A 57,671-nucleotide genomic window follows, 5' to 3' on the forward strand; every position below is an offset into this window, starting at 1 on the left:
TTTCATCAACCTCTTCCTTAGGAGCTGACTGATTTGCAGGTAGAGCAGAATCCATTTCTTCTTTTAAAGCTGTCTCTGGCAACTTATTATTTTCTAACAATGACGAATCTTCTTGAAGAACTTTAGTAGGAGTTGAAGTGAGATCATCTGCATGTACGGTATTTGGTTGACCAACTAGCAAAAAGAAACCACTGGCAACAACAACGGAAGCCACACCCACGCTTAAACGACGAATTGACCAGCGGGTATATTTTTGATTTGAATTGAATTTCATAAGATTCTCCTTTAGGTTTGTTTTTTTATGACTTTAGTATAATCTCCTAAGATTAAAAATGGTTAAGAAAAAGTTAAAATTTTTCTTAAATCTATCTTATAAAATGATTATATTGTCCTATTGCTCATAAAAAAACAGCTTGAATTCCTTCGCCATAAATTCCCTACTACAATTGACAATGAGTCAAAAAAATCCACCATATTGTGGCGGATGTTATCTATTAGTTCTCCATCTCAAAACGCTCACTCTTTAGCTTATTTGGCAAAAAGAGAGAAAGCAGGATTCCAACAAGAGCCGGCACCAACCAAGGCAGGGAAGCCCGAGCAAACGGAAGGGCATTTACCATATCACTTACCTTTGTAATATGGAACTGCTGCCCAAGAATACCCGCAAAGGAAATCAGAGTCACTGCTGCCACCGTCATTTGCATGCCGATTTTGGACAGTGGCAAGAATTTATTGACGATGACAATCAGTACGATAACAATGGTAATTGGATAGAGAATTTGCAAGACTGGAACAGAATATTGAATAATAGCATTAAGCCCAAGATTAGCAATCGCAAACCCAATCAAAGTAAAGACAGTTGCGTACACTTTATAAGATACCTTAGGGAAAGTTTTATGGAAGAATTCCCCAGTCGATACAATAAGTCCTGCAGTTGTTGTAAAGCATGTCACAGTAACCATAGCTGCAAGGAAAATCTGTGCTGTAGATCCAAAGATAGCCTGAGTTGCCTGCGATAGAACATAAACACCTGGATTGCCTTTGGCAATAATCTCAGCTGGAACTGGGAAATGATTGCCTAGAAAAGCCAAACCGATATACATGGCGCTAAAGCCCAACGCTACCATCAAACCAACAACCCAGATGGTTGAAACATACTCCTTTTTATTCTTGAAGCCTAGCTGATTTAGAGTCGTTACTGCAATAACGCTGAAAGCCACTGAAGCCAAGGCGTCCAAAGTATTATAACCTTCCAAGAAGCCCTGTCCAAAAGCTGACGCAGAATAAGCTTGCGAAGCCTGCTGAGGAACATTTGAGCCGTATTTCAAAGCCCCTAGGATGACTAAAATGATGATCAAAACTGCAAAGACAGGCGTCAGAATACGTCCAATCCGATCCAAAATCTTAGATGGATTCAAAGAAATCAGGTAAGCAGCCGCAAAGTAAAGTGTCGTGAAAACAATCAATCCGATACCGGTCATATTTTTAGACAGCATAGGAGCAATACCAACTTCATAGGCCACTGTCGCTGTCCGCGGAATAGCAAAAAAGGGCCCGATTGACAGATACAAGGCTACAAGATAGACAATAGCAAACCAAGGCGCAATCTTCTGAGAAATCTCGTGGATATAGCCCTTGGGATTGAGCGTTCCTATAATCAAAGTCAGCACAGCAAGCCCTACCCCAGACAGGACAAATCCTGCAATAGCTGGCCAAAAATGCTGACCAGATAATGTTCCAAGTGAAGGCGGGAAGATCAAGTTTCCAGCACCGAAAAACATTCCAAACAGGAGCAAACCTGTCAAGGCACCTTTTTTAATCACGAGAATCTCCTTTTTAATTTTTCATGCTTTATCATTATATACGTAAATAGCCCGCTCCGCAACACTTTTAACTTTTCACGGTAAGTTAGTTTAAAAAACGAAATAAATCGAAATATTTTTGAAGATTTTTAGCAAATCCCTGACTTATCCACAGATTTAAGGCTTATTTTAAAGTGATATAAATAAATTTGTTTTAAATCGTACATTTTGCTAACCTATCTCTATCTTTTTTGATGGTTTACTTTCTTTAAGCAGACATACTCTACTGTTGCTGAATGCGAGAAAAATACAATATTGTCCTTCCAGATCCAAAACAAAATAAAAGAGATTTTTCATAGTAAAAAGGTTGAGACATCCTATCTCAACCTTTTAAAAATGGCTATAAATCATTTAGCACTATTTACACATCGCTAAATCTTCGGTACTTAATTTCAAATTCAAAGAAGTTCTTCTCTTGCAGCATATGGAAAATATCTCGATAAGCCTCCTCATCAAAATGATGTCCCAAATACAAGATTTCAAAGCTTAACCCTTCATATTCCAGAAAGGCATTGGTCGTTCGAAAGCCGTTACGCTTATAGAAGTCCATACGTGCTTGTCGTTGCTCTAAATTGTCACATTCTTCATCGACACGTTCTACCTCTAGAACCATGGTCTTTTGATAAAACTCTGTCAGTTTATGAATAATTTCTCCCCCATAGCCATGGCTGCGAAGGTGCGGCATAATCGCAAAGAAGCTGACATAGAACATTTTTTCGTTATAAACTGCAAAAGCAAAACCTACAAATTCTTCCTCATTGTAGAAGGCGAAGAAATGAGACTGCTTATCGTTTGTATAACGAAGAAATTCGCTGATAGGAACCCTTTCCTCTACAGGAAAAGCTTCGCGATTTAAGGCCTCAACCTTATCCAAATCGGGAAATTCTGCTGTAATAATTTGACTGGTTAAAGACATTGCTACCTCACTTTGCTTATATTCTAGCAGTTATCAAATGATTTAGCAAACCTTTTAAACTTCTTCCTCTTTTTTAGAAAATTGACTCTGGTAAAGGTCATAATAGAATCCTTTATCTACCAAGAGACTCTCATGATTGCCTTGCTCGATAATCTGACCATCTTTGAGCACCAAAATCTTATCCGCTTCCTGAATGGTCGACAGTCGGTGAGCAATGACAAAACTAGTCCTGCCCTGCATGAGTGTCTTCATAGCCTTCTGGATCAAGAGCTCCAGCCGTGTATCGACAGACGAAGTCGCTTCATCCAAAATCAGAATCTTAGGATTGGCCAAAAGAGCCCTCGCAATCGTAAGCAACTGCTTCTGACCAAGCGAGATATTGCTTGATTCTTGGTTCATTTCCATGTTGTAGCCGCCTGGCAAGGTACGGATAAAATGGTCCACATTAGCTGCCTTGGCTGCCTCTACAATTTCTTCATCAGTGGCTTGCAGATTGCCAAAACGAAGGTTTTCCTTGATAGTCCCTTCGTAAAGCCAAGCATCCTGCAGCACCATACCGAACTGTTTACGGTAGTCCTGACGGGAAAGTTGGCGAATGTCATGTCCATCAACTGTAATCGCGCCTTTGGTCACATCGTAGAAACGCATAAGAAGATTAATCAGCGTGGTCTTACCAGCACCAGTCGGACCAACAATGGCGACCATTTCTCCAGGTTTGACTTCCAGATTGAAATTCCGAATGAGCGGCTTGTCTGCTACATACTGGAAGTCCACATCCTTGAAGCTAACCTGGCCTGTCAGATCTTGATCCAGCTTTTCTGTCTCATCATTGACTTCGTCTGCTTCGTCCAGCACTTGGAAAATTCTATCTAAAGAAGACTTGGCACTCTGCAACTGACCAGCCAGCTGAGTTAGATTTTGAATAGGTTGATTAATCTGCCAGACATATTGAACAAAAGCCTGCATATTCCCGACTGTCAGGCGCCCTGCGATAACCTGAAGACCGCCCAGCAGAGCCAGCAAGAGGTAGGTCAGATCTGAAATAACATTCAAAACAGGCATCATCAAACCAGAAATAAAGCTGGCCTTAAAACCTACTTTCTGCAGTTTTTGCGTAATTTGTCGAAAATCCTCCTGCGAACTTTCTTCTCTGACATAGAGCTTCAAGATATTAAAACCTGTCAGATTTTCCTGAACAAAGCCATTCATAGCCCCCAGTACATCTGCCTGCTGTTTAAAATAAGGCTGGGATTTCTTCACGATAAAGCGAGCACTAAGGTAGGTAATCGGAATCGAGATTACCACAATGATACCTAACTGCAGATTGAGAACCAATACCATGACGATGACTAAAATCAGAGTGAAGACTGCATTGATAACCTGCAGAAAGGACTGCTGCAAAGCGCTTGAAACAGCTTCGACATCGCTTGTAAAACGCCCTAGCAAATCACCAAACTGATGCTTGTCAAAGTAAGAAACGGGGATGCGATTAATCTTATGACTAAGTTCATCGCGCAAGTCACGAATGGTAGCCTGCACTGCATTGGTCATAAAGTAATTAGAATAGTAAGAACCGATTTCATAAATTATCGCCCGCACAAAATACAAGATCATGACCCAGCCGACATAAGACACATTAATTTGGGCGCCAGCCACCCCTTTAGCCATATCCAGCAAATTATTTGTCAGTTCAGTAATGGCTAGACCTAAGACAAAGGGCTCGACGACACTCATAACGACGCTGAGGATTTTGAGGAAGATCGCAAAGGCGACTGCAAATTTATAAACTTTTAGGTAGCTCCACAGGCGAGCAAAACTTGATGTGTTTTTCATGTCAGTCTCCTTTCTATTCCTCTGTCAAAGCTTGATTCTTCAGCTGAGAATCTGCAATTTCACGATAAATATCATTAGTTTCCATCAGCTCTTCGTGCTTGCCGCGTCCGACGATTTCGCCCTGATCCAAGACAATAATCTGGTCAGCGTCCATGATAGTTCCCACCCGCTGGGCTACAATCAGCACCGTTGCCCGACCTGTCACTTCTTTGAGACGACGACGCAGCACCGCATCCGTCTTGTAATCCAGAGCAGAAAAAGAGTCGTCAAAGATATAAATTTCCGGCTTTTTGACCACCGCGCGGGCGATAGAAAGCCGCTGCTTCTGTCCTCCGGATAGATTGCTACCTCCCTCGGCCAGATGAGTCTCAAAACGCTCTTCCCGACTCTCGATAAAGTCCTTTGCTTGAGCAACATCAGCCGCCTGACTCAGCTCTTCTTGGCTGGCTTCTTCCTTTCCGTAGCGTAGGTTTTCTGCGATGGTTCCGGTAAATAGCAGAGCCTTTTGCGGGATAAAGCCAATCTTCTGACGCAAAGCCTTTAGATTGTATTCACGGACGTCCACACCGTCCACTAAAATCTTACCTAGTGTTACATCGTAAAAGCGCGGAATCAGCTGCACCAGTGTAGACTTACCAGAACCAGTTGAACCGATAAAGGCAATAGTCTCACCCGGCTTAGCCTTGAAGGAAATATTATGCAGCACAGGACTCTCCGTCTCACCCGGATAAGCGAAGGTTACATTGTCGAACTCCAGATACCCCTGCGTATCTGTCTCGGTTATACCATCTTCATTAGGATTGATAGAAATAGGCATGTCCATAACCTCCTTGAGCCGCTGACTCGATACCGCCGTCCGTGGATACATGGTAAAGAGATTGGCCAAGAAGAGGAAGGACAGCAGCGCGTGGAAGCTGTATTCGATAAAGGCAACGAGATTTCCGATTTCAAGACTGCCGTCCCGCAAAGGGTCTAGGGCAAACCAGACAATGGCCACAATCATCGCAATAATAATCTGCACAAAGAGTGGCTCTGTCAGACCAGTCAGCTTAAAGAGCTTATTGGAGTTTTGCGCATAGACCTCATTTTCGTCAGCAAAACGCTTCTCTTGAAATTCCTCTCTTGCAAAAGCTCGTATAACACGCAGACCAGTCAGATTTTCCCTCACATACTGGTTAATCTTATCAAGGGTCTTCTGCTGCTTTTCAGACAAGGGCTTGGTTTTAACCGCCACATAAATGACAACGACAGCCAAGAAAGGCACTGAAACAGCTACAATCCAGGCTAGAGATGGGCTGGTCAGAAAAATCATGAGAATACTGGACAGCATCATCATGGGAGTAATGACACCCATTTTCAGGGTTTGCTCTGCAAACTGCATGAGTACAAAAGCATCCGAGGTCAAGCGCGTGACCAAAGAGGACACACCGATTTGCTCATACTCATGATGAGAATACTCTTGCAGCTTGGCATAGAGATCATTGCGCATGTCCTGCACCATGGTCGTCGTTAGCTTCCCAGCCGCATAAGCCAGAACGATTCGCCCCAGCACTCCTAAGATAATAACGCCAAACATGACCCAAGCCCAGAAAAAGAGCCGATCTGTCTGCTTAGGATTGATTCCCTCATCAATCATCCGAGCCAGCACCGTTGGCAACCCTAGATTGACAATCACAAAAAAGATTGCCGCTACAAAATCCAAGACCAGCCACTTAGGATATCTCTTCAAATAAGACCAAATGTATAACATAATTCCTCCTTCACCATCTATTCAAAAATAACTCACTCTAAAGCACCCAAGTGCTTTCTAAACACAGAAAAGAGCGCGCAAATGCACGCCTTAATATGAATATTATAACAAAAATATGAAGGAGGGTAAAGGTCATTCAGACTTTTTTCTGCTTATCATCAGCCTCATAAATGACTGTCAGCAGCAAACTGCCCGAAAGCAGACTGGCTACAGTTTTAATTGCATGACTTATGTAGAAAAACAAACCTAGTTTTCACTAGGTTTGTCATTTCTTTTCTACAAGAAGGTGTGAATCTGAGAGCAATTCAAGCTCTGCCCTAACATTTCAGACTTGCAACTTTGCAGACTAGTTGACATACTCAAACCAATCACTTCTGGTTTTCAAAGATTGATGTTCTGAAATCATTGGTTTGATCGAGGTAAGCTTTGAAGACTGCTTTTTTAAGCTTGTGGACAGCACTGTTATATTCTGGTTTATAGCCACTCCAAGAATACCAATTATCATTTGCATCTTTGAGCACTGCTTCATCCATTAATGCCTGCAACTCTCCCACGGTACTAATAGTCTTAGTAGCATAACTTGTCCACGGTTGTCTCGTATCATCAAATGTGACCTTGTTCAAGCTGTCGAACTTGTTTTTCCGTTCCTCATACATAGCCTTCTTAAACTCAGTCCAATTATTAAATTGACCATCGAAGACCTTGTGTAAAACCAAGTCATCTGTTACCAGACCTCTGGACTTACCATAGATACTGATTGTTTTCCCGTTTTGCTTGGCATCATCTTCATATTGATTAGAGATATAAGGAACCATACCATCTTTGAAGCCTTTGGCTGCCAGAAGTTCATAAGCCATACGCCGTCCCATAAGATCTCCAGGCGTTCCTTTTTCACTGCTTAAAGCAGAATAAATCGGTGAGAAGAGTTTAATCGTATGGTAGCCGTTTCTTTCTACATCACCATTTTTGTACTCACGCGCTGAAAGAATATCATTTTCAATGAGACTGTCGAATGAATTTAATTTTTGCGCATCTGCCATTGTAATATTTTTTATCACATTCGTTGCGTAAACATCATTTCCATCAGCATCTCGGACATATTTATTCTCGACTTTTCTCAGAGCGTTCACTTTCTGCACATCAGACAGACGGTTAACGATTGACATCCCTTCTAGGTACTCCAACATATAAATGACATCAAACATATTGTGAACATAATTTTTCAGATCATCCGAATTTTGGAATCGTTCAGTTGGATCAAGGACTTGCAAACGTGATTTTTCAGTCGCATCTTTCTTGTCATATTTGAGAATGGAGTTGACCGTGATTGTCGCATCATCTGGATGATCCGGCGCTTGCAACAAGCCCTTGGCGAAGAATTCTGGACCAAGACCGCTTCTTCTTCCATATCCGCCTAAATAGATTTCATTATCAGAATCATGCGTCATTTCATGGGTATAGGTAATGGCTCCGTCCTTGTCCAGCATCCGATAGCCCATGTAGTAAACCCCGTCTCCAGTAGCATAAGCACCATGCTTATTGTGTACAACCTTGTTTCCAACAGGTCCAAAGAAGTACTTCATGGCTGGATTAGAACTGTCAAATTGCGCCTCCACTGTAGCCTTGCCAACAGTAGTATCATCACCGAACTTATAAGCATCATAGACCAAGATATTTCGATAGAGCTTTTCACGGCCCTGCTCGTCTAATATTCTATACCAATAATCATAATGATCGCGTTGACGTTTTGCGGTTTCCTGAGCATTATCCTCAACAAACTTATTGAGTTCTGCTCCTGCTCTGTGCTCATTATTTCTATATCTGTCATAGGCGCCAAAGCCAAGACTGGATATAGTCGATATGACAAAGACCGATCTTTCAGGCATTGTCAGCAAAGGTAGGACCATATTTCGGTATTTCCAAGTGTCGCTGGTAATTCTATCATAGACCCCGATAGAATACTTGCTACCAACTTGCTCTTGTTTGACCCTCACCTCATCAATAGTTGATTTTTCTTCAACGATATAAGCCTTGGTTTGCTCTTTGAACCATTGATTATTTGTTTTGTTTGGTAAAAATACTTCGCGGTAATTGGCAAGCGCGCTGAACAGATCTTTTGTTCCATTATTGTTTGCAATGCTAATACTATAAGCATCTACGTTGTTCTTGGCCAGAAGATTGTTAAAGCCAGATTTACCTAATTCAATGATTGTCTCTAGCGGTGACACATTGCCCTTACCAAAGAAATCCATGTGGTACATGACTAAGTCTTTGACATTGACGTCACTATAGTTAAAGTTGTACCAGCGTTCTAAATAGGTCAAACCTAGAAGCAAGGCTTCCTTATTGCGTTTGATTTTATCTACGACGTAACCATTAATCGTTTGATTTTCGCTGGCAATGACTGCATCAGCAGACAACAGTTTTTCCAGTGTATTTGCTAGATTTTCCTTCGTTTTGGCGAACTGCTCTTCTAAGTATAATTCCGTCAGTGAAACGCCTGAAGAAATACCTAATACATTTCTTACAGCATCAGAACCATAATCTACCGCTTTCAAATCAGGCAAAACTTCATTAATGATTGAATTATGATTATGCAAGAATTGATTCGGCGTATAGATGAGACCTGTATCGCCTACACTATATTCTGCTAACTTACTAAAATCAGATTGGTAGGCGATATTTAGTATTTCAGATGAATGATCCTTATAGTGCAGCAAGAGCTTATTAGCCGCCTCTTTATGGGAAGCAATATCTGTAATTACTTCATTATCCTTCATCATGACTGCAGATAGGACTTCTTTTTCATGCAAAGCGCTATCTTCTTTTACCAGATTACCGTATTTGACAATGGTTGCCTTATTATAAAACGGCAGTAATTTTTCTATATTCTTATATGCTAAAGCTCGACTGGCTTGATAGTCTTCAACCTTAGAAAAATCACTTTCTTTATTAGTGCTAGTCAGTAGGGGTTCAACAGTCGGTACAGAAAGAGAGTTGATTTCAGATTTCTTACTTGCGATTTGAGAAGCATCAAGGATTGTTCCTCTCTCTTCAAGAGATTCCTTGGTCACAACCTCATCTTTTTCAAGAGTCACTTTGTAGACTCTGTTATCTTTGTTGCTATATGAGTCAGTTATCCTCATTCCTCGATAGTGATAACCACTAATCGCATTCCCGTTCATAACATTGACATCACTAAGAACATTATGCAATCTTCCAGCGTGTCTCTCTTCGCTAGAATCTCTATCCCATAAGTAGCCAGCTATACCAGCAACGCTTCCAAAGCGCTTCACATTATTAATGTTGCCCTCAGCGTAACTATTGCTGATAAGCGCATCTTTCTCGACAAGACCTGCAAGGCCGCCGACAGTTTGGTTTGTACTATCCGCATTTGACGAGATGGCAATCGTAGCTTTTGACTTATCAACTACTGCATTGATGCCAGTCAGTTGACCTACCAGGCCTCCGATATTGTATGGTGACCTCGTTTCATAGGAGTTGACAATTCTTCCCTTGAAACTGCTGTTTGTAATCTTAGAATTATCAGCCTTCCACACCAAGCCACCAATGCCACGTTCGCCAGCCAGAACACCATCTACATGAACATTGTTAATCCTTGTTTCATTATTGGCTTCATTTGCAAGGGCCCCAATATCAGTTTTCCCAGAGATATTCACATCTTTAAGAGTCAGATTTTCTACAGTAGCAGCTCTCAAAGTGTTAAATAAAGGCTTCTTCAAATTATAAATAGCATAATTTTTTCCGTCTTTGCTGCCAAAGAGCTTACCAGTAAATCTGCCCTTTATATAACTGCTAGCGCCATTTTCTAGTTCGACCTCATTAGCATTCAGGCTAGCACCTAAATAATAATTTCCGCCAAGATCATTATTTATAGCTTGAACCAGGTTACTAAAGGACGTAAAGTTTGTAACTTCTTTCTCTGCCTTTTTGGCTAGATAGAAAGTAAAATTCTCCTCGTACTTATTGTCAACGTCCTGTTTTAATTTTTCAGCACTTGCTGTAATTTTATAAACTGGCTGACCATCTTTCGTGCTATCGACTATTGAAGAAATCGGCAAGAAAACATCTTTAAACTTAGAAGATTTGACCTTCACGAAATAATTGTCTTGATTGCTCGGAATTGCATCCAGAGAAACGTGTTGTTTGTATTTTCCATCAGTTAGACTATACAGCTCTACATCAGATACATTTCTTAGCTCGATATTCTTTTCTGGTTCTTGCTTCTGCTCTTTTGGCTCTTGAGCTTTTTCAGCAGGATTTTCCGCTTCTGGCGCTGCTGGTGCGATGTTTCCAGTATACTCTTGCGGAGGCTCTACCTGCTCAGGCTCAACTATGGCTCCTGCTTGAGGTCCTGTGTATTCTGGTAATGAAGACACTTGTTCGGGTTCTACGATTGCTCCTGATTGTGTGCCTGTGTATTCCGGTAATGGTGTCACTTGCGTAGGTTCGACTACCGCACCGGATTGAGTTCCCGTATACTCTGGTAATGGTGTAACTTGCTCAGGAGCTACTAACGCACCGGATTGAGTTCCCGTATACTCTGGTAATGGTGCCGCTTGTTCAGGTGAAACTACCGCACCGGATTGAGTTCCTGTGTACTCTGGTAAGGGAGTCACTTGTTCAGGTGACACTACTGAACCTGCCTGAACACCAGTGTATTCAAGCAATGGAGCGACTTGCTCAGGCTCGACTACCGCACCGGATTGAACACCAGTGTATTCAGGAGACGGAGTGACTTGTTCGGGTTCTACTATCGCACCGGATTGGACACCTCCAACCTCCGGTTCAATTTGTTCAGGCTCAACGATGGCTCCAGATAGTGTACCTGAATACTCAGGCAAAGAAGCCACCTGCTCGGGCTCAACGATTGCACCGGATTGGACGCCTGTGTACTCTGGTAATGGTGCGACTTGCTCAGGTTGAACCAAGTTAGAAGCTACTGGTTTGTTGCTAGGCGCGTCAAGTTTTTTAGTCCCTTTTTCCACTATTTTAGGAGTCGCTTCCTCTATTTTTGTCGAAAGAACTTCCCTAGAAACTTCCGCATTATCTACAGTGAAAATCCGAACGACTTCGATTTTACGGCCTAGTTTGCCTTCTTGTTTTACTCTTACAGTCCCCTCGGCTAAATCCGGATTCTCTTGTATTTGTTCTCCAAAGGCTATCTCAGTTTCAATCGTCTTTTCTTTATATAATAGTTCTGGCTTAGCTACTCGGCCAGACAAGACTTCATCTTGAGGCTCAATTGTATTGACGCCAACCGTTTGATTTTTCAATTCATTCTTATCAAAAGAAACAGAATAATCTAACTTCTTATTTTGGTTTAAAACTTCTTTATCTAGATTAGCATTTTGTTGACTATCAAGAATCTTATTGTCTAATAATTTTTTAATCGATTCATCTTTTATGTAGCCAACATAGGTATAGCCAGAGATTTCACTTGGTGACGGCAGACTATCCCCAGCCGACACTTGATATTCGGCATTATACTGTAGCAAGATCCCATTTTCCAGCGCATCGACAGATAGTATCAAGCCTCCTCCGACACCAGCTCCCACCAAAACAGTCAAGAGGAACTTACTTTGAACCTTTCTTTTTGACACAACAAAAACAACTAATCCTATCATCGTTAACAGACCAGCCGTCATCATAGTATTTGAATTGTTATTGTCGCCTGTATTCGGTAACGTTTTTGCTCCAACATTTGAATTTAACCTGTAGACAAGATAGTAAGTCTCCTCATTTCCTTCTGACATTTTAGGAAATCCACTTACAATCAACTCCTTTTCTTGCGGAGTTATTTCAGTATCTGTCACGTATTTATATTGTACATTCAACTTTTCCTGCGCTTGAACAGAGTCAACCCCAACGATAGACACAAAAAACAAACTAGAAATAGCAGCCGAAACAAGCCCGACAGCTAATTTCCTAAAAGCAAAACGGGTTTGCTTCTCCCCCAAAAACTTTTTCATTAAAATCCCTTTCAAATTATTCTAAAAAGAATAACAAATCCTTTAACCAGAGAATGAGCAACAGTAAGCCATTGCATTCATTCATCTGAATCCCACTAATAGTACAAACTAGAGCTTCCATATAACATATAAAAACAACGTATGTTTTTAAATTAAAATATAGAGCCTTTATCCCCCTAAATAATTGAAGTATCAAAAAAATCTACTCTTTTCTTGCAACACACTCCTTTAAGTATTCGGACATATTGGAATAAAGTTTTTTACATGAGCCATATTGCCATTCAAAGACAGAACCGTTAGTATCTAACAAAATTAGGATTCCATCAAATCCCAAATCTTCCAAAATAAACATATTTACTGGAAAGTCCGGATATGTTTCACGTGCCTCTAGAGTTGATTTTACAACATTCAGATATTCCGGTCCGTTCAAACCTTGCCATTCTGTTCCAAAGAAATTTACTACTCCGAACTCTCTTAAATAATCAATATAGTCTGTAGAAAATTTTATTGTAAGCTTATTTTGAGCCTTTAAAATTTGTTCATCGTTCGCACCTTTGGTAGCTTCTAATCCTGAGATCAGTTTCAATTCATCGCTAATTTTTGACATTATATTTCTTCTCCTCTCATTTTCCAATAATTTGCTTTTTCTTTTGCAAAGACACTTCTATCAATCTGTGATGTTTGTGGAGGTACTTCGTGTAATAGTCTATAATTCCCCTTATGCTCATCATGAGTTAATTCAGCCAAAGGAGAATCTTGTTTCTGTCCTATGTGATGAAGCTCAACTGGCTTGCCATCCATTAATGGAGCTTTTCCCTCAAGCATACGCTCTTTATTAGTTTTTCCGAATTCATCCGTTATTTTATAGTCAATATCTATTCTTTGGAAACAGGCTCGGCCATTTACATCTTTTTCGATTACATTTAATCCTTTATAAACAGCCGCCTCTTCTTTCCAGCGGATATTATCAACAATACTCTCTGACCATCCTGTCTCAGTTTTTAGCTCTTGCTTATCATGCTGGTTAAGCGGAGTTTTTTCGTGAAGAGCTGACTCTTCACCTTTTAATTCAGATTCCCTATTTACTTCTAGCCTTTGATTAGGATTAAAAGAAGAATGCTCATTTTCTATTTTCGTCATACTCTGCTTTAAATCAGACTGATTTGTTCTTTCAATACTCATAATAAACCTCCCTGTTGTTTCCATTCTTCTAAACCAGCATCGTTATTTAGCTCGTGAACATATAGCTGTGTTAAAATTGCTTGAATAATATTTAATTGCTCTTGCTGAGTGATTGGTCCATCTACTAGCCCATTGAACTCATTAACAACTTCATAGGTAATAGTTCTTTTATCCTTACTCTTTTGATTTACTTCTCGCGCCTTTTCTAAAAGGCTCGGATAAAACTCCGAAATAATTGGAGCAACCTGAAGCATCTTTACCTCGTAAATCTGCTCATCAAGATAGCTTAAAATTTTATGAATAGACTTGCCACTGATAGGAGCTCCGAACAAATCATCTCTTAGTTTTTTAATATCTATATTCTCTATCTTTTCATTTCCAGTCAAAAATTTACTGATTCTCAAATAAACATCTGAATAAGATTTTGATTCATTTAGTGATTCTTGACTATATTGATAACTTTCGAGACTACTATCATACTTCTCCACCTTGCACAAGACCGGCTGAATCCATTCGTTTTGATAAACAGCTGCAACTCCTTTCGGTAATTTCGCTAATTCCAAAATTTGGTCATCATTTAGATTTGCAGATCTACCAACCAGCTCTCGGTCAGAGAAATCAGGAAGACGCATTATAATTTTAGTATTGGTATTACGGATAACAGATAAATCTAGAAGTCCTGGTGCTTGATCAGCTATAATAAACCCTTCTCCATAAGTACGCATTTCTGCAATAGCATTAGCGAGCATCTCAACACTTTTTCCAAGAAGGTTGCTTGATTCTGAAGACTGTTCAGTTGAAGTTCTTTTTAATAGATTATGGGCTTCTTCCAAGACTGTTAGGTGACGAAGCGAAGAATTCATCTCTGCTTGAGACATTCTATATTCTTGCAATTTTAAGACTAATATTCCCATTATTAATGATTTAGTCTCACTAGAACCAATCCGACTTAGGTCTACAATCACATTTGAATCAAATAATTGCTGTTCAGATAGTTCATCTTGAGAAAAAATGATTCCATTTATACCATTTGTTAAAGATTCAATTCTAGTCAATAAAGAACCTTTATAAGCGCCTTTATTTTCGCTATCATACTCACTTGAGTCAATAATTTCTTTTATATTTTCAGCAACGTCTCCAAATGTTGGATAAATTGTACCATAAGAATTTCTTGATTGAAGCAAATCCCATCCACAATCTATGTACGACTTTTCAACTGCTTTTTTTAAGACCGCTGGCATAGCAGCATACATAGGCCAACACACATTGAAAATTTCAATTAAACGATCTAGATGTTCTAAAATATGAATTTCCTTAGAAAAACTAAAAGGGTTCAATCTGAGCAAAGGAGTTAATTTCGGATTCGTTCCATATACTGCTACATCCTTTTCCTGACCAAAGACATGTTTATACTCCCCTTTTGCAGGCTCTACAACAAGAAATTTGACATTATTTTCCCTTGCTTCGTTTAAAAGCTGGTAAATAGTATTACTCTTACCAGATCCTGTACTTCCTGTTATAAAAGCATGGGATGTTAAAGAATTCAAAGATAAATCTACCGAAACCCTTTCCTCGCGGTTCATATGAAAAATATTCCCTAAACGGATGTTTTGCTCAGATTTATCACTCAAATCATAAGAAACAATATTTCGACCAAATTCTGTACATTCTATGATAGGCAGGCCTAGAATAGATTTTTGAGGAAAATTCAAAGAATAAGCTAATTCTTGACCAGACAAAGGAACAGTAGGAGTAACTATAGATGGATAGACATAATAAGTCGCATCATTTTCTAAAATACTAGGATTCAATGCAAATATTGGATGTCGTAAATCCCTCAAATAGTGAACAATTTCTCGAGTATCGGCACTACTCTCTCCCATATCACCACGCCACAGATTAACGGATGATTTACTCATATAGGACTCTTCTCCCTGAGTCAGAGCTAGGTAAGTATGAGCGACATTGTTAGCGATATTTTGGTCTTCGCTAAGTACATAAGCAGCAAACTCCCACATGCCCAGAGCAGTTCCTTTTTCAAATCGTTTCATCTGTTCATCCAAAACCGATAATGCATGATGAATATTGTGATTCATAAAGAACTGATTAATTCCTTCATTCTTACCAACCGTAGCTGTTACATTTGAGGCACGAGCAAAATTCGCTCCGATGTTAGAACCAAAATTTACCGCTCGAGAAACTCCCGCAGTCTTTCCCAAAGTTTCGGAGATAGCTCTACCAGCAGTTTTAGTAACAGCTTTTCCTACTGTCTTAGCGAAGGTTTTGCCAGTTGAATCGGAAACAGAAGAGCCTTTAGAAATAGAATGACTATAGTCAGCATGACCACCAAGCTCTACTTCACCTACAAAAGGGAGCTTTGTATTTCCGCTAGCAGATACTCCTCCTCCAAAAGAATCTGATGAACCTTTGTTGCTACTACTAGTATGACTGCTGTTAGTTCCGTCAGTCTGACCACTTGAATCTGTCGTTGAATCTCCGCTAGATTGTGTCTTCCCTAGGGATTGATTAGTCGATTGACTTTGGCCATGCTGAATCCCAGCACTAGCTCCAATATTAACTCCGAAAGTTGCCATGGAAGTCGTTGCGTCAGATTCAGTGAAAGTGTAGCTAGTCTGCCATTTCTCGAAAGGAGCTAAAGCAGAATATAATTCAGAAAGCCGCAACTTGCGATTTTCTACATCCTGAATCGGACTCGCCAAAAGAATCAAGCTATAATCTTGACTAGGTCCCTCAGGAATGATACCATCAATCAATTTTTCAATTGTTTGGCTAATAAATTTTTCAGATTTCGCAGTTGGAAGGTTAGATACTGTTGCTACAGAGTATGATTTTTGATTATTCAAGCAAGGTATACGCCCGCGACCAATCTCTTCTTTGACTGTTGAACCAGGGAAATTTCCTTTTATAGCTTCTAGAAGTCGCTTTTTATAATTCTCAACATTGACATTATCATTGGCATTCTCAGTGTTAATTACTGCTAGATAGACTTTCGTATCATTCTCTGTACGATGAAAGACTAGAGCAATATTGCAGCGTTCATTAGAAAGTACTTCATAGACATTTACTAATTTTTCCAGACTATTTTCTCGCTTATCTGTAACCCATTTCGTTATATTAAAATAACGGACATTATATGCTGGATTGAAATCTTCGTTATATTCAGCAGAATTTTCCAAAGGAACATACAGCTCTTTTATCTGTTCTAAATAAGAGTTAAACACCTCAACGCCACATGACGCCAATAGTCTGCCAGTAAATTCCTCATCACTAATATCTGGTTGATCTGCAAGATATTTTTCCTTTTGCTCCTCGACAGCCTTTAGCTGCTCTGGACTCAAGGCAGATAATTTTGCTAATTTGTCTGCAGCTTTAGCTCCAGCCTTATTGATTAAATTTTTTATTCCCATAACTTTTCCCTCGAACTACATCTCCACTTATTTCCAAGATATCATCCGCTTGATTTCATTTACATAAGTTTTAATCTGCTTTTGCTGCTCTTCAAGACTGTAAATTTCTTTAATAACCTTTTGAATTCTCTGATCCAATTCCTTCAGTTCCGGACTAAATTCAATAATATTGCTTTTGATAAGACTTCCCAAATCCCGCATCCAATTGTTAAATTTACGTTCGTGTTCTGAGCGAAGACTTTCACTGAACTCAGTCAATTTAGCTTTAAATTCTTTATTATAAGTATTAGTCAGACCTGAAATATTTATTTTATTTGATTTTAATCGATAGTCACCAATTCTAAAAATGTAACTTAATTCATCTCTATTAAATTTGCCTAAATCAAATTGATTAAAATCTATTTCTTCATAAGAAATAATGATTTCCGAAATAGCTTTTCTTTTCTCTGGCTGAATATCCAAATCGCCTGAAATAACCTTCTCCAATTGTTTTCGAACATCAGCTGTGGCATTAACCCAAAATTCTTTTGAAAATTGGTTGAAATGCTCCTTTGCCATAACCAACTTTTCACTAAACTCTTGCTTGATAATATTAAGAACTTCTGCTGAAGCCTGTTCTTCAAGCTTTCTTCGTCTATCTTCACCTAACTTATAATTATTAAATGAATCTTCTATATGCCCTTTCAATTTTGAAAAGACATCTGATCCTGAATGAATATCATCAACAATCACTTCAGGATATTCAAGAGCTATCTGTTCATAGGAATCCTTATACAGAGATTCTGCTCTTTCCTTTTTCAAATTCTTGGTCAAGCTTTGTAAATAACTCAGCATTTCCTCAGGGTATCGGCTAGTATAGTCTTCCCTTTCCTGAGATATGCTTTTATCAATTGTTTCAAGAATTTCAGATTTTTGAGAATCAAGTTTATTCTGTAACTCTACCTTGCGGCTACCCAATTCCTTATTTTTCTCTTCGATTTCTTTATCAGTAATACCAATCAATTGATTCAAAGTATCCCTGGCTTGTTGACACTTGTCGTAGTGAGAATATTTATTCACAAAACTCTTAATTGTATCTTCAATAGTTAATAAACCACTATTAGCATAGATAATGTTAGAACTGGATTCTGCAGTCTCAACCATTGAAGAAATCATCTGTCTAGGAAGGAGATTAAAATCAAACAACCTCTTATAATAATCATTTTCTGGATCTGAATACTTAGCTTTGTAGGTATCGAATAATTCCGAGTAGAATTCTCCCTTGAGTTTGCCATCTAACTTGGAACCTAAACCGAGTATGGATGAAACATAAAATATCCCTTGAGCATACAGTTCGCGCGGTATTGATTGATTCATAATTTTTTGTTTAAAAGATTCTTTTTTAAATCTTCTCAAGTTAATATCTGCAGTTTCTGCTTTATTTACTACAATCATAGTAAAACGACTGTCTAAACCTGCAACTTTCTTTAACTTATCTTTTAAATTATCATTATCTGTACTGTCCATCGAACTGCTATCTGTCACAAAAATAGGAAGACCGTTAGACATCCCTTTCATGGCCTTATCCAAAACATCCGAATGTTGGAGATTAGTAGAAGAATTTGAACCTGGAGTATCAAAAATAGCAATTTTATAATTTATATCATCTAGAGCACTTCTGCTAAAAGGAATCTCAATTTCAATTAGATCACCTAATTCAGAATCAGAAACATCATTTAATTCTTCCAAAACAAAACGTACTTTTTCAATAATTGAAGTTGGTTTCTCTTCATCCAAAACCTCATTAATTGAAGCTAATAATTCTTCTCCATCTTCTAGGCCATGCACAACTAGTTCATTATCTCGAAATAAGATTCTAGCTTCTTTTTCTTTAAAAAAAATTCGAATACTTGCTCTATCCTTATGAGGAGTAGAAGATAATTTGTAGACTTTCGCCGTAACAGGTGTTTCTGCACTAGGTAGTAGTTCGCAACCAATCAATGAATTAATAAAAGTTGATTTACCAGCACTATAAGTCCCTAGAACACATATAGGGACAATGTCATTAGAAGCATCTGAAAACCTCTTTAATTGTTGCTGTATCTCACCACTCTCATCCTCAATATTTTTTGTTATTAAAGGATCTAATTTTTGAAAAATCCGATTTATTTCAGGCAAAACATCTCTAGCATTTTCTAGATATTTTTCTGATTTTTCGAGTTGAATATTCTCAAACTTAATATCCGTAATCAATCGTTCTAGTTCTTGATACTCATCGTCACTACCTGAAAAACAGATAGACAATACATCATCGGGATTAGAATATTCAGTAATTATTTGATTTATAATCTCATAAACTTTAAAAGGAAAAAATCCAATTTGATACTCGCTACTAATCAGTTTGCTATTAGAATTACTATCTTCGTCAATAGATGTCCATGAATTCAGCTGATTATTCCAACGCTCAAATAAAACCCTTTTTTCATAAGGATTGCTGACGATTTTTATCTTATTCATAATATCTCCTAAATCGCAATAATCTGTCTAAATTATATCATAGAATCCTATTTTTTGTTAGCGTTTTAACATAAAAATGATTTTTGGATACAAAAAACCAAGTCTTTCGACTTGGTTGATTTCTATGATTGGAAACTCTATTATTTAAGAGTAACTGAAGCTCCAGCTTCTTCCAATTTAGCTTTAAGTTCTTCAGCTTCAGCTGCAGCAACACCTTCTTTGATAACGTTTGGTGCACCATCAACGAGTTCTTTAGCTTCTTTAAGGCCAAGACCAGTGATTTCGCGTACAACTTTGATAACGCCAACTTTCTTGTCACCAGCTGCAGTCAATTCAACGTCAAATGAATCTTTAGCAGCGGCAGCTTCACCAGCACCAGCAGCAGCTACAGCTACAGGAGCAGCTGCAGTTACACCAAATTCTTCTTCGATAGCTTTTACAAGGTCGTTCAATTCAAGGATTGAAGCTTCTTTAATTTCAGCAATAATGTTTTCAATGTTCAATGCCATTGTTATTTCCTCCAAATAATTTTTAAATTTATAATATTTTTTTCGTAGCTAGGCTACGCTGCGTAGCTTAAGATTAAGCTGCGTCTTCTTTGTTTTCTGCAACTGCTTTGACAGCAAGTGCAACGTTGCGAACTGGCGCTTGAAGTACAGAAAGGAGCATAGAAAGAAGTCCTTCGCGGTTTGGAAGAGTTGCAAGTGCAAGAATCTCTTCTTTTGATGCGACAGCGCCTTCAATTGCACCACCTTTGATTTCAAGTGCATCAGCGTTCTTAGCAAAGTCGTTCAAAATTTTCGCTGGAGCAACAACATCTTCGTTAGAAAATGCTACTGCAGATGGTCCAACAAAAACAGATGCCAGGTCTTCAAGTCCAGCTTTTTCAGCTGCACGACGCAAGATTGAGTTTTTGATAACTTTGTACTCAACTTCGCTTCCACGAAGCTCACGACGAAGAACGGTATCTTGCTCAACAGTCAAACCACGAGCGTCAACAACGACGATAGATGCAGCAGCTTTCATTTTCTCAGCAACCGCGTCAACCAGTTCCGCTTTTTTAGCAATAATAGCTTCACTCATTTAGTGTTTCACCTCCGTAATTATTTTGCTTGGGGAATTTTCCAAAAGAAAAACGCGCCCAAACCTAGACACGAAAGTACAATACGCTTCTTTTTACATGATACGTTTTGTCCTCGGTAGGATCTTTATGAGTCGAGCTCCCCTACTGTCTTAGGCAGTTTTTTCAAACCATTGATAATTATAGCAAAAGAAAAAAAAGATTGCAAGTCTTTTAAGCAATCTTTTTGAATTTAATATTTCTATCCCGCAAATTTCTTACTTGATTAATATCTACTTCTTTCCCTTAGTCGTATGTTTCGAGTTCAATATAATCAAAGTTCTCTCTTATATAATCAAATAAGGCGTCTTTATGAGCTTTCTGATTCATTCCAATAAACTTTCGCAACTCATCTGTCCGGAGTTCAGATTCACTGCCATCAAGGTACCATGCAGAAAAATGAACTCGTCTTACCTCACGAAAACGGGAAAGACGAAAAACAGACGCCTTCATAAATGCACCTATCTTAGAACATTCTGGTAGGTAGACAATATCAAATGTCCTGTAACAAATGAGATGATCGCCATAAACCAAAACTTGCAAATCTTTGTCAAGGTAGTCCGCATCGTTGAGATAGTCCCAGCTATCTTCAAGCTCAGGGTAACAACCTCTCAATTCCTGAATATTGCTGTTTAACAGAAGATTATTTTTTTATCATTCTATAGATAGACTCGACTAAACTCATATGGATCCAAATAAAGAAAAGAATAAACATAAAATTATCACGAATCATATCTAGCCAAAATGATAATCCTTCTTTTAATGTATAATAAATAAAACTACACGAATATAAACCAAAGAAGATAGCACTTATTACTGGACCAATCATCATCAAAATTCTAGCTCTAAGCGGCGAAAACTCAAATCTTTTTCCCACTTCCCACAGTTCCTCCTAAACTCAATTCTTTATCTCCTTTTATATCGCATTCCCCCTCTTGTGTATGTAACTTTGTTTTTCGTAGTGAAAATTTATTTCAGTAGTTTTATGGCATATTAGGAAAAGTCTTCTTAAGCAGACTTCTGCTTTCTTCATCGACAGGTAACCATCCATCATTGAAAACACGATCTTTTATCCAAAAACGATTATAGAAAAAAGTCCAAAAGAAATTAAAGGCTGTTCCAGTTGGCTTTAACAAATCTTCTGGAATGAAAAGCACAGCAATAACAAGCAAAGCGCAGAAAGAACCTAAAATAATACCAAAGTATTTCCAGTCTTTTCGAAAAAGTGGTACAAAAAAACTAAATAGAAAAGTTGTAATAGAGTAAGATGGTGACAAGGTTTTGACTTTGCTTCCATCTGGTGACTGAATAGTGATCTTATTCATAACATCTCCTTTTGATGACATAATATACCAAATTAATTTAACAAACTTTGATATATCTGTCAATTTTTTTGCTTAGATATTAGAGATTGATAGCCAACGAACATAAAAAAGACTAGAAAGTTAGTCAAAGGCAGTATTAGAGAACTGAAAGATATTGACAGCTTGGTTTGAATTAGACTTTAGAAAGGTAAAATCTAAATATTTTCTCAAAAAAATACAGCCCTAAAGGCTGCATTCTAATCTACGTAATTTTCTTCCTTTTTATTAAACCAAGCGTATGGCAAACCAATGAGTAGACCACCACCGATGAGGTTACCGATAAAGGTTACGCCCCAGTGGCGTAGGATATTTCCAATACCAAAATTTTGCACTTCCGCTGCTGCTGAGCTGAATTTCACGATAGCAAAGGAAGCAAAATTGGCTGCCAAGTGTTCGTTAGTCAGGAATACAAACATATAAATGGCTGATATAACTAAGAAAAGCTTAGCTGTACTATCCTTGACTAAAACGAAGGAAAGAATAGCGATATTAACAAAGATATTGGCCAAGACTCCCTCGAGCAGAATCAGCTCATTAGAGCGAGCAAGCTTCATCTGCACAACACCTGAAATGAAACTATCTTTGCTAAGCCCTGCATAAGCAGCCGAGTTAGCAAAGAGCCAGCCGGCAATCAAGGCGCCAATCAGATTGAAAAAGGTACAATAAAGCAAAATCATCAAGGCTTTTTTCCAGTCAATCTTCTTCAAAAAAGTACCAGCAGTCAGAAACATCATGTTGGAAGTCACCAACTCTGCATTTAGAAAGACAATGTAAGCCAATCCCCAAGCAAAGATGAAAGGAAAGAGAAAACGCCCAGTTCCTGGAACAATCTTATTCGTCAAATCCGCTGCAATGGCTCCAGCACCAGTACTAACGGTTAGGAAAGCTCCAGCAAAGATGGAACGAACGGCGTACTTGGCCTTGCTTGTATCAAACAAAGCTTCTTTCTTGCGGCAAGCTGCTTCAATTTTAGGGATAAATGTCGATTCAGGCATAAAAAATTCTCCTATTAATTTAAACTATGTATAGTATATCACAAAGTTCTTTCTTTTGATAGCGTTTTCTAGAACCTTTTTAAATTTTCTAAAAAAGGATTGAAAAATAACTTTTCAACCCTTAAATCCTTTTGCTAACTGAGCAATATCTTCTGGCCGTGTTCGGCAGCAACCGCCAAAAAGCCGTACACCTTGATTTTGCCAAAGTTTACTATTTTCCAGCAAGCTCCGCTCCTGCTCTGGATCATCATGCCAAGTCTTGGTCAAGCCATTATAAGTTTCGCCAGAGTTTGGATAGGTCAGAAAAGGTTTGTTGCACACTTGTCCAAGTGCATCTAATAATGGAGCAATTAAATGTGGAGCTGTACAGTTAAAACCAACTGCCAAGACTTGTGGGCTTTCTTGAGCCAAGTTTCCTAATTCCTCAATCTTAGTGCCATCTGATATAGCATTCTCCGACTGGGCGACAAAGGACAAATAAGCCTCAGCCTGCGGAAATTCCTCAGCTAAAAGTCGGAGGATTGCTGCCGCTTCTGCTCCATTTGGAATCGTTTCAATAGCCAACAAGTCGCTCCCAGCTTCTAGTAAAGCTTGAATACGCGGGCAGTGAAACTCTCGAAATTCTGCCTCGCTCAGCTGATAATTTCCCGTATATTCTGAACCGTCGGCCAGATAGGCAGCATAAGGTCCTACTGACCCAGCAACTAATGGATAAGAGCGCTGCTTTTGCTCTTCTGGAGATAATTCTTGCCAGACATTTTCGATTGCCTTTTGTGCTAAGAAGACTGTCTCTTTTAAAAGATCGTAACCCTTTTCAGGAGTTAGTCCTGCCTCTATAAATGCTGGAATGCTAGCCTGATAACTGGACGTAGTGATGATGTCACTGCCAGCTCTCACATAGCTTTCATGCACATCTTGAATAATCTGAGGCTGGTCTAATAGGTATTGAGCGGACCAAAGCTTACCAGATACATCATAACCCCGGCTTTCCAACTCTGTACCTAAGGCTCCATCTAAAATAATAATTTCTTGCTTGTCAAGCAAATCTTTAAATTTTCCCATGCTATACTCCTAGAATCTACGATTAAACATAAAAAGAGGTCTCCCTCTTTTTTGTTGTCTTTATTAAAATCTATTCGCCCAGGCAGTATCGACATCCAAGACATCTTGAGTAGTGTATTGCTGACGATAAGGATTGTAAACGATATAACCAGCTCCAGACTCATAGAGTGGTGAATCAAAGCGAGTCAAATCGTATTTTTCAATAATATAATTCAATTTGGCATTGTAACTAGTATCTGTCGCATAGACACCAGTCAGGGCAGCTGTTGCATCCTGATAGGTTGGTGCATTGCTCTTCCAAGCACCTGCAAAATGCCCTTGCTTGAGTACAGCAACATAGTCTTGCAGGGACTCTACATAGCTAGGATAAGAACGAAAACTGTCATTGATGGTGTAGGCATTTCCCTCTCCATCATCTTCCCAAGTCTCCATATTAGCAGACTGACCATCATAGTTACCTTTGATACCGAAAAGGTTATAATGAGGTTCACCTGACAGACCAGACTGTCCTGAGCCACTTTCTAAAATAGCCTGTGCAATCATAACAGAGGCATAAAGATTATTATCCTGTCCCAACTGACGCGCTGGCTCACCGATTTGTGAAATGAAATAGTCTGTCTGATTCATAGGCTGCTGATCGCTATTATTAGCGCTAGCAGGATTAATATGCTTGGCCAAGACAAAACCAACAGCAATTGTTGTTGTCATGATGAATAAAGCTGAAAGGATTCTCTTACCTTTTTTTGAAATTCTCTTTTTCACAGCACTTCTCCTGAATAAGATGTTAATGATACCATTGTAACATACTAAAGATTAAAAAAACACTATTGATAATTTACAAGTATATGACATTTTTCGTTTTATTTCAAAAAATCCAACTCAAAAACGAGTTGGATTTAATTCGTATTATTAAATTTTTGATAAAATCGCGTCCCAAGCAGCATCTAAGCCATCCTTGGTGACTGAGGAAAAAAGAATGAAATCATCATTTTTGTCAAAATCCAGTTTTTTCTTAATGGCCGACTCGTGCTTATTCCATTTTCCGCGAGGGATTTTATCAGCTTTGGTCGCTACTAGGATAACCGGAATGTCATAATATTTCAGAAATTCATACATCTGCACATCATCTGCACTAGGATCGTGCCGAAGATCGACGAGGCTGACAACCGCTCTGAGATTTTCACGACTGGTCAGATACTCCTCAATCATCCGCCCCCATTTTTCACGCTCTTTTTTGGAAACACGGGCATAGCCATAACCTGGCACATCGACAAAACGCAGTTTATCATCAATGTTGAAAAAGTTTAGCAGCTGAGTTTTTCCAGGTTTTCCTGAAGTTCGCGCTAAATTTTTGCGATTGAGAAGTGTATTGATGAAGCTAGACTTTCCAACGTTGGACCTGCCTGCTAAAGCAATCTCCGGAATATCGTCTTGAGGGTAATGCGATTTATTAGCTGCACTCAGCAAAATCTCTGCATTGTGGGTATTGATTTCCATAAGCACCTCGTTAGGCAGTTTCTAGAATAGGCTTATCTGTTCCATCTACTGCTTCTTTGGTAATACGGACAAGTTTGACATTTTCTTGACTTGGAACTTCAAACATGACATCCATCATAGTTTCTTCGATGATTGATCGAAGTCCGCGTGCACCTGTTTTACGTTCAATCGCTTTATTGGCAATCTCCTGCAGAGCATCCTCGTCAAATTCAAGCTTAACGTCATCATAAGACAGAAGGGCCTGATACTGCTTAATAAGGGCGTTTCTAGGCTCTTTCAGAATACGGACCAAATCATCAACTGTCAGTTGCTCCAGAGCAGCAAAAACAGGCAAACGGCCAATCAACTCAGGGATAATTCCAAACTTTTGAACGTCTTCTGAGATAATTTCCTGCATATAGGAACTATCTTCGTCGATTGCTCGGTTATTCTGACCGAAACCAATGATTTTCTCACCCAGACGCTGTTTTACGATTTCTTCGATACCGTCAAAAGCACCGCCAACAATGAAGAGAATATTCTTGGTATCAACCTGAATCATTTCCTGCTGCGGATGCTTGCGTCCACCCTGCGGCGGTACACTCGCTACGGTTCCTTCGATAATCTTCAGAAGAGCTTGCTGAACTCCTTCACCCGAAACATCACGAGTGATAGAGACGTTTTCGCCTTTCTTAGCAATCTTGTCAATCTCATCGACATAGATAATCCCGCGTTCTGCACGCTCAATATTAAAGTCAGCCGCCTGCAAAAGCTTGAGGAGGATATTCTCCACATCTTCACCGACATAACCAGCTTCAGTCAGAGCAGTTGCGTCCGCAATGGCAAAAGGCACATTAAGACTGCGAGCCAGAGTCTGCGCCAGGAAGGTCTTACCTGACCCGGTCGGGCCAATCATCAAAATATTTGACTTTTGCAGTTCCACATCTTCTTCTTCGCGGCTGTCGTGGTAGTTAATACGCTTGTAGTGATTATAGACCGCTACTGCTAAGGCACGCTTAGCTCGGTCTTGCCCGATAACATAGTGGTTCAAGATGTTCAGCAGCTCCTGAGGTTTTGGTACCTCAGACAGATCTGCCAGCACTTCCTCGGCTAACTCTTCACGGATGATTTCCTGTGCCAGTTCCACACATTCATTACAGATAAAGGCATTGTTACCAGCGATAATCTTCTGAACCTCATCTTGGTTCTTCCCACAGAAAGAACAAAAAACCATCATATCATCATTACGACTTGTAGGCATTATTTACTCCAATTCTAAAATTCTAAATCTATTTATTTTCTTTCGTACATGTTAAAAAAGTGTCATATAAAAAGCATGAATGGAATTTACCAAGTTTGTAAAAGCATTCAGCAAAAATAAAGCTGCCAGTCCAAACCGCTTTTTCCGAAAGGTTTGAACGGCACAAATAAGACAAATGACACATAAAAAGGCCGTAAAAAAACCAAAAATACTACGTTCCATTCTTACGAGTCCTTCCTTTGGTATCTTTTTATTGTAAAATCATAAGGATTCTTTTCATCTTTGGCATGAAATTCACTGCTAACTTCCTGATAAGGAGCCCAGTCAAATGTCTCAGGGAAATAGGTATCTCCTTCCAGCTTAGCAGCAATCTGAGTCTGAATCAATTCTTCCAAATACGGCTCAAAAGCCCTGATAATCTGCGCTCCGCCGATAATATACAAGTTTCTATCTTGCTTATGATACCAATCCAAGACATCTTCCACATTGCTGAACAGCAGGACATTCTCATTATTAACTTGATAGTTCTTGTCCCTGCTCAAAATCAGACTGACCCGATTTGGCAAAACGCGACGCTGCAAACCATCAAAGGTCACACGCCCCATCAAAATAGCATGTCCAGTGGTTGTTGCCTTAAAATGCTGCAATTCTGCCGGGAGATGCCAGGGCATGACCTTGTCTTTTCCAATCAGACCATCCTCTGCCTGAGCCCAAATGGCAATAATCTTCTTTGTCATCCTTTTATCCTTTGTATTAGTAACTCTATTCTATCAAATTTGCTGTAAAAAGGCATGTTTAAAGTATGATTCAAGCAGAACTTTTGCAGAGGTTGGCAGTTTTCGCATACACTTATCAAAATCGTTAAATAGCCAAATCGAACTTCAGCTGAGGTTTAACGGGATTATAGTCCAGCAAGTCAAAATCTTCTGCTTTGATATCAAAGAAATTGGTTCCATCCGGCACATTTAACACGAGCCTAGGGTAACAGTCGCTAGGTTCCCGACGCAATAGCTCCTCCGCCTGCTCGAACTGATTGTCATAGATGTGCAAGTTATTGATAAAGTAAAAGAACTTGCCGACCTTCCAGCCGAAATGCTTGGCAATCATCATCTGCAGAGCCACATACTGCATAGCATTGATGTGGTGAGCAACTAACATATCATTTGAGCGCTGAGTCAGAGTCGCATCCAGATAAATGTCTCCATCTACACGCCGAACGTCAAACATGGTTTGAAAAGCGCATGGAAGCAGGCCGTCACTCTCTTCAAAAGCTTCATAATCCCAGAGAGAGATGATATTGCGACGGTTCCAAGGATTGGCTTCCAACTGTTGGAGAATTTTATTGATAATATTGTGCTTCTTGACAACAGCTCCGTAGCGCTGGCCAATGGTACCTGTATCGCCAACTTCCCAGTCATTCCAATAGTGAACATTATACTTGTCGTTGAGCAGTTCCAGACTATTAGACTGGTCTTGATAGATCCAAAGAACTTCCTTGATGGCAGACTTGATGGCAATAGGGCGCAGAGTCGTGATTGGGAACTCTCCTTTGCTCAAATCATATTCCGCAAAAGAGCCAGTGATATATTTAGAGTTGGCTACATTTCCATCCTTGTAGCGCGGACGGGCATTTTCAGAAAAAACACCCTGCTCCATAATTTTTTTAATATTCTCTTTGAAAATCGTATCTGCTAGCGTCATGATTTCTCCTTCGTTCAGTGAGCTTTTTCTAGTATAGCAAATTTTCTATAAAAATTCTCCTACAGACCTTTCTGCAGGAGAACAAATGAAGCATACTTGTAGAATTATTGTAATACCAATGAAGCTGCCCCGATAACGCCAGCATCATTTCCAAGAGTAGCCAAGGCCAACTTGGTTGAAGTACGAACCTGCGGGAAGCTATTTTCTTCATAAACCTTGCGCACGCCATCAAGTAAGAAATCACCCGCAGCTGATACGCCACCTCCGATAACAATTGTAGATGGATTTAGGATAGAGCCGATATTGGCACAGGCAATACCTAGATAGCGCGCGAAATTGCGATAGACAATCAGAGCCAGCTCATCGCCCTCTTTCGCCAAGTCGAAGACAACCTTTGCATTGACATCTTCACCATTGTCAATCAGTTTTTTCAGCTCAGCATCACCAGCATACTCATCAGCATAGCGACGAGTCAAATTAACAATACCAGTCGCAGATGCAACAGTCTCTAGGCAGCCTTTCTTGCCACAGGTACATTGAATCGGCTGATCGAAGTCAACAGTGATGTGGCCCAACTCTCCTGCTGCTCCAGCAAGTCCGTGCAAGAGCTTGCCTTCTGCAACAATTCCTCCGCCAACACCTGTACCCAGTGTCATAAAGACTACATCAGGCTGGTTCTCTCCAGCACCCATCCAACGTTCGCCCAAAGCGGCAACGTTAGCATCGTTGTCAATATAGAAAGGAATCCCAGTCGCTTTTTCAATCTTATCCTTGACCGGTTGCAACGTCTTCCAATTGAGATTGTAAGCACCAATAACAGTGCCTTTTTCGCGGTCAACAACTCCTGGCGATCCCATACCAATCCCAATAAAATCCTCTGCTGAAAGCTGAAGCAAGTCCAAACGGTGCAGGATTGACTCAATCATATCCTCTACGATATGGCTACCTTCGTCCAAAACATTGGTTTTAATGGACCATTTTTCCTGAATTTCGCCCTCTGAAGTCAAAATAGCAAACTTAATAGATGTTCCACCAAGGTCAATTCCGATTATTTTTTTCGACATGATGTTCTCCTCTGTGTTTTATTTATCATCATTATATCAGATTTTTTCAGTAAGGAAAAGGTTTGCATAAAGAAAAGTGAAAATCGAATTCTTCTTTATTCCCAAAGTAAACTCACAAGTCTTTTGTATAATAATATCTTTCACCAGTATAAGGATAGTCTTTCAGCGCAAACACTTCTGTATAGCCGTGCTGTTTATAAAAATCTGGGGCTTGAAACCGATACGTATCCACAAATGAATATTTGCATTTTCTTTCTCTGGCTTCTTGTTCAGCCTTGCACAGTATTTTTGAGCCTATGCCTTGCCCTCGTAATTCTTCGCTCACATACAAATACTCAATCTCCAGCCAATTACCAAAAGTTTCAGCCGCCATACCAGCCAGCAAATTTCCATGTTCATCTTCCACATAGATGTTAAGAGGTTCACTTTTGGAGGACTCCCTCTTAGAGCGATTGTAGGATCTGATTAAATTTCCTAGTTCTTGAGTTTTCTTTGAGTCGGTATTTTCCAATCTTAGTTTCATAGATGCCTCCGTTCCATCTCTAAAGGTTTTAGATTTACAGTTTATGAAACTGTTCGGACTATACCTTCACCTTAAATACCCTTCTGACTTGCTTGCCATTGATTATGGTAATCCATCATCGTTTCATAAATATATTTTGGTTTCTCTTTTTTCAGTAACATAAGAGTAATTTCTAACGCTTCAGGCATTCCAAACTTATATCTTTTACTCTTTCTCGAAGCGAGCCTACTTCTCTTCAAAACTGCAGGATCTACTGAATGAAAACAAATCGTTAAAATATGTCTCTTATTGAATAATTGATATTTTGCATAATGTCGAATACGTTCAATTCTATAGTCTATACTCTGGATTTCTCCCCAACTATGAAACGAAACTTCTCTAAAAAGAAGGGGTTTAAAGTAAAATCCCTGTTCCGTTAGACGAAGAAAACGTTTATCTCTAAACAAACAAATCCATACTAAAATAGACAGAAAATCAAAAACAATTGTACCTATCACCAAAAACATTTTTTCAATCACAGAAATATTGGAGTCAAATAATAGGTATCCGTTTTTAGATGGTAATACAAGAACTGCAGTCATAAAGACAGCAAGAGCGCTCGCCAATAAAGCAAAAAGGAATATTTTCAACCAGCTCTGCCTAAACACTACTTCTTTCATCCATCTAACCCGCTCAGGTATTCATAGCGCTCGTATTTTTCCAGAAGTTTTTCGTTCTGCTCATCCAGTTCTTGCTGGAGTTGAGATAGGCGAGCAAAGTCCGAGCCATTCTCCTGCATGGCCGCTTCAATCTCAGAAATCCGCTCCTCCAGCGCCTCGATATCAGCCTCAATAGACTCCCACTCCTGCTTCTCAAAGTAGGTCATGCGCTTTTTCTCCTCGCGCACTTTGACCGTTTTTTCCTTTTCAGTCTTTTGGGAAATGGCAGAGCTTTCTGCCAGAAAGGCTTTTTCATCTAAGTAATCCGTGTAATTTCCGAAAAAATCTCTGATACTTCCATCCTCAAAAGCCAAAATCTTGCTTGCAACTTTGTCTAGGAAATAACGGTCATGGCTGACTGTAATAACTGGACCTGCAAATCCTTGCAGAAAATTCTCCAAGACCGTCAGAGTCGCAATATCCAAATCATTGGTCGGCTCGTCAAGAAGCAAGACATTCGGCTTTTCTAAGAGAAGTTTGAGCAGATACAGCCGCTTTTTCTCTCCGCCAGAAAGCTTTTCGATTAAAGTCCCATGAGTAGAACGAGGAAAAAGAAACTGCTCCAAGAGTTCTGCAATGGAAGTCGTTCCACTGCCTATCTTGACTTCCTCAGCCACTTCTTGCAGATAATTAATGACCCGCTTAGACTCATCCAAACCCTCAATCTGCTGAGAGAAATAGGCCACTCGGACTGTCTCTCCGATAATGAGCTGACCAGCCTGAGGATGAAGTTTACCGGCAATCAGATTGAGCAAGGTTGACTTGCCGACACCGTTATCTCCAACAATCCCAATACGGTCCTTGTTCTGGATTAAAAGGCTAAACTGAGAGAGAATAGGCTTCTGGTCATAAGCAAAGTCTACGTTTTGAAACTCGATAACCTTCTTACCGATACGGCTCGTTTCAAAGTTCATTTCCAGGTTGCTATCAGTCGTCTGGCCTGCCAAATCTTTCTTTAGGTCATGGAAACGATTGATACGAGCCTGTTGCTTGGTTGCCCGCGCCTGGGGCTGCCGCCGCATCCAGGATAGCTCCTGCTTGTACAGTTGCTGTTTCTTATGAAGCAAGGCCGCATCCCGTTCATCTTGCTCCGCCTTAAGACGGACATAGTCTTGATAATTTCCTTGATATTCAATCAAGCGACCGCCATCTAGCTCAAAAATCCGAGTTGAAATGTTATCCAAGAAATAGCGATCATGGGTGATGAAAAGAACGGTCTTCTTAGAATTTTTCAAGAAATGCGTCAGCCATTCAATGGTATCGATATCTAGGTGGTTAGTCGGCTCGTCCAGCAAGAGCAAATCAGCATCACCTAAGAGAACTTGAGCCAGCTGAACTCGGCGACGAAGGCCTCCTGATAACTGACCAACCTTGAGAGACAGATTTGTCAGACCAAGCTTGGACAGAACCGTCTTGACCTGACTTTCGATTTCCCAAGCATGGAGCGAGTCCATCTCGGCCATAACCGCTTCTAGTCTTGACTGTTGACTTTCATCATAAGCCGTCAGGAGCAGCTCATACTCTCGAATCAACTGCATTTCTCGTAAATCACTGGACAAAACCGTATCCAGCACCGTCTGATCCTCATCAAAATCAGGCTCCTGAGTCAGATAAGCAATCTTATAGCCCGTCTTAGCAGAAAAAGGGCTGACATCTCCATCAAAGCCCGACTTGCCCGACAAGACATCCAGGAGCGTTGTCTTTCCTGTTCCATTGACACCAATCAGACCAATCCGATCCAGATCATGAATAATAAAGGAAATGTCTCGAAAAACAGTCTTATCTCCTACTGATTTAGTTAGCTTTTCAACGATAAAATCGCTCATTTCTTCTCCTTGATATAAGCGTAAATGGCCTCTAAATCATTAGGTAAGTAGCCATCTACAATAGCGTATTCCAACTCTTTCAAAATTTGGCCAAGTTTTGGTCCTGGCTCAAAGCCGAACTCCCGCATCAGCATGCCGCCATTGACCACCATTTCCTGCTTACTATGAATAGTCAAACTGGCATCAAGATTCTGAATCGCAGAGAAATCAACTGACAAACCTTGTGCCTCCCGAAGCTCTTCTGCTTGTAGCAATAAGTCAATGTCATAGTCATAGCAGTCTCGCTTGGTCAAGTCTCGTTCTGAGCGAATGACCGCAATCTCAATCAAATCTTCTACTTTCTTGGCAAATTCACGAGAGGTCTTCCATTTTTTTAGAAAGCCTTTGACATTTTGCACATCTAAAGCCAGTAAAATGGCTGACCAAGCTTGCTCGGATGCTGAAAAGCGAAAATCTGAAGCCAAGTCAAAGAGCCTTTCTAACTTAGCTCTGCTTTCCTTCAAATCTGGCAAAAATTCTATAGCACCGCTTGTCAAGAGTGCCTCTAAACCCTTGTGCCAAAATGGAGCCAGCAGTAGCTTGTCGAACTCGATAAAAATTCGTTCGACTGAAATCTTTTCCAGCAAGGGAGCACAATCCTTCATAGCTACAAAAGTATCTTGCTCCAAGTCAAAATCCAAGGCGGCCTGAAAACGAAAGCCCCGCATGATACGGAGAGCATCTTCATTAAAGCGCTCTGCAGCAGTTCCAACTGCCCGCAAAATCCGATTTTCTAAGTCATCCAAACCTTGGAAAAGATCGATGACTTGACCGTTTTCATCCAAAGCTAGAGCATTGATAGTGAAATCGCGCCGCTTGAGATCTTCCTCCAAAGAGCGCACAAAAGAAACCTTGCTTGGCCTGCGGTAGTCCACATAGACATCCTCGGTCCGGAAAGTCGTCACTTCGTATTCACGGTTATTTTCCAGAACCAAGACGGTCCCATGTTCAATCCCCACATCAACTGTCCGGTCAAAGATACGCTTGGTTTCCTCAGGATAGCTGGAGCTAGCGATATCCACATCGTGAATAGATCGCTGCAAAAGGGCATCTCGAACAGAACCCCCAACGAAATAAGCTTCAAAGCCAGCCGTTTTTATCTTCTCTAATACTGGCAAAGCCTCCTGAAATTCAGAAGGCAGAGTTTCTAATCTCATAGTAAATGTTCCAATCCATAGACTAATTCTGAGCGTTTGACAACTTCTTTAATGGCAAGATTAACTCCTGTCATAAAGGAAGCACGGTCATAAGAATCATGCCGCAGGGTCAACCCCTCTCCCTGGCTGCCGAAGATTACTTCTTGGTGGGCAACTAGACCTGGCAAGCGAACCGAATGAATACGCATGCCATCGAAATCAGCTCCGCGGGCGCCGGCTATAGACTCTTCCTCATCAGTAGCTCCCTGCTGCTTGCTTGATCTGACTTGACTGATGAGCTCGGCTGTCTTGATAGCCGTCCCGCTCGGTGCATCTTTTTTCTGGTCATGATGTAGCTCGATAATTTCTACATTTGGGAAATACTTGGCGGCCTGAGCTGCAAACTGCATCAGCAAAACAGCTCCCAAGGCAAAATTCGGAGCAATCAATCCGCCTAGCTCCTTTTCCCTAGACAATGCGATTAAATCTTCCAACTGTTCTGGAGTAAAACCTGTCGTTCCGACCACTGGGCAAAATCCCTGCTCCAGAGCAAAACGAGTATTGTCATAAGCTACTTTAGGGGTTGTAAAATCAACCCAGACATGGGCTTCCAGCCCAGCCAATTCTTCCTTAGCATTGAAGACAGGAACACCAGCCACTTCTTTTTCATCCGTAAAAGGATCCAGCAGTCCAACTAATTCTAGTTGAGGATCTTCTGTTACCATTTTATAGGCTGCTCGGCCCATTTTCCCTTTAAAACCAGCAATAAAAACTTTGATACTCATGTTTTCCACCTTACAGAGACAAGCTCAGTCTTTCAAGCAATCAAATCATAGGAATATGCCCAAGTGCAACGCTGCCCTCACCTAAGTGAGTCCCGATAACACTGCCAAAGGTTGCGATAGGAACTTCACTAATAATACCACTGTCTAGCAGATTTTGCTGAAGTTCAGCTGCTTTTTCTGGCGCATTGCCATGGATAACCATAATCTGATAAGCACCGCCTGCTGTTCTTTCTTGGACAAGTTCCAACATACGCTTGATAGCTTTCTTCTCCGTCCGAATCTTTTCAAAAACTTCTATTACACCATGATCGTTAAAATACAGAATAGGCTTGATACTCAGCAGATTCCCCAGAATAGCTGCACCGTTAGACAGGCGTCCCCCTTTGACCAAGTGGTTCAAGTCATCCACCATGATAAAAGCACTGGTGCCATCTATCTGCTTCTGGACATTGGCTAAAATTGCTTCAAACTCCAGCCCTTGTTCTGCCCACTCTAGAGCAGATTGGACCATGATACCGAGCGGTGCACTGGTAATCTTAGAATCCGGAAAGGCAATTTTCAAACCATGAAACTCATCTTTCAGATACTGAATGTTTTGATAAAAACCAGAAATTCCGCTAGATAGAAAGAGTCCCAGAACATGGGTATAGTCTTTTCCGTCTAGAATAGTAAGAATCTCTTCTAGGTCCGCAATGCTAGGCTGACTGGTCTTGGGCAGTTCATCTGACTGAGCCATTTTTTCATAAAATTCACTGGCTGTTAAATTTCTGCCTTCGACATAAGTCTCACCAGCAATCACGACTGGAATATCCAAGACGAAAAGATTTTCATTCTCCAGCAGCGAAGCCGGCAGATAGGCCGATGAATCTGTGATAACCGCTAACTTCATGATTAAAACTCCAAATTAATCCCTGGCAAATCCAGAGCAATTTCTGTCACTTCATAAGTCAAGCGGTTAAGCATGGTCAAGCAAGGCCGAGCCAGTTCTTCTACTTCATCGTGGTCAAATTCACTCGGTTCTTCAATAAGGCGACCGTGAATGTGGTTGGCTTGCGAAATAGTTCCGCTGATAACAAAATTCTCAAAAACAATCATAAAGGTCAAAATCACAATCAATGAAGTTGTGTGGGCTTCAACATCTCTTTTGACCAATTGGAAATTCACATCAACCTTGGTTTCAGGTGTTCCATTTTCTTTTTCCCATTCAAAATTTCGGGCATCAAAATGGTACTGACTAACAAATTCTTTTTCGCGCTGTATGTTCATTTTTATTCTCCTAAAAATATGCGATAGGCACATTATACCATATATCGAGCGAAGTTTCCATGCTAAAATTTGCAGGCCAGAAAACACAAAAAAGAACCTCACTGACAAGCGAGATTCTTTTAAATATTATTTTTCAAGTGGTTTGCGCAGGTAACCAAAGATAAGACCGCTGACTACTGCACCAATCAATACATATACCAAGTAAAGGATTGGATTGTTTGTCAAACCGATAACGAAGATTCCTCCGTGAGGAGCCATGAGCTTGATACCAGACAATCCTACAAGAGCACCTGTAAGAGCTGAACCTACGATAAAGCTTGGAATAGCACGGGCTGGGTCAGCAGCTCCAAACGGGATAGCTCCTTCTGTGATGAAAGACAAACCCATGACAATGTTTGTCAAACCTGAATCACGTTCTTCTTCAGTGAATTTATGTTTGAACAAAAGAGTTGCAATAAATACTGCCAAAGGCGGAACCATACCAGCTGCCATTACCGCTGCCATAACAGGCGAACCACCAGTTGAAACAGTGCTTGCAAGTGTACTAGTACCGAATACGTAAGCAGCCTTATTAACCGGTCCACCCATATCGACAGCCATCATACCACCGACTAAGAGACCGAGGAGGACAGCCGAGCTTCCGCTCAGACTTGCCAAGAAATCATTCAGGGCTGTATTGATTGCTGACATTGGAATATTGACCGCCAACATCACAAATCCAGTCACAAGAACGCCCAGAAGAGGCAAGAGCAAGATTGAACGGATACCTTCAAGTGAGCGAGGCAGACCTGCAAGAAGCTTACGAAGGAGAAGGATGATACCACCAGCTAAGAAGCCACCTACCAAAGCTCCAAGGAAACCAGATGATACACCAACTAAATCAAGAGTCTTCTGACCGCCTTCAGCATAGGCAACACCACCAAATGATGCACCGCTGCTTGCAATGGCACCAGCTACGAAACCAGAAACTAGACCTGGCTTTTCAGCGATTGAATAAGCGATATAACCAGCTAATACTGGCAACATGAAGCCAAAGGCTGCACCACCAATTGCTTTAAACTGAGCTGCAATCTCATGGTAGCTTCCTAGATTAGAAAGCTGATCTTTTGGTACACCTAAGACCTGATCTAGCAAGAATGCAATGGCAATCATAATACCGCCACCAATAACGAATGGCAACATTTGGGAAACACCACTCATCAAGTGCTTGTAGAAAGCAGCGCCCAGACTAAGTTTTTCATTGCTTGATTCTGCAGCACCGCCGCCGTTAGCAGCCTTGTAAACCTCTGCATTTCCAGAAAGAGCCAGATTAATCAGTTCTTCAGTCTTACGAATACCGTCCGCAACTGGACGATTGATCAATGGTTTGCCATCAAAGCGATCCATCTCTACTGCTTTATCAGCCGCAATGATAACAGCCTTGGCATTTTTGATATCTTCTGCTGTCAGTTTATTTCCGACACCACTGGCACCGTTGGTTTCAACCTTTATGCCGACACCCATTTCAGCAGCGACCTTCTGCAAAGCCTCTTGAGCCATGTAAGTATGTGCAATCCCTGTTGTACAAGCTGTTACAGCTACAAGGAAGTCTCCGCCTTCATTAGCAGGTTCAACAACAGCAGGTTCTTCTGCTTTTTCCGAAGCTTGGTTAAAGAGCTCAATCACCTGATCAGGCGAAGTCACTTGGCGCAATTTATCCGCAAAACCATCCTTCATCAGGTATTGAGACAATTCAGCCAAGGCAGCCAAGTGAGTATCGTTAGCACCTTCTGGAGCTGCAATCATGAAAAAAAGGTCAGTTGGTTGGCCATCCAAACTTTCATAATCTACGCCTTTATTTGACTTGGCAAAAAGCACCGTCGCTTCTTTCACCGCAGTATTTTTGCTGTGAGGCATAGCGATTCCGTCACCCAGACCTGTAGAAGTCAAGGCTTCACGAGCCAAAATTCCTTCTTTGAATGTCTCGAAGTCTGTCACATAGCCATGATCTACTAAACTCTGAATCATTTCTTCGATAACGGCTTTTTTCTCTGTTGCCTGCAAGTCTAGCAACATCACATCTTTTCTTAGTAAGTCTTGAATTTTCATATTTTTTCTACCTCTACTTTTTCATAGATTTCTTTTATGTAATCAGCTGTGGCCAAATCATCTGAGAAGGTGGTCGCCGTTCCGCAGGCCACTCCCCATTTGAAGGCTTGAATAACATCGCTAGACCGGACAAACTCTCCAGTAAACCCAGCCACCATGGAGTCTCCAGCACCAACAGAATTCTTCACATCGCCCTTGATAGGTTTAGCGAAGTAGGCACCCTCTTGAGTTACCAGCAAGGCACCGTCGCCAGCCATGGAAATAATCACATGCTGGGCACCCTTATCTAAGATTTGACGGGCATAACTCTCAATCTGATCCAAGCTTTCAAGCTTGACTCCGAAAATATCACCTAGTTCGTGGTTGTTAGGTTTGACTAAGAGCGGCTCAAACTCTAATGAATCAAGCAACGTCTGGCCTTCAAAGTCACAGACGACTTGTGCTCCTGTCTTTCTGGTTAAGCCAATCAGCTCCTTGTAGACAACATTTCCTAGATTTTTAGGACTGCTGCCTGCGAAGACTACTGTATCTTCTGAAGTCAGAGAAGAAAGGAACTTCTCAAGTTCTTCTAGTTTATAACTGGAAATGTTAGGACCTGGTCCATTAATCTCTGTCTCAGCATCTGCTTTAATCTTGACATTGATACGAGTATCCTGCTCAACTTCTACAAAATGGCTGGAGATTCCTTCCTCTTTCAGAGTATCTGTGATGAACTTGCCAGTAAAACCACCGATAAATCCAATCGCTGTATTCTCAATACCTAGACGTTTGAGAACTCGGCTAACATTGATTCCTTTTCCGCCAGCGAATTTGTCGTCACTGTCCATCCGATTGACGCTTCCTATAAGGACCTTGTCCAGACGGACAATATAGTCGATGGAAGGGTTTAGTGTGACAGTATAAATCATACTTCAATCACCTCCGTTTTTTCTTTGAGCGCTTGAATCACTTCTGATTCATTTTGATTAGTAATAATGCTTGCTTTGGCAAGAGGAGCGACCTTGACAAAGGACGTCTGTCCTAGTTTAGAAAGATCAGCCAAGACATAAGTTTTCTTAGCGTTCTCCAAAATCGCTCTTTTGACAGCTCCTTCTTCCATATCTGGAGTGGTAAAGAAGCCATCGTCAATGCCATTCATTCCAATAAAGGCCTTATCGAAATTCAACTGACCGATTTGATTTAGGGCCACACCGCCAATGCTGGCATCCGTCGAGCGCTTGACCTTTCCGCCGATTATGATTGTTGGGATATTGCGCTCTACCAACTTAGTCGCATGGTGAATGGAGTTGGTGACAACTGTCACTCTAGGGTCATGCAGCTCATTGACTAAGAGCTCATTGGTTGTCCCCGCATCAATAAAAATCACATCATGCTCTTGAATCAAGCTTGCTGCCATCTTGGCAATAGCTATCTTTTCTTGAATGCTTTTGATAGATTTTTCCTGATTACTCTCCTCTTCCTGTAGAAAATGAAAGCTTTCGGCTCCACCATGAACTCGTCGCAGTTTATGCTCGCTCTCCAACTCATCCAAATCTCTTCTAATAGTTGATTCTGAAGTGTTTAAAGCATGTACTAGATAGTCTAAGGAAACAAATTTTTCTCTTATGACTGTCTCTAGAATAACCTGCTTTCTTTCCGACTTCAGCATAAAGCACCTCCTTTGAAATCGTTTACGATTATTATTATACCTCTTTAATTTTCAATGTCAAGCATTTTCTATCAAAAACTTTCAATTTCTATCTTTTTGCCGAACAAAAAAAGAGCTGGGCTATATCCAACTCCTTACAAATGTTGCATAACTGCCAAATAAAAGGCAATTAGCTATTATTAATCAATGATACAAGATAGGCTGCCATGACAGGCAGAAAAGTACCAAGAAAAGTAAACACAACCAGAACCCAGAACCAGACTGACTTAAAAGCCTGTCGGTAGGTCCCTGGGAGCGAACGATTGGCATCAATGTATTCCTTAAATTTTGGCCACTTCAAGATTAAAAGCAAAAGAAATACTGTGCTGCCAGCGATTAATAGGCCGTAAAAAACGATGTTAACAATAGGCTCTGGAGCTTTTTTTGAAAGAAAAGCTATCCCTTCTGCTATGACAAAGTTATTGAGAGCATGAAAAATGATAGACCAGATAATCGAATACTCAAAAGCGATATAACCAAAGCCCAAACCAATCAAACTAGCAAAATAAAACTGATAAAGATTTTCGTGAAAAAGGCCAAACAAAATCGCAGTCAAAAGAATGGCAAAAACTTTTCCATGCTTCTCTAATGCTCGCAATCCAGCACCTCTAAAAATGATTTCCTCCGTAACAGGAGCCATCAAAGATGAATAAATCAGCATAGTCAGTGTCTCAGAACCGCCGCTCCCTGATTCCATGCCAGAAAGATCCAGATTGAAGAGCTGAATGATAGCCTCCATGAGCTGATTGACAACAGCTGTAAACAATTGGGCGAACAAAAGGAAGCAAATCATATAAAAGAAAACTTTAGGAGTCATTTTCCGCCCCTTGCGACGAAGGTCGTATTTAAAGAGCTGCTTACCCCTAGACACCGTGAAAGTAAGAACACCAAGACAGGAGGCTAGAATATAGGCTCCGCCGTCCTTTTCCATGAATTTGGTAACAATGTCTTGCGTCTTTTGAATGTCCATACCTTGTCCTGGCATGATGACAAAAAAGGCAACAAATACGTAAATGAAGACAGCAGCAATCATAACCCATAAATAAGTAAAGCAAGTCGCTGAAAATCGTCCTAGATCTTTTTTAGGATTTAAAGGTTCAGGTATATAATACATAAAATCTCCTATATTAAATTTTCTCCTTACCCTTTCGGCTTAGGAAATACAAGGTCAAAAAGATTCCCTCATAAAGCAAAGCAAAAAGAATAAAGGCGTGCATGAAAAATTCTTCTGGCAGAATCCAAATGACTGGATCCTTGGCCGGGTCAAACATCCAGGTATTGTCTCCGGCAAAAAGAACTTGATGAAAGAGTGTAAAAAAATTGTTAAAACCAATCAGAAAGGCCAGTCCAGCAAAGACAAACGGCAAGAGACTAATCACCAGAAAAGCCCGCCTGTAGAGGCCTAAAAATCCCTTTTTGACTACTTTTTTGATAAAGAAAATCAAAGCAGGCAGAGCAACTAGAAAAACAGCTTGCGCCAAGTGAAAAAGATACTTGACTGCCTGAAAATGATGCAGCCCAGCTGCCGACGAGCGAAAATCCGGCATCGCTAGCTTTTGACTAAAAGGATTGGTCAGGTAATTCATCAAAATATTAAAATTATACTGGATGGTCTCTGCTTTCAAATATACTTTATCTGGCAAGTTGAAATAAGAAATCTCCATCGGGTATAAGAGCCAAGCCAGATAAATGGTTAGCAATATCGCTGCTGCCAACAAGCACAAAGCGCTGGCTGAAAATCTCAACTTATCACGCATCGAAATCCCACTTCGCTAGACTGGACAAGACATGCGTCGGTTGGATCGGCAGATTGGGCACTTCTTCTGGCAGGGTAAAACCTGTCGTAACCAATAGGGTCGGAATGCCGTTGTCGATTCCTGCTCGAATATCTGTCAGATAGTTATCGCCCACCATGACCACTTCTTCACGCGCCAACCCTAGATGCTCTATAGCTTTTTCCATGATGATGGCATTGGGCTTGCCGATAAAGGTCGGTTCAACCCGAGTGGCTGCTTCCAAGAGGGCGTTGATTGCGCCAGCTCCCGGCTGCAAACCTCGCTCAGTCGGAATGTTGAGATCTGGATTGGTTCCGATAAAGTGGGCACCTTTTTGAATGGCTAGAGTCGCTATTGTCAACTTCTCATAATCCACTTCCCAGTCCAGCCCAACTACTACATAGTCTGGATTTTCTGTGTCTTCTATATATCCAGCTTCTTCAATAGCATGTTTAAGTCCCACATCACCAATGATGTAGACTTTCTTGCCCAGATTTTTCTCCTGCATATAGTCAATGGTAGCTAGAGTTGCTGTGTAAATGGTATCAAGTGGCGTCTCAATATTAAAATTCTCCGCCAACATGGTTTGCACTGTTTCTGGCGTGCGCGTGGTATTATTGGTCACGAAAAGATAGGGAATCTTGCGCCTCTGCAAGTCATGCACAAAGGCTTCACCAGCCGGAATCCGGCTCTTGCCCTTATAAATCGTCCCGTCTAAATCAATCAAATATCCTTTATAAGTCATTTCTGCTCTTCCTCATTCTCATGTTTAAACTCTTGCCAGGTAACCAAAGCCTGGGCATTGACTTCGCCGTCACTGGAAATTTGGTGATTGCTCTGCAGACCTTCTAGGTCATAGCTAGAAGCAATCATGCCGCCTGGTCGAACTTCCTTGACATACTTGAGATGGACCTTCTTAGGAATATGTTTCATTAGGAAGTCTGCACCCATGACCTCAAAGATCCAGTCCAGATACTTGCTATTGTTGACATGTCGATTCATATCCAAGTCGTAAAAGCGCACATGATAGTCCTTGCTGACAGGATTTTCCAAGTCTGGATACTTAGGACCGCGCAGTAATTTCTTGGAAAAATCAGACTGGTAAGGAGCGACAATCTCCGGATCAACGGCACGAACCTTGCGGCTATCCCGATCCATAAGAACAAAGGTTGCCATCATCTGGATAATGGCCTCACCCGCTTCATCAAAAATCGTGAAGCGACGATAGCAAAAGAGCCGATTATAGGTCAAGGCTTCTGTCTCGATAGTAATCTCCTCTGCAAATCGTGGCAGACGTGTCACATCAATATCATAGTCCGTGATAATCCAGACTAGGTTATACCGCTCCAGCATATCCTTGTCACTGACGCCAAGCTCAATCGACTGCATCCCGGATACCTGCAAGGACAGCAGGATAACATCCGGCAACTTGATATGGCCATTCATATCTGCCATATCAAAAGGAATTTTCATTTTCATTTGATAAGTTAAGCCCATGATTTACTCCAATATAAATTTCTCAGCAACCGTATCGCCCAAAAAGAGGCCTTGTTTGGTCATGCGAACGATATCTCTGTCCGGCACTAGCAAACCCTGCTCAGTCAGTTCAGCCACAATAGCTCCATACTGTTCTTCAAAGGATATACCAAATTTTTCCTCGAAGCGTTTTTTTGAAACACCTGACTTCTTACGCAAGCCTAAAAACATTTCTTCTTCCATCTGTTCTTTCAGCGTCAGCACTTCTTCCTGCACACGGGCATTGCCTGCTTCCACCGCCTGCATATAATGACGAATAGGCCCGTGGTTTTTATAGCGAACACCATTGACATAGCCAGACGCTCCCGCTCCAATACCATAATACTCCGCATTGTCCCAATACATGAGATTGTGACGGCTCTCAAAGCCCGGCTTGGAAAAGTTTGAAATCTCATAATGATCAAAACCTGCTTTTTCTAGCTCAGCTATAATGTATTCAAACATCTCCGCTTCCAAATCTTCCTTAGGTAGAGGCAGTTTCCCTCGCCGCATCCGATTCATAAAGACCGTATGATTTTCCAAAATCAAGCTATACAAACTCATGTGGGGAATGTCCAGGGCAATGGCCTTGGCTACATTGGTTTTCACATCTTCCATGGTCTGCTTGGGCAGGGCATAAATCAGATCAATCGAAATATTGTCAAAACCCGCTTTTTTGAGATTGGCAATATTCTCATAGATGTCCTTTTCCGAGTGACTGCGGCCAATCTGCTTGAGCATGCGGTCATTGAAGGTCTGTACTCCCAGCGAAACCCGATTGACGGGAGAGTCTTTAAGTACAGCAATCTTCTCCCGGTCCAAATCTCCAGGATTGGCTTCAATAGTCAGCTCTTCAAGATAAGACAAGTCCAGCTTGTCTGTCAGCTTTTTAAGCAAAAAAGCCAACTGGGGTGCCGATAGAGCCGTCGGAGTCCCACCACCGATATAGAGGGTACGGAGCTTTTTGATGTCGTAAGAATCATACTCCTCAATCAAATGCTCCAGATAACTATCTACTGGCTGATTTTTGATAAAAACCTTGGAAAAATCGCAGTAATAACAAATCTGAGTACAAAAAGGAATGTGCACATAAGCAGAAGTCGGTTTGGTTTGCATAGTACTTATTATACCACAGTTTTAAAGAGACGACTTATTTGATTATCAAACAAAGAAAAAAAGAGTGAACCTGCAAAGACAAAATTATCCTCGCATATCACACCTTTTCCTATAATCTAAAAAATTGAAGATCTAAATCAATTCTTCCCCAACTCCTGCGTCCTCTTGTAAGAAGCTTGAACGGCATCCATGACCGTTCCTCGAAAGGAATTTTCTTCCAGACTGGCTACCCCGGCGATAGTCGAACCGGCCGGACTGCAGACCTGATCTTTGAGTTGAGCCGGATGTTGCCCGCTGACCCGACTTAACTTGGCAGCGCCTAAGAAAGTTTGATTGGCCAGTTCAAGTGATATATCGCGACTGAGTCCTGCCCGCACCCCAGCATCCGCCAAAGCCTCTATAAAGAGATAGACGAAAGCTGGTCCACAGCCAGCAAGAGCTGTCGCTGCATCCAACTGTTTTTCCTCTAGTCTGACCAAAAGACCAGCAGAAGACAGAAGGTCACGCAACAAATCTTCGTCTACTTGATTCGCCTGCTGAGATAAGGCATAGGTAATAACCCCCTCGCCAACAGCTACCGGTGTATTAGGCATCATCCGAATCCAACGATGGTGGCTAGGTGTCAATTTTTCTAATATTTCCAAAGGCAAACCAGCGGCCATCGAAACCAGCAGAAGAGACTCGCGTTTTTCTAGAATTTCCTGATATTCAGCTAGCAAGTCAGCAAATTGAGCTGGTTTGATACCCAGAAAAATTACTTCTGCCTGAGCAAAAACTTCTGCATTACTGACCGGTTGTCCACCAACTTCCGCAGCAATCTTTTCAGCCTTGTTTCTACTTCGGTTGGCTAATAATAATTCACTTCTAAATCTTTCCTCTTGGGCAACTAGGCGAGCGAGACTGCCCCCCATATTTCCCAAACCGATAAATCCAATTTTCATCTTTATTTCCTCACTTGACCATCCCCTTGAATGACATACTTATAGCTGGTCAACTCTTTCAGCCCCATAGGACCTCTGGCATGCAGTTTCTGAGTAGAAATCCCCATTTCGCAGCCGAGGCCAAATTGACCGCCATCTGTAAAGCGGGTTGAGGCATTGACATAAACTGCCGCACTATCCACCTGCTCTGTGAAGTAAGCTGCCGCTGAATCGTTCTCCGTCACAATGGCATCCGAATGATGGGTGCTGTGAGCTTCAATATGCTCCACCGCTTCTTCCAGCGAAGAAACCAGCTTGACCGCTAAGATGTAGTCCAAAAATTCGATATCAAAATCTTCCGAACTAGCTTGCGAGCCCGAGATATACTGAGCTGCTTTCTCATCCAAACGCAATTCAACAGGGTTTTCTTGCGCCTTCTCACGATCTGTTACCAAAATCTTTTTTAAACGTGGTAAAAATGCTGCAGCAATCTCTTCATGAACCAGCAGTACCTCCATGGCATTGCAGACAGAAGGGCGACTGGTCTTGGCATTCTCAATAATCGCCAAAGCCTTGTCTTGATCAGCATCCTTATCTACATAGACATGGACAATTCCAGTACCTGTCTCAATAACCGGCACAGTTGCATTTTCCACGACCGCCTGAATCAGTCCCGCACCACCACGAGGAATGAGCAAATCCAGATATCCCTTGGCCTTCATCATAGCCTGGGCGGAAGCCCGACTGGTATCAGAAACCAACTGGATACAATCCGGCGAAATCTCCGTCTGAGCCAAGCCTTCTTTCAAAGCTGTGACAATAGCTAGCGCAGTCTGATAGGCATCCTTGCCGCTTCTAAGAACGACTGCACTGCCACTCTTTAAGGCAAGAGCCGCAGCGTCTGAAGTAACGTTAGGCCGGCTCTCGTAGATAATACCAATTACGCCCATAGCAACCCGCTTTTTACTGATGACAAGACCGTTATCAAGCTCAGTCCTTTCCAAGACTTCCCCTACGGGATCCTCTAAGTCAATCAGCTGACGAATACCCTCTGCCATGGCAGCAATCCGCTCCTCGTCCAGATAGAGGCGATCCAGCATCACATCTGAAATCCTACCTTTAGCTGCGGTCATATCCAATTCATTGGCTGCTAAAATATCCGTACGAGAAAGCCAGAGCTGCTTTGCCATTTCTTCTAGAGCATGATTTTTCTCGGCAGTTGTGGCTGTATTAATCGTCTTCTTGACTTTCTGAACCTTTTCAAAAATCGCTTGTGTTGAGGTCATCGCTTCTCCTTTCCTCGTCTTCTAAAATTCTGCAAATAAATCATTCAACTCCGGCGTCAAAGAGATCCAGTCATCCCGATGAATGACAACACCCTTAGGCTTATTGGACTTGAGCATATCTTTAAGAGCTGACTTGCCAAAACGCACGCGCCCTTTACCAAGAATAGCTCCGCAGCCTTCTTCATAAACGGTCACCGTATCCTGATAGGCAAAGCTACCTGATACAGATACAAGACCAGACACCAACAAACTTTTTCCATTATTTCTGAGAGCGTCGGCTGCTCCTTGGTCTACATAGATTTCCCCTTGACTTTTAGCGTAGAAAGCCAGCCATTGCTTCTGCGTTTTTAGACCCTTTTCCTGGGCTAAAAAGAGACTGCCATCCTTGGTTTCCTCCGCTGCTTCAAGCAGAGCATCAGACTTGAGTGAAGAGCAGATATAGACCGGAACACCAGACATGGTTGCCAGAGTTGCAGCTTTAATCTTTGTCAGCATGCCGCCAGTTCCATTGCTCGTTCCTGCACCTCCTGCCATATCAATCAGCTCAGAGCTGATCTGCTCAATCTTTTCAAGCCGGCGGGCATCTGGATTGATAGAGGGATTAGCCGTGTAGAGTCCATCGACATCTGTCAAGAGCACCAAGAGGTCTGCCTGAACCATGGCAGCCACTTGAGCACTCAGTGTATCATTATCCCCGACCTTGAGCTCCTCGATAGCCACCGAGTCATTTTCATTGATGATAGGAATAGCGCCACGATTCAACAAGACAGACAAGGCCTGATGGGCATTTTTGTAACGCCGCTTATCTGCAAAATCATCCTGGGTCAAAAGAATCTGAGCAGATATGATTTGTTTCAAAAGAAGATTGGTTGTATATTCCTCCAAGAGCAAACCCTGTCCAACCGCAGCTGAAGCCTGTTTGTCCGCCACCTTGGTCGGTCGCTTTTTAAAGCCCAGAGAAGAAAAGCCTGCCGCAATAGCTCCTGATGAGACCAAGATTAACTCATGTCCCGCCTCATGGAGGAGTGCCAACTGCCGAGTAATTTCCTTTACCTTGGCGCGTGACAGACTGCCATCTGCATTTGTCAATGACGAAGTCCCCACCTTAAATACGATTCGCTTTGCTTTCATTTCCTTTTCCTTCACTGCTAGATTGTCTTATTATACCACGATTTACGGAAAATAAAAACGACCGCAATTGAAGCGGTCAGAGGAAAATTTTTATTTTAACAATGAACAAACCTACCTATCCTTGTCGCAATTTTTCCAAGGTTTCCTGGAAAATAACTGGTGCTTCAGCCGTAAATTCCAGCACTTCACCAGTTCGAGGATGGGTGAAGCCCAGCGTTCGCGCGTGCAAAAATTGGCCATGTCCTTTTAAGGTCTTACGTGGCCCATAGACCTCATCACCAGCCACAGGATGTCCAATGTAAGCCATGTGAACGCGGATTTGATGAGTCCGTCCCGTTTCCAGTTGAAGCTCAACCAAGCTAAAGTCACCAAAACGTTCCAAGACTTGGAAACGCGTCAGAGCTGGCTTGCCTTTAGCCGTCACAGCCTGCTTCTTGCGGTCTTTTTCACTGCGGCCAATCGGAGCCTCAATCACTCCACGGTCGTTAGGTAGATTTCCATGAACAATAGCCCAATACTTGCGTAGGGATTTCTTATCCTTGAGCTCATCAGCCAGAGCCACATGGGCTTGGTCATTTTTTGCAATCATGAGAAGCCCTGAAGTGTCCTTATCAATCCGATGGACAATCCCCGGCCGGAGGACTCCGTTGATGCCGGACAAGTCTTTGATGTGGTACATAAGGGCGTTGACTAGCGTACCGCTGGTATGGCCTGCAGAAGGATGGACGACCATTCCCTGAGGTTTATTGACGACTGCTACGTCCTCATCTTGATAGACGATTTCTAGCGGAATATCCTCTGCCACATACTCAACCACTTCCGACTCAGGCAGCTCATAGGAGATGACATCGCCTTCTTTGACAGCGTATTTGGCTTTTTTGGCTTGTCCATTGACCAAAATCAGGCCGTCCTTAATCTGCTCATTAGCCAAACTCCGCGATAGGTCTGTCAGCTCTGCCACCGCCTTGTCCAATCGCTGACCAGCTACTGAAGACTCAATTCTTACTTCCATCTTTTTCTTCCTTCAAAATCATCAGCAGTAAAATAGCTACACCAAAGGTTAGATACATATCCGCCACATTGAAAATAGCAAAATTAATAAAATCTAACTGAAACATATCCACAACAAAACCTTGACGTATCCGGTCAATAAAGTTTCCCAAACCGCCAGCAATCACCAAGGTCAGCCCAGCCAGCATCCACTTTGAGGCATTTAGGTGTTTGATGAGGTAGTAAACAGCTCCGCCGATGACCAGAAAAGTCACCAAAGTAAAGAGCCATTGCTGATTTTCCAGCATGGAGAAGGCTGCTCCGGTATTCTGAAGATAGGTCAGGCTCACCAGATGAGGAATGAAACTCTTGACCTGCCCCAGCTTAAAATCGCTGACAATATATAACTTAACCAGCTGGTCCAAAACAATAAGAACCAAGACTGCAAAAGGAATAATAATTTTTCTTTTCATACTTTATTTTTTCTGTGCAAAATACTCTTTCATAACTGATACAAAGTCTTCTCCGACCTGAGTCAGCTCTACATCTTCACGCTTGACATAGACCATATGGTTGTCCAAGTTGTCGCGAAGCTTGATGACAGTAATACCATTCACACTGTTGCTGTCCAAAAAGCCAGATCCAGTCGCATAAGCATCAGTTCGTTCCAAAATCCCATTCAAAGTCGCGCGGTCTGTCACATTAAACATCTGTGAGCTGGCACTGGTATCAACAAAATTCTCTGAATAATAGAGATACTCGTCCTTTTCCTGAGTGAAGCGAACAGTCGGCAAAGCAGCCAAATCTTCCATGACCAGCTCCTCCTTTTGTGTCAGAGGATGATCCTCCCGCAGGTAAATATGGGTCTGAAAAGGAATCAGCTCAATTACTTCTAAGCCTAGCTTTTCCACCCGCTGCATAATGCCTTTGGTATTTTGATTATTAAGGTAGATAATGCCGATTTCACTGTGGCCTTGCGCTACTTCATCCAGAATCTGCACAGTTGTTGACTCAAAAATCCGGAAGTTCTTATATTCTGGATAGGTCTGAGAAAATTGAGTAATCAAAGGCGGCAAAAAATCATAGTGCTGACTGGCAATTGAGAACTCATCCCGCTCTTCCTCGGGATTGGCATATTGGTTTTGGAAGACATCAAAGCCCTTGACCAAGTCTTGAGCCTTCTCATAAAACTCCATTCCTCGGCGAGTCAGAAAAGTCCCGCTGCTGGTCCGACGAAAAATCTTGAAGCCCAGCTCTTTTTCCAAATCACGGACTGAAATAGACAGACTAGGCTGGCTGACATACATTTTTTCCGCAGCTTCTCGAAAAGTCCCACTGTTAGCAATGGCAACCACATAACGCAATTGTTGAATATTCATAACATTTTCCTTCTTTACATATCGTCTCATTATACCATAAACCAAGGCAGAACAAAAGAAACCAGCTGTAAGAAGCCGGTTTCTCCTTTTAAGTTAATGAGCAATCTGAGACAAATTTGCTATTTTTCTTTTAGATAGACAACCTCTGTCATCTCTTTGAAGCCTAGCTTTTTATAGAGTTTCAAAGCTCGGATATTCTGCTTTTCTACGACAATCTGAAACTCCTGACCATTGCGCTCATTCAAATCCTGCATACTTGCAAGCAAGAGATAGCTTCCTAGCCCCTGCCCCTGAAAATCTTGATTAACTGCCAAGCCAAAGAAATAATTAGTGCCAAAATCCGTATCAACCGACACAGAAGCCACAACTCTACCATCTTTCTTCAAGATGTAAAGCAGACTGGAGTCACTGCTAACGGCTTCTCTGGCGTATTTCAAAGCAACATCTAGTGGTGTCTCAAAGACTTGTGACTGAAAGGCTGCAATCTCTTCAGCCAAGTCCAAACTCCCCTGCAAGACCTCAATCCCTTCTCTTTCTTCTAGAGGAAAAGCTTGAGCAGGCTGTGCCAGCCAGATTTCCGCTTCATCCTCTTGGTAATCAAATCTCCTAGCAAAGTCAGGTTGATCGTTCAAAAAGGCCAGCTCCGCTACATACTCAATCTCGGTCAATTCATACTGATCAGCTACCTTGGCAAAATCAGCCAGGAGCTGATTAGCCACACCCTGACGGCGATACGATGGCAGAACATAAAGTGAGACCTCTGCTTGGCCAGGTTCATCCGCGTAGACTGATAAAAATCCGATGGTCCGGCCATCCATCTCAGCCAAGAAGAAGGCTGGCATTTCCGAATCCGCATTATAATTATTATCCAGATAGGGCAGTCGATAGCCTCCATCTACCCTATTACACTCTTGAACTAATTCAAACAATTCTTGCTTTTCTTTCTCAGGTAATGCACTATAAATACTTACTTTCATCTTTTTCACTTCCTTGCAGTATTTCTTTCTATTTTACTACAAAAACCTTAGTCAAGCCATTCAAAAAGGGACTGGAAAAATCCAGCCCCAATGTCGCTAAGTGAATCGTTTTTATTTTTCAACGTGGTCAGCAAGTTCTTCCTGGGCCTTTTTATTTGCCGCAGTAGCTTCTTCTTTCCATTTTTTCTTAGCTGCTTCGTATTCTTTGGTCGTTACAACATCCTTCTGAAGCTGGGTCAGCTTGAAGTTGTAGGCTGAACCTTTGACACCAACTGGTGAGTAGGCCTTTGTAAATGGTACTGATTTAGTAACCGACGGTGTTGCACCTTGTGAAACAGTCGGGATAATCAAGCCGCTATCTAGCAACCAAGCTTCCGCTTCTGCATACTTTTCGTAACGCAGCTGCACATCGTTGGTTTCAGCATTGGCTTCTTCCAGCATCTTAGTATAAGTATCCAAGCCTAGCTCTTTAATTTTATCATTGTCTTGACCTGGTTCAAAACCAAAGTTTTGCAAGCTTCCGCCGTTCTTGATATTGAGAGTATCAAGGTAGGTAGATGGGTCTTGGTAGTCACCAGTCCAACCACCAGTAGACATATCATAGTCTTTTTGAGCAGCAGAGTTAGCAAAATAGGTGATATTATTAAGATCGTCTGTGCTCATCTTTTGCAGGTCAATGACGACATTTTCCGCTCCAAGAGCTGATTCGATAGACTGCTTGGTTGAGCTAGCCCATTGAACGCCAATCGTGCTAGACTGATCCACTGGCATATCTAAGTGAATCGGGAATTCAACTCCTTTAGCCTGCAATGCTTGCTTCGCTTCTGCAAATTTCGCCTTAGCCTTTTCAGGATTGTAGTATGGATCTTGAGCGTCAGAGAGGTCAATTCCTTGCCATTGGCTGCCATAATTAACTAATTTTTCCCCAACAACAGTTCCAAAATCCTTGTCGCCAATTTGGACAAAGCTAGGTGGTACCAAGGTATTTCTCAAGACCTTAGTCGCTCCGTCTTCACCATTTCCTTGCGCACCATAAGATGTACGGTCAAAGGCAAAGTTAATAGCCTGACGGAAGTCCTTGTTCATGATTGCTTCGTTGGTCGCAGATTTTTGAGCATCTGTTGTTTTAGAAGTATGATTGTAAGACTGACGGTTGTAGTTGAAATTATAGTAATAAGAAGTAGAATCCTGCGGGCTGTATACGATATTGTCCGCGTATTTCTTCTTGACTGAAGCAAAGCCTGAGCTATTCGGATAGAGACGAGCTGTGCTGTAAACGCCATCGCTGAAGTTACGAATCAGCGCTTCCTGATCATTTCCATCGTAATAAGTCAGCTTGATGCTATCCAGAGTGACATTGTCTTTGTCGTAGTAATTTGGGTTTTTGACAAATTCCATCACAGACTTAGAAGTCAGAGACTTGAGCAAGTAAGGACCGTTATAGAGGATGCTAGATGGCTTGACAGAACCAAAATTGCTTCCTTCTGCTTTCAGAAACTCTTCATTGACTGGGAAGAGAATCGTGCTGGTCGTTTTAGAGTTCCAGTAAGGCTCAGGGCGAGCCAGAGTGTATTGCAGGGTGTGGTCATCAATAGCTTTGACACCAACATTGTCAAAATTCTTATCTTCACCCTTGATATAAGCATCCAAGCCCTTCACAGAGTCCTGAACGAGATAAATAGCTTCAGAATTTTCATCCGCTGCATACTTCAAGCCAGTCACAAAGTCCTGGGCTTTTACTTCTGCATATTCTTCACCATCGGATGTGTACCATTTAGCATCATCACGCAGCTTATAAGTATAGGTCAGACCGTCCTTAGAAACTGTCCATGACTTCGCGATTGAGGGAACTAGATTCCCATACTTGTCATTTTCAAAAAGTCCATCGACCAGGTTGGAAATGACATCACCTGTCGTTGCACGGTTTGTAGCAAGATAGTTCAAGCTGTCAGGGTCTGAACTATAAACGTAAGTATAATTATTTGTGCTAGATGAAGACTGGCTACAAGCCGTCAGCAATAGCCCGGCACTCAGTGCAACTCCAGTCGCAATCAGCCACTTTGATGCTTTCATGGATAGAACCTCCTTTGATGTTACATTTTATAACATGAACTATTATACCAAAAAGCGTATAAAAAGTAAATAGTAAACCGATGACAGATAAGTAAAATATTCAAGCCCGTGTGTTTTTAGTAAACACACAAAGCTTTCTGTTACCGAATTTCTGCAAATCTCCAAATAAAAAAGGAAGAATCCAAGACAACTTTGCAGTAAAAGCGGATTCTTCCTTTTTGTTATTTTATCAAGAATGACTAGAACTGTGAGAGTATTAATACAAACTGTTCATCCTTTTATTTCTTATTGTCTACGCATGGATAAGCCATATAAACAGACAGCTCCAAACAAGAACAAGGCACCCAGTAAGGCCAAGAGCAAACTGCTGCTGTCTCCTGTTTTAGGGAGCTGGCTAGCCTGTGCAGCCTGCTGACTTAGTTGCCGACGAGAACTTACAGGTTCAACAGAACGCAAACTCAACTGCGGAGGATTTTGTTGACCTGGAACCATGCTCTGCCTAGCTTCAGTAATCTGAACAAGCTCCTTGTAATAATCTTCTCCCATGCTGAATTCTCTGTTTTGACCATCAATCAAGGTCAGGGAAAGTACTGGGCTGAATTGACCTTCTACTAAGCCTTTCAAGCCTATCTCAACTGGATTGGTATCGTTGGTTTTTTTAGAAATCAGAACAGTATCACCAGAGATGGTATAGTCTGGACTAGGGAGAATGCTGAAGCGCTGAGTATCCAGCTTAAGGCCAAGACGATAGCCATTTTTTTCTAGACCGTTTAGTCCACTCAGGGTAACGGTAGCAGTAAAAGGTTGATCTAGCTGAGCAGATGCAGGGACATTGACTTTGATATCCTTAACTGGATCGGTATAAAAGAGACCATGCCCGATAGGATAGGCTACCTCTGTCTCAGACATGATGCCATCCTTGATACGCGGCACATTTACTGGTAGCGTTCCAACATGTTTTTGACCATTGAAAATCGCTTCCACTCCAGCTGGGATATTAGGACCGAAGGCATTATCCGGCTTCAAAGACTCCGTTGGATCCATGCCCTTGTTTCCATAAACTGCTACAATAGCCTTGGCATTAGGATAATTCGCTACATCATAAGGTTTGGAAATGCTCATGACAGCTGCCTGTTTCCCAGTTGCATTTGCATAGTCCACGACTTCTGTCGGAACTCTTGTCAACCAGAAATCGCTGGCCAGTTGAGATTGACGACCAATTTCAGAGATTAGGACAAGGTGAGTAGCCTGATCAATCTTTCCTTTCAAATCTTCTAACTTGGTCGTCTTGCTGTAGTTCAACGCTTCGTATGTGACACCTGCTGGAATCACTCCGTCTGCTATCAGACGCTTGACGCCCAGTTCTAGCCCAGGCACTTCATCATCATAAGCCGCTAACAGCAAAATTCTGTCGCCAGATTTGACCTTAAAGGGCAGAACAGTATCATCATTTTTAACTACGGTCACTGCACTAGCAGCGATTTTTCGTTCAGTATCTCTGTTTAGCTCTGAACCAACAGTTGCTTCAGCCTTAGCTTGGGTACGCTCAGATGGGTCAAAGTCTAAAATACCTCGTTTTTCTTTTAGGTTCAAGATGCGGGTCACAGACTCATTCAATCTGCTGACTGGAATATCGCCTCTCTGAACCGCCAGCTCAATATCATTGATAATCTTATCAATCTTAGCTAAATCACTCTTACTACGTAAGACGGTTGGCATCAGCACAACATCTACACCTGATTTGATTGCCATAATAGCCGCTTCAGATTCTCCGAAGTTTTTGGCAATCGCATCCATGCCCATAGCATCAGATACTACCACTCCCTTGTAGCCAAACTTTTTGCGAACAATGCCGGTAATAATGTCATCAGACAAGGTAGCAGGGATATAGATGGTTTCACCAGTTTGTTTGGATATAACCGTGTCTTTTTCAATCTGAGGATACTGAATATGGGCTGTCATCAGCATATCAGCATTTTTGTCAATGGCAGCCTTGAAGGGCAGCAACTCCAGCGCTTCTAACTCCGCATAAGACTTGTCTACCAGAGGCAGACCAGTGTGAGAATCCACCGCCGTATCACCATGCCCAGGGAAATGCTTAGCCGCTACTGCGACATTATATTTCTGAATCCCCTCCATCATAGCCGTTCCCAAACGAGCAACCACCTTAGGGTCAGAAGAGAAGGACCGTAAACCAATAACTGGATTCTGCGGATTATTATTTGTATCAAATACCGGGGCAAAGTTGACATTCAAACCTAGAGCCGATAGCTCCCGTCCGATAATTTGACCTGCTTGATTAGCCAATTCTGGATCACGCGTCGCGCCAACTGCCATGTTGCCAGGAAGAGCAGTCCCACTGCCCAAGCGATAGACAATACCACCTTCTTGGTCAATCGCGAGCAAGAGCGGCAACTTGCCATTATTAGCTTGGTTATTGATAGCTGCTTGCTGCAGGGCCTGCGTCAAGGCTAAGGTTTGAGCAGTTCCTTTCACATTCTCAGCAAAGAGAATGACACCGCCAAAATCGTATTTATCAACCGCTTCTGCCACTTCTTTATTAAGCTCCGTCATATCTGACTGGGAGGCTTGGCCCTCTTGCTGCCATTTTCTGAAGTCTGGCATCAGCATCTGGGTAATCTTCTGACGAAGAGTCATATCCGCCACAAGCTCCTGCACTCTCTTAGAAGCTGGTGGCGCATCAGTCGCCGCCTGACCTTGAGCTTGATTGGTAGCAGAGGAAACTTCTGCAGACTGAGCTGTCGCTGGTTTGGCAGGATTATCCACCGAATTTTCTGCATTGGCAGCTTGGCTTGAAGCAGCCGTTTCAGTAGCTGCAACTGCCGAAGCATCAGAGACTGTCAAGGCTTTTGCGGCAATCTGACTATCCTGACTTGGCGTGCCCCTAGCCCCTGCACCGCTATCAGAAGAGTCCGTTGCAACAGCAGCACTTATTTGTTCAGACTGGTTAGCAGATTCCGGCGGCTGATTAGCCGTATCTGCCTTTATGGCTCCCAATGGCCAAAAAACCAGTAATGACAAGGCAAGCGCCAATAGTAATTTATACCTTTTCATCATAGGCATTCTCCTTTCATCCCTATAATAATAGCATAAAAAACGATGTTTGTAAACGTTTACTTATTATCTAATGATTGTTCGTTTTTATCACCAATTAGTAATATAATCTCTATGAAAATGAAATAGTATTACAATATTATAGAAATGTTACAGAGGTATAATTTTATAGAAACAACATAACCTAACTGTTAAAAATGAGATTCTTTAATCTTATACTAACAGTTGCATAGAAAGGATTTGCTATGAGACAAGAAAAGAACACCAAAACAATGTTCAACCGACGCTACTGGCTGGGGCTTTCCCTCGCTTCTGCTGCAACTTTGGCCGCTGCTTTGATTTCCACTGGAACAGTTCGAGCGGAGAACAAGTCAATCCCTGACTGGGTTTCTAGACGTGAAGTTGGTATTTACGATCCTAGTGTACCAGATATTGAGGACGACCCTACTATCTTTGATGATCCAGGACCTATCAAGGTTCCGGAAGCTCCTAAGCGTGACCTTCCTAGCTCTATTGATGAAGAAACTGGTGAAAGGATTAGAAATAGAATCGTTCTTTACAAGGGTAAATACTATGCACTTGATCCTAATAGATCTATATACGAAGTTCGGGATGATCCAGGAGAACAAATTCCGACGAATCTAAAAAACTCTTTCTATACTAGCCCAACAGGTAAGGTCTATTATTTTGACGAAAAAGGACGAAGGGTCATCAATCTTTACAGTGTAGATGGCAAGCAATACTTCTTTGATTCTTACGGAGAAATGGTTAAAAACAGATTTGTTAGTTACTCTGAATATACTTATTACTTTGGAGAAGATGGGACACCTTATAAAAACGGACTTTATAAGATTGGCAAGTACTATTATTACTTTACCGAGTATGGCGATCTTTTGAGGCAAGGTTCTTTCGACTACAAAGGAAAGACCTATTATACTAATTGGCATGGCGTTGTCAATATAAAAGACGAAGAAGTTACACCATAACGAAAAATACCAGAAATGAGGACGTATGTCTTCGTTTCTGGTATTTATTTTATTCAAAATCACTCAAATAGAAAATTCATTTTTTATAAGCAGATGGTTATTGTTCTTTTGATTTTCTTACACTAATATCTAGCCCCAAGCCAGCCAGAAGCAAACCAAGCCCCACAACACTATAGACTGCCTTTTCGCTACTTCCTGTTTTAGGAAGAGTCTGTTCAGATTTGGCCAAAAGTGTTGGTGCCTGAACATGGTAGACGGTAGATATAGGCATTGTAGTACGACGCTCAAGATAGAATTGATAACTATCTTTTATGATTTTATAGTAACGAGCTTCATTGACACTTTCAACAATCCATGAAGTGGTTCCTTTTGTTAGAGCATCAGCTAGGTTATTTTCGATATCAAGCACTCTGCCTTCTGTTGCAAAATTTTTGTAAATTCCCTCAATCGCTTTTACCGTCGCTACAGTTCTTTCTATACCAGCAGCTTTTAGAGCCGCAAGTGTATCAGCAACCGTTGGAATTGAAGGATCTTCTTTCATTTCAGCATCTGTCAATAAAACGACGAATTTCTTATTTTTAGATGACTTAGACCAATCATAGGTCGAAATAATCTGGTTCAGGGCAGGAGTTGGTGTTTCTGGAGTATCTCCTCCACTCGCTATACGAATCGCAGCCAATGCCTTTTCGAGCTCAGCCGGATCAGTTGTAAAATAAGATGAACCAAACCGTGTTAGAACCGTATCTTCATCTTTGCTGCCAGAATTACGGCCGTAGACTTCATCGCTAAATGTTGCCAGACCAAAACGTGCTGTAATACCCTCTTTAGTAATATTTCGTACAAATTCATTAATATTTGCACGAACAATATCAATTGTGCTGCCCATGGATCCTGAAC

The 57,671-nt window shown here is 41.5% G+C and carries 48 protein-coding genes, 1 pseudogene and 1 other annotated feature (2 of these 50 running past the window's edge); of the genes and pseudogenes, 1 reads left to right on the forward strand and 48 read right to left on the reverse strand.

Annotation, left to right across the window (positions count from 1 at the left end):
• The 47 genes and pseudogenes from J1C81_RS06370 to J1C81_RS06600 form a co-directional block, all read right to left on the reverse strand.
• Positions 1-274: the 5' portion of a YSIRK signal domain/LPXTG anchor domain surface protein gene (locus J1C81_RS06370; protein ID WP_002915283.1), read on the reverse strand. It extends 1,355 nt beyond the left edge of the window; the window shows 274 of its 1,629 coding nt (coding positions 1-274); it begins with the start codon at positions 272-274; its stop codon lies off the left edge, out of view.
• A gap of 220 nt (positions 275-494) precedes the next feature.
• Positions 495-1,823 carry a branched-chain amino acid transport system II carrier protein gene (gene brnQ / locus J1C81_RS06375; protein WP_002915284.1) on the reverse strand — a complete coding sequence of 443 codons (1,329 nt, stop codon included), beginning with the start codon at positions 1,821-1,823 and terminating at the stop codon, positions 495-497.
• Between the two features lie 400 nt (positions 1,824-2,223).
• On the reverse strand, positions 2,224-2,778 hold the full coding sequence (locus J1C81_RS06380; protein WP_002915285.1) for a GNAT family N-acetyltransferase: 555 nt from the start codon (positions 2,776-2,778) through the stop codon (positions 2,224-2,226).
• A 54-nt stretch (positions 2,779-2,832) separates the two neighbouring features.
• Positions 2,833-4,611 carry an ABC transporter ATP-binding protein gene (locus J1C81_RS06385; RefSeq protein WP_002915286.1) on the reverse strand — a complete coding sequence of 593 codons (1,779 nt, stop codon included), beginning with the start codon at positions 4,609-4,611 and terminating at the stop codon, positions 2,833-2,835.
• A 13-nt stretch (positions 4,612-4,624) separates the two neighbouring features.
• The gene (locus tag J1C81_RS06390; RefSeq protein WP_002915287.1) at positions 4,625-6,361 is read right to left on the reverse strand and encodes an ABC transporter ATP-binding protein; all 1,737 of its coding nucleotides are present in this window, start codon (positions 6,359-6,361) and stop codon (positions 4,625-4,627) included.
• A gap of 368 nt (positions 6,362-6,729) precedes the next feature.
• A complete protein-coding gene (locus tag J1C81_RS06395) occupies positions 6,730-12,354 on the reverse strand; it encodes a ZmpA/ZmpB/ZmpC family metallo-endopeptidase (protein ID WP_002915288.1) in 5,625 nt (1,874 codons plus the stop codon).
• Positions 12,355-12,556: 202 nt separating this feature from the next.
• Positions 12,557-12,961: an SMI1/KNR4 family protein gene (locus tag J1C81_RS06400; protein ID WP_002915289.1), complete on the reverse strand. Its 405-nt coding sequence runs from the start codon at positions 12,959-12,961 to the stop codon at positions 12,557-12,559.
• A complete protein-coding gene (locus J1C81_RS06405) occupies positions 12,961-13,536 on the reverse strand; it encodes an HNH/ENDO VII family nuclease (RefSeq protein WP_002915290.1) in 576 nt (191 codons plus the stop codon). The genes J1C81_RS06400 and J1C81_RS06405 overlap by 1 nt, the downstream gene beginning before the upstream one ends.
• Positions 13,533-16,964, reverse strand: a complete 3,432-nt coding sequence (locus J1C81_RS06410; protein ID WP_002915291.1) for an ATP-binding protein — start codon at positions 16,962-16,964, stop codon at positions 13,533-13,535. The genes J1C81_RS06405 and J1C81_RS06410 overlap by 4 nt, the downstream gene beginning before the upstream one ends.
• Before the next feature lie 27 nt (positions 16,965-16,991).
• Positions 16,992-19,460 carry a dynamin family protein gene (locus tag J1C81_RS06415; protein ID WP_002915292.1) on the reverse strand — a complete coding sequence of 823 codons (2,469 nt, stop codon included), beginning with the start codon at positions 19,458-19,460 and terminating at the stop codon, positions 16,992-16,994.
• Positions 19,461-19,600: 140 nt separating this feature from the next.
• Positions 19,601-19,969, reverse strand: a complete 369-nt coding sequence (gene rplL, locus J1C81_RS06420; protein WP_002895571.1) for a 50S ribosomal protein L7/L12 — start codon at positions 19,967-19,969, stop codon at positions 19,601-19,603.
• A 73-nt stretch (positions 19,970-20,042) separates the two neighbouring features.
• Positions 20,043-20,543 carry a 50S ribosomal protein L10 gene (gene rplJ / locus J1C81_RS06425; protein ID WP_002895572.1) on the reverse strand — a complete coding sequence of 167 codons (501 nt, stop codon included), beginning with the start codon at positions 20,541-20,543 and terminating at the stop codon, positions 20,043-20,045.
• A 37-nt stretch (positions 20,544-20,580) separates the two neighbouring features.
• Positions 20,581-20,716 (reverse strand) — a sequence feature (ribosomal protein L10 leader region).
• 110 nt (positions 20,717-20,826) lie between these two features.
• Positions 20,827-21,457 (reverse strand): annotated as a pseudogene (locus J1C81_RS06430) (hypothetical protein).
• Between the two features lie 106 nt (positions 21,458-21,563).
• Positions 21,564-21,905: a hypothetical protein gene (locus tag J1C81_RS06435; protein ID WP_032909724.1), complete on the reverse strand. Its 342-nt coding sequence runs from the start codon at positions 21,903-21,905 to the stop codon at positions 21,564-21,566.
• A gap of 236 nt (positions 21,906-22,141) precedes the next feature.
• The gene (locus tag J1C81_RS06440; RefSeq protein WP_002915296.1) at positions 22,142-22,939 is read right to left on the reverse strand and encodes a formate/nitrite transporter family protein; all 798 of its coding nucleotides are present in this window, start codon (positions 22,937-22,939) and stop codon (positions 22,142-22,144) included.
• A gap of 114 nt (positions 22,940-23,053) precedes the next feature.
• Complete coding sequence (gene mmuM, locus J1C81_RS06445) at positions 23,054-24,001, reverse strand: homocysteine S-methyltransferase (RefSeq protein ID WP_002915297.1); 948 nt, start codon at positions 23,999-24,001, stop codon at positions 23,054-23,056.
• Positions 24,002-24,064: 63 nt separating this feature from the next.
• Complete coding sequence (locus tag J1C81_RS06450) at positions 24,065-24,763, reverse strand: glucosaminidase domain-containing protein (protein ID WP_002915298.1); 699 nt, start codon at positions 24,761-24,763, stop codon at positions 24,065-24,067.
• A gap of 147 nt (positions 24,764-24,910) precedes the next feature.
• Positions 24,911-25,498, reverse strand: coding sequence for a ribosome biogenesis GTP-binding protein YihA/YsxC (yihA, locus tag J1C81_RS06455; protein ID WP_002915299.1), 588 nt, complete (start codon positions 25,496-25,498; stop codon positions 24,911-24,913).
• A gap of 10 nt (positions 25,499-25,508) precedes the next feature.
• Positions 25,509-26,738 carry an ATP-dependent Clp protease ATP-binding subunit ClpX gene (gene clpX, locus J1C81_RS06460; RefSeq protein ID WP_002895582.1) on the reverse strand — a complete coding sequence of 410 codons (1,230 nt, stop codon included), beginning with the start codon at positions 26,736-26,738 and terminating at the stop codon, positions 25,509-25,511.
• A gap of 51 nt (positions 26,739-26,789) precedes the next feature.
• Positions 26,790-26,960, reverse strand: coding sequence for a hypothetical protein (locus J1C81_RS06465; RefSeq protein WP_002895584.1), 171 nt, complete (start codon positions 26,958-26,960; stop codon positions 26,790-26,792).
• A 2-nt stretch (positions 26,961-26,962) separates the two neighbouring features.
• A complete protein-coding gene (locus tag J1C81_RS06470) occupies positions 26,963-27,475 on the reverse strand; it encodes a dihydrofolate reductase (protein WP_002915300.1) in 513 nt (170 codons plus the stop codon).
• A 124-nt stretch (positions 27,476-27,599) separates the two neighbouring features.
• Entirely contained in the window at positions 27,600-28,439 is an 840-nt protein-coding gene (locus tag J1C81_RS06475) for a thymidylate synthase (RefSeq protein ID WP_002915301.1), read from the reverse strand.
• Between the two features lie 104 nt (positions 28,440-28,543).
• The gene (locus tag J1C81_RS06480; protein ID WP_002902862.1) at positions 28,544-29,503 is read right to left on the reverse strand and encodes an ROK family glucokinase; all 960 of its coding nucleotides are present in this window, start codon (positions 29,501-29,503) and stop codon (positions 28,544-28,546) included.
• Between the two features lie 112 nt (positions 29,504-29,615).
• Positions 29,616-30,026: a GNAT family N-acetyltransferase gene (locus tag J1C81_RS06485; RefSeq protein WP_002915302.1), complete on the reverse strand. Its 411-nt coding sequence runs from the start codon at positions 30,024-30,026 to the stop codon at positions 29,616-29,618.
• Between the two features lie 71 nt (positions 30,027-30,097).
• Entirely contained in the window at positions 30,098-30,685 is a 588-nt protein-coding gene (locus J1C81_RS06490) for a hypothetical protein (RefSeq protein WP_002915304.1), read from the reverse strand.
• Positions 30,682-32,550: an ABC-F family ATP-binding cassette domain-containing protein gene (locus J1C81_RS06495; protein ID WP_002915305.1), complete on the reverse strand. Its 1,869-nt coding sequence runs from the start codon at positions 32,548-32,550 to the stop codon at positions 30,682-30,684. Before J1C81_RS06495 ends, J1C81_RS06490 begins: the two co-directional genes overlap by 4 nt.
• A complete protein-coding gene (locus tag J1C81_RS06500) occupies positions 32,547-33,746 on the reverse strand; it encodes a CCA tRNA nucleotidyltransferase (protein WP_002915306.1) in 1,200 nt (399 codons plus the stop codon). Before J1C81_RS06500 ends, J1C81_RS06495 begins: the two co-directional genes overlap by 4 nt.
• Positions 33,743-34,510 carry a 4-hydroxy-tetrahydrodipicolinate reductase gene (gene dapB, locus J1C81_RS06505; protein WP_002915307.1) on the reverse strand — a complete coding sequence of 256 codons (768 nt, stop codon included), beginning with the start codon at positions 34,508-34,510 and terminating at the stop codon, positions 33,743-33,745. The genes J1C81_RS06500 and dapB overlap by 4 nt, the downstream gene beginning before the upstream one ends.
• Positions 34,511-34,550: 40 nt before the next feature.
• Positions 34,551-35,399, reverse strand: a complete 849-nt coding sequence (locus J1C81_RS06510; protein WP_002915308.1) for a DegV family protein — start codon at positions 35,397-35,399, stop codon at positions 34,551-34,553.
• Between the two features lie 2 nt (positions 35,400-35,401).
• On the reverse strand, positions 35,402-35,776 hold the full coding sequence (locus tag J1C81_RS06515) for a DUF1149 family protein (RefSeq protein ID WP_002915309.1): 375 nt from the start codon (positions 35,774-35,776) through the stop codon (positions 35,402-35,404).
• Positions 35,777-35,902: 126 nt separating this feature from the next.
• Positions 35,903-37,864: a PTS fructose transporter subunit IIABC gene (locus tag J1C81_RS06520; protein WP_002915310.1), complete on the reverse strand. Its 1,962-nt coding sequence runs from the start codon at positions 37,862-37,864 to the stop codon at positions 35,903-35,905.
• Complete coding sequence (gene pfkB, locus J1C81_RS06525; protein WP_002915312.1) at positions 37,861-38,772, reverse strand: 1-phosphofructokinase; 912 nt, start codon at positions 38,770-38,772, stop codon at positions 37,861-37,863. The genes J1C81_RS06520 and pfkB overlap by 4 nt, the downstream gene beginning before the upstream one ends.
• Complete coding sequence (locus J1C81_RS06530; RefSeq protein ID WP_002915314.1) at positions 38,769-39,512, reverse strand: DeoR/GlpR family DNA-binding transcription regulator; 744 nt, start codon at positions 39,510-39,512, stop codon at positions 38,769-38,771. Before J1C81_RS06530 ends, pfkB begins: the two co-directional genes overlap by 4 nt.
• A 169-nt stretch (positions 39,513-39,681) precedes the next feature.
• Complete coding sequence (locus J1C81_RS06535; protein WP_002915316.1) at positions 39,682-40,665, reverse strand: CPBP family intramembrane glutamic endopeptidase; 984 nt, start codon at positions 40,663-40,665, stop codon at positions 39,682-39,684.
• A gap of 13 nt (positions 40,666-40,678) precedes the next feature.
• The gene (locus J1C81_RS06540) at positions 40,679-41,308 is read right to left on the reverse strand and encodes a TIGR01906 family membrane protein (protein WP_002915317.1); all 630 of its coding nucleotides are present in this window, start codon (positions 41,306-41,308) and stop codon (positions 40,679-40,681) included.
• Positions 41,301-42,071, reverse strand: coding sequence for a TIGR01457 family HAD-type hydrolase (locus J1C81_RS06545; protein ID WP_002915318.1), 771 nt, complete (start codon positions 42,069-42,071; stop codon positions 41,301-41,303). Before J1C81_RS06545 ends, J1C81_RS06540 begins: the two co-directional genes overlap by 8 nt.
• On the reverse strand, positions 42,068-42,823 hold the full coding sequence (locus tag J1C81_RS06550; protein ID WP_002915319.1) for an acyl-[acyl-carrier-protein] thioesterase: 756 nt from the start codon (positions 42,821-42,823) through the stop codon (positions 42,068-42,070). Before J1C81_RS06550 ends, J1C81_RS06545 begins: the two co-directional genes overlap by 4 nt.
• A 3-nt stretch (positions 42,824-42,826) precedes the next feature.
• Positions 42,827-43,957, reverse strand: a complete 1,131-nt coding sequence (hemW, locus tag J1C81_RS06555; protein WP_002915320.1) for a radical SAM family heme chaperone HemW — start codon at positions 43,955-43,957, stop codon at positions 42,827-42,829.
• Between the two features lie 137 nt (positions 43,958-44,094).
• A complete protein-coding gene (gene proC, locus J1C81_RS06560) occupies positions 44,095-44,898 on the reverse strand; it encodes a pyrroline-5-carboxylate reductase (RefSeq protein WP_002915321.1) in 804 nt (267 codons plus the stop codon).
• A 2-nt stretch (positions 44,899-44,900) separates the two neighbouring features.
• Positions 44,901-46,163 carry a glutamate-5-semialdehyde dehydrogenase gene (locus J1C81_RS06565; RefSeq protein ID WP_002915322.1) on the reverse strand — a complete coding sequence of 421 codons (1,263 nt, stop codon included), beginning with the start codon at positions 46,161-46,163 and terminating at the stop codon, positions 44,901-44,903.
• Between the two features lie 21 nt (positions 46,164-46,184).
• Complete coding sequence (gene proB / locus J1C81_RS06570; RefSeq protein ID WP_032909725.1) at positions 46,185-47,294, reverse strand: glutamate 5-kinase; 1,110 nt, start codon at positions 47,292-47,294, stop codon at positions 46,185-46,187.
• A 115-nt stretch (positions 47,295-47,409) separates the two neighbouring features.
• Positions 47,410-48,306 carry an RluA family pseudouridine synthase gene (locus tag J1C81_RS06575; RefSeq protein WP_002915324.1) on the reverse strand — a complete coding sequence of 299 codons (897 nt, stop codon included), beginning with the start codon at positions 48,304-48,306 and terminating at the stop codon, positions 47,410-47,412.
• Positions 48,290-48,757: a signal peptidase II gene (lspA, locus tag J1C81_RS06580; RefSeq protein WP_002915325.1), complete on the reverse strand. Its 468-nt coding sequence runs from the start codon at positions 48,755-48,757 to the stop codon at positions 48,290-48,292. Before lspA ends, J1C81_RS06575 begins: the two co-directional genes overlap by 17 nt.
• A gap of 3 nt (positions 48,758-48,760) precedes the next feature.
• Positions 48,761-49,663 (reverse strand): LysR family transcriptional regulator, encoded by a 903-nt coding sequence (locus J1C81_RS06585; protein WP_009660400.1) that lies wholly within the window; start codon positions 49,661-49,663, stop codon positions 48,761-48,763.
• A gap of 119 nt (positions 49,664-49,782) precedes the next feature.
• Positions 49,783-50,640, reverse strand: coding sequence for a GNAT family N-acetyltransferase (locus J1C81_RS06590; protein ID WP_002915328.1), 858 nt, complete (start codon positions 50,638-50,640; stop codon positions 49,783-49,785).
• Between the two features lie 111 nt (positions 50,641-50,751).
• Positions 50,752-52,713, reverse strand: a complete 1,962-nt coding sequence (locus tag J1C81_RS06595; RefSeq protein WP_002915330.1) for a peptide ABC transporter substrate-binding protein — start codon at positions 52,711-52,713, stop codon at positions 50,752-50,754.
• Positions 52,714-52,998: 285 nt separating this feature from the next.
• Positions 52,999-55,797, reverse strand: a complete 2,799-nt coding sequence (locus J1C81_RS06600; RefSeq protein ID WP_002915331.1) for a glycoside hydrolase family 3 N-terminal domain-containing protein — start codon at positions 55,795-55,797, stop codon at positions 52,999-53,001.
• Between the two features lie 236 nt (positions 55,798-56,033).
• On the opposite strand from J1C81_RS06600, the gene J1C81_RS06605 reads away from it, so the two are divergent.
• On the forward strand, positions 56,034-56,774 hold the full coding sequence (locus J1C81_RS06605; RefSeq protein ID WP_002915332.1) for a hypothetical protein: 741 nt from the start codon (positions 56,034-56,036) through the stop codon (positions 56,772-56,774).
• A 97-nt stretch (positions 56,775-56,871) separates the two neighbouring features.
• Here J1C81_RS06605 and J1C81_RS06610 read toward each other — a convergent pair whose 3' ends face one another.
• Positions 56,872-57,671: the 3' portion of a vWA domain-containing protein gene (locus J1C81_RS06610; RefSeq protein ID WP_002915333.1), read on the reverse strand. 553 nt of this gene lie beyond the right edge of the window; 800 of the gene's 1,353 nt are visible here — the last part of the coding sequence; its start codon lies off the right edge, out of view; it ends in the stop codon at positions 56,872-56,874.

Source organism: Streptococcus sanguinis (assembly GCF_050225395.1).
Classification (GTDB): domain Bacteria; phylum Bacillota; class Bacilli; order Lactobacillales; family Streptococcaceae; genus Streptococcus.

What these genes read in the sequence shown, in the direction of transcription:
- J1C81_RS06380 (WP_002915285.1), bottom strand. Translation starts at nt 2,778, where the DNA reads ATGTCTTTAACCAGTCAAATTATTACAGCAGAATTTCCCGATTTGGAT.
- J1C81_RS06385 (WP_002915286.1), bottom strand. Translation starts at nt 4,611, where the DNA reads ATGAAAAACACATCAAGTTTTGCTCGCCTGTGGAGCTACCTAAAAGTT.
- J1C81_RS06390 (WP_002915287.1), bottom strand. Translation starts at nt 6,361, where the DNA reads ATGTTATACATTTGGTCTTATTTGAAGAGATATCCTAAGTGGCTGGTC.
- J1C81_RS06395 (WP_002915288.1), bottom strand. Translation starts at nt 12,354, where the DNA reads ATGAAAAAGTTTTTGGGGGAGAAGCAAACCCGTTTTGCTTTTAGGAAA.
- J1C81_RS06400 (WP_002915289.1), bottom strand. Translation starts at nt 12,961, where the DNA reads ATGTCAAAAATTAGCGATGAATTGAAACTGATCTCAGGATTAGAAGCT.
- J1C81_RS06405 (WP_002915290.1), bottom strand. Translation starts at nt 13,536, where the DNA reads ATGAGTATTGAAAGAACAAATCAGTCTGATTTAAAGCAGAGTATGACG.
- J1C81_RS06410 (WP_002915291.1), bottom strand. Translation starts at nt 16,964, where the DNA reads ATGGGAATAAAAAATTTAATCAATAAGGCTGGAGCTAAAGCTGCAGAC.
- J1C81_RS06415 (WP_002915292.1), bottom strand. Translation starts at nt 19,460, where the DNA reads ATGAATAAGATAAAAATCGTCAGCAATCCTTATGAAAAAAGGGTTTTA.
- rplL (WP_002895571.1), bottom strand. Translation starts at nt 19,969, where the DNA reads ATGGCATTGAACATTGAAAACATTATTGCTGAAATTAAAGAAGCTTCA.
- rplJ (WP_002895572.1), bottom strand. Translation starts at nt 20,543, where the DNA reads ATGAGTGAAGCTATTATTGCTAAAAAAGCGGAACTGGTTGACGCGGTT.
- J1C81_RS06435 (WP_032909724.1), bottom strand. Translation starts at nt 21,905, where the DNA reads ATGAATAAGATCACTATTCAGTCACCAGATGGAAGCAAAGTCAAAACC.
- J1C81_RS06440 (WP_002915296.1), bottom strand. Translation starts at nt 22,939, where the DNA reads ATGCCTGAATCGACATTTATCCCTAAAATTGAAGCAGCTTGCCGCAAG.
- mmuM (WP_002915297.1), bottom strand. Translation starts at nt 24,001, where the DNA reads ATGGGAAAATTTAAAGATTTGCTTGACAAGCAAGAAATTATTATTTTA.
- yihA (WP_002915299.1), bottom strand. Translation starts at nt 25,498, where the DNA reads ATGGAAATCAATACCCACAATGCAGAGATTTTGCTGAGTGCAGCTAAT.
- clpX (WP_002895582.1), bottom strand. Translation starts at nt 26,738, where the DNA reads ATGCCTACAAGTCGTAATGATGATATGATGGTTTTTTGTTCTTTCTGT.
- J1C81_RS06465 (WP_002895584.1), bottom strand. Translation starts at nt 26,960, where the DNA reads ATGGAACGTAGTATTTTTGGTTTTTTTACGGCCTTTTTATGTGTCATT.
- J1C81_RS06470 (WP_002915300.1), bottom strand. Translation starts at nt 27,475, where the DNA reads ATGACAAAGAAGATTATTGCCATTTGGGCTCAGGCAGAGGATGGTCTG.
- J1C81_RS06475 (WP_002915301.1), bottom strand. Translation starts at nt 28,439, where the DNA reads ATGACGCTAGCAGATACGATTTTCAAAGAGAATATTAAAAAAATTATG.
- J1C81_RS06480 (WP_002902862.1), bottom strand. Translation starts at nt 29,503, where the DNA reads ATGTCGAAAAAAATAATCGGAATTGACCTTGGTGGAACATCTATTAAG.
- J1C81_RS06485 (WP_002915302.1), bottom strand. Translation starts at nt 30,026, where the DNA reads ATGAAACTAAGATTGGAAAATACCGACTCAAAGAAAACTCAAGAACTA.
- J1C81_RS06490 (WP_002915304.1), bottom strand. Translation starts at nt 30,685, where the DNA reads ATGAAAGAAGTAGTGTTTAGGCAGAGCTGGTTGAAAATATTCCTTTTT.
- J1C81_RS06495 (WP_002915305.1), bottom strand. Translation starts at nt 32,550, where the DNA reads ATGAGCGATTTTATCGTTGAAAAGCTAACTAAATCAGTAGGAGATAAG.
- J1C81_RS06500 (WP_002915306.1), bottom strand. Translation starts at nt 33,746, where the DNA reads ATGAGATTAGAAACTCTGCCTTCTGAATTTCAGGAGGCTTTGCCAGTA.
- dapB (WP_002915307.1), bottom strand. Translation starts at nt 34,510, where the DNA reads ATGAGTATCAAAGTTTTTATTGCTGGTTTTAAAGGGAAAATGGGCCGA.
- J1C81_RS06510 (WP_002915308.1), bottom strand. Translation starts at nt 35,399, where the DNA reads ATGAAGTTAGCGGTTATCACAGATTCATCGGCCTATCTGCCGGCTTCG.
- J1C81_RS06515 (WP_002915309.1), bottom strand. Translation starts at nt 35,776, where the DNA reads ATGAACATACAGCGCGAAAAAGAATTTGTTAGTCAGTACCATTTTGAT.
- J1C81_RS06520 (WP_002915310.1), bottom strand. Translation starts at nt 37,864, where the DNA reads ATGAAAATTCAAGACTTACTAAGAAAAGATGTGATGTTGCTAGACTTG.
- pfkB (WP_002915312.1), bottom strand. Translation starts at nt 38,772, where the DNA reads ATGATTTATACTGTCACACTAAACCCTTCCATCGACTATATTGTCCGT.
- J1C81_RS06530 (WP_002915314.1), bottom strand. Translation starts at nt 39,512, where the DNA reads ATGCTGAAGTCGGAAAGAAAGCAGGTTATTCTAGAGACAGTCATAAGA.
- J1C81_RS06535 (WP_002915316.1), bottom strand. Translation starts at nt 40,665, where the DNA reads ATGTATTATATACCTGAACCTTTAAATCCTAAAAAAGATCTAGGACGA.
- J1C81_RS06540 (WP_002915317.1), bottom strand. Translation starts at nt 41,308, where the DNA reads ATGCGTGATAAGTTGAGATTTTCAGCCAGCGCTTTGTGCTTGTTGGCA.
- J1C81_RS06545 (WP_002915318.1), bottom strand. Translation starts at nt 42,071, where the DNA reads ATGACTTATAAAGGATATTTGATTGATTTAGACGGGACGATTTATAAG.
- J1C81_RS06550 (WP_002915319.1), bottom strand. Translation starts at nt 42,823, where the DNA reads ATGGGCTTAACTTATCAAATGAAAATGAAAATTCCTTTTGATATGGCA.
- hemW (WP_002915320.1), bottom strand. Translation starts at nt 43,957, where the DNA reads ATGCAAACCAAACCGACTTCTGCTTATGTGCACATTCCTTTTTGTACT.
- proC (WP_002915321.1), bottom strand. Translation starts at nt 44,898, where the DNA reads ATGAAAATTGGATTTATCGGTTTGGGAAATATGGGGGGCAGTCTCGCT.
- J1C81_RS06565 (WP_002915322.1), bottom strand. Translation starts at nt 46,163, where the DNA reads ATGACCTCAACACAAGCGATTTTTGAAAAGGTTCAGAAAGTCAAGAAG.
- proB (WP_032909725.1), bottom strand. Translation starts at nt 47,294, where the DNA reads ATGAAAGCAAAGCGAATCGTATTTAAGGTGGGGACTTCGTCATTGACA.
- J1C81_RS06575 (WP_002915324.1), bottom strand. Translation starts at nt 48,306, where the DNA reads ATGGAAGTAAGAATTGAGTCTTCAGTAGCTGGTCAGCGATTGGACAAG.
- lspA (WP_002915325.1), bottom strand. Translation starts at nt 48,757, where the DNA reads ATGAAAAGAAAAATTATTATTCCTTTTGCAGTCTTGGTTCTTATTGTT.
- J1C81_RS06585 (WP_009660400.1), bottom strand. Translation starts at nt 49,663, where the DNA reads ATGAATATTCAACAATTGCGTTATGTGGTTGCCATTGCTAACAGTGGG.
- J1C81_RS06590 (WP_002915328.1), bottom strand. Translation starts at nt 50,640, where the DNA reads ATGAAAGTAAGTATTTATAGTGCATTACCTGAGAAAGAAAAGCAAGAA.
- J1C81_RS06595 (WP_002915330.1), bottom strand. Translation starts at nt 52,713, where the DNA reads ATGAAAGCATCAAAGTGGCTGATTGCGACTGGAGTTGCACTGAGTGCC.
- J1C81_RS06600 (WP_002915331.1), bottom strand. Translation starts at nt 55,797, where the DNA reads ATGCCTATGATGAAAAGGTATAAATTACTATTGGCGCTTGCCTTGTCA.
- J1C81_RS06605 (WP_002915332.1), top strand. Translation starts at nt 56,034, where the DNA reads ATGAGACAAGAAAAGAACACCAAAACAATGTTCAACCGACGCTACTGG.